Annotated in this window: 49 protein-coding genes; 17 read left to right on the top strand and 32 right to left on the bottom strand. The window is 33.7% G+C overall.

Features of this window, described 5'->3' with window-relative positions; genetic code table 11:
• Positions 1-63: 63 nt before the first annotated feature.
• From accD to tamL, 3 genes are all read right to left on the bottom strand, one after another.
• Entirely contained in the window at positions 64-921 is an 858-nt protein-coding gene (gene accD / locus AWE51_RS11285; RefSeq protein ID WP_066313618.1) for an acetyl-CoA carboxylase, carboxyltransferase subunit beta, read from the bottom strand.
• A gap of 62 nt (positions 922-983) precedes the next feature.
• A complete protein-coding gene (gene fbaA / locus AWE51_RS11280) occupies positions 984-2,051 on the bottom strand; it encodes a class II fructose-bisphosphate aldolase (RefSeq protein WP_066313616.1) in 1,068 nt (355 codons plus the stop codon).
• Positions 2,052-2,185: 134 nt separating this feature from the next.
• Positions 2,186-4,756: a translocation and assembly module lipoprotein TamL gene (gene tamL, locus AWE51_RS11275; RefSeq protein ID WP_066313615.1), complete on the bottom strand. Its 2,571-nt coding sequence runs from the start codon at positions 4,754-4,756 to the stop codon at positions 2,186-2,188.
• A 37-nt stretch (positions 4,757-4,793) separates the two neighbouring features.
• On the opposite strand from tamL, the gene AWE51_RS11270 reads away from it, so the two are divergent.
• Complete coding sequence (locus AWE51_RS11270) at positions 4,794-5,525, top strand: TrmH family RNA methyltransferase (protein WP_066313613.1); 732 nt, start codon at positions 4,794-4,796, stop codon at positions 5,523-5,525.
• 10 nt (positions 5,526-5,535) lie between these two features.
• On the opposite strand, the gene porT is transcribed toward AWE51_RS11270, so the two are convergent.
• Entirely contained in the window at positions 5,536-6,243 is a 708-nt protein-coding gene (porT, locus tag AWE51_RS11265; RefSeq protein ID WP_066313612.1) for a type IX secretion/gliding motility protein PorT/SprT, read from the bottom strand.
• A gap of 90 nt (positions 6,244-6,333) precedes the next feature.
• Positions 6,334-7,062 (bottom strand): bifunctional demethylmenaquinone methyltransferase/2-methoxy-6-polyprenyl-1,4-benzoquinol methylase UbiE, encoded by a 729-nt coding sequence (gene ubiE, locus AWE51_RS11260; RefSeq protein ID WP_066313611.1) that lies wholly within the window; start codon positions 7,060-7,062, stop codon positions 6,334-6,336.
• A gap of 209 nt (positions 7,063-7,271) precedes the next feature.
• Between ubiE and trkA the strand changes: the two genes are divergently transcribed.
• Together trkA and AWE51_RS11250 are read left to right on the top strand one after the other, a co-directional pair.
• The gene (trkA, locus tag AWE51_RS11255; protein ID WP_066313609.1) at positions 7,272-8,621 is read left to right on the top strand and encodes a Trk system potassium transporter TrkA; all 1,350 of its coding nucleotides are present in this window, start codon (positions 7,272-7,274) and stop codon (positions 8,619-8,621) included.
• Position 8,622: 1 nt separating this feature from the next.
• Entirely contained in the window at positions 8,623-10,119 is a 1,497-nt protein-coding gene (locus AWE51_RS11250; RefSeq protein ID WP_066313607.1) for a TrkH family potassium uptake protein, read from the top strand.
• 48 nt (positions 10,120-10,167) lie between these two features.
• Here the strand turns inward: AWE51_RS11250 and AWE51_RS11245 are convergent, their stop codons facing one another.
• The 3 genes from AWE51_RS11245 to AWE51_RS11235 form a co-directional block, all read right to left on the bottom strand.
• Positions 10,168-10,440, bottom strand: a complete 273-nt coding sequence (locus AWE51_RS11245) for a hypothetical protein (RefSeq protein WP_066313606.1) — start codon at positions 10,438-10,440, stop codon at positions 10,168-10,170.
• Positions 10,441-10,661: 221 nt separating this feature from the next.
• Positions 10,662-11,870: a pyridoxal phosphate-dependent aminotransferase gene (locus AWE51_RS11240; protein ID WP_066313604.1), complete on the bottom strand. Its 1,209-nt coding sequence runs from the start codon at positions 11,868-11,870 to the stop codon at positions 10,662-10,664.
• Positions 11,871-11,888: 18 nt separating this feature from the next.
• Complete coding sequence (locus AWE51_RS11235; RefSeq protein ID WP_066313603.1) at positions 11,889-12,992, bottom strand: fatty acid desaturase family protein; 1,104 nt, start codon at positions 12,990-12,992, stop codon at positions 11,889-11,891.
• Between the two features lie 136 nt (positions 12,993-13,128).
• Here AWE51_RS11235 and rsmG point away from each other — a divergent pair, with 136 nt between their 5' ends.
• Positions 13,129-13,758, top strand: coding sequence for a 16S rRNA (guanine(527)-N(7))-methyltransferase RsmG (rsmG, locus tag AWE51_RS11230; RefSeq protein ID WP_066313601.1), 630 nt, complete (start codon positions 13,129-13,131; stop codon positions 13,756-13,758).
• A 101-nt stretch (positions 13,759-13,859) separates the two neighbouring features.
• Here rsmG and AWE51_RS11225 read toward each other — a convergent pair whose 3' ends face one another.
• From AWE51_RS11225 to AWE51_RS26470, 4 genes are all read right to left on the bottom strand, one after another.
• Positions 13,860-14,942, bottom strand: coding sequence for a glycoside hydrolase family 5 protein (locus tag AWE51_RS11225; RefSeq protein WP_066313600.1), 1,083 nt, complete (start codon positions 14,940-14,942; stop codon positions 13,860-13,862).
• 238 nt (positions 14,943-15,180) lie between these two features.
• Positions 15,181-15,786, bottom strand: coding sequence for a hypothetical protein (locus tag AWE51_RS11220; RefSeq protein ID WP_066313599.1), 606 nt, complete (start codon positions 15,784-15,786; stop codon positions 15,181-15,183).
• Positions 15,787-15,826: 40 nt separating this feature from the next.
• Positions 15,827-17,074 (bottom strand): glycosyl hydrolase family 18 protein, encoded by a 1,248-nt coding sequence (locus AWE51_RS11215; protein ID WP_066313598.1) that lies wholly within the window; start codon positions 17,072-17,074, stop codon positions 15,827-15,829.
• 119 nt (positions 17,075-17,193) lie between these two features.
• On the bottom strand, positions 17,194-17,502 hold the full coding sequence (locus tag AWE51_RS26470; RefSeq protein WP_157766077.1) for a LytR/AlgR family response regulator transcription factor: 309 nt from the start codon (positions 17,500-17,502) through the stop codon (positions 17,194-17,196).
• A gap of 626 nt (positions 17,503-18,128) precedes the next feature.
• Between AWE51_RS26470 and AWE51_RS11205 the strand changes: the two genes are divergently transcribed.
• Positions 18,129-19,436: a serine aminopeptidase domain-containing protein gene (locus AWE51_RS11205; RefSeq protein WP_066313592.1), complete on the top strand. Its 1,308-nt coding sequence runs from the start codon at positions 18,129-18,131 to the stop codon at positions 19,434-19,436.
• Positions 19,437-19,484: 48 nt separating this feature from the next.
• Here the strand turns inward: AWE51_RS11205 and AWE51_RS11200 are convergent, their stop codons facing one another.
• The 3 genes from AWE51_RS11200 to pruA are packed head-to-tail and all read right to left on the bottom strand — an operon-like array spanning position 19,485 to position 22,031.
• Positions 19,485-19,943 (bottom strand): GNAT family N-acetyltransferase, encoded by a 459-nt coding sequence (locus AWE51_RS11200; protein ID WP_066313590.1) that lies wholly within the window; start codon positions 19,941-19,943, stop codon positions 19,485-19,487.
• 12 nt (positions 19,944-19,955) lie between these two features.
• Complete coding sequence (locus tag AWE51_RS11195) at positions 19,956-20,396, bottom strand: hypothetical protein (RefSeq protein WP_157766076.1); 441 nt, start codon at positions 20,394-20,396, stop codon at positions 19,956-19,958.
• 6 nt (positions 20,397-20,402) lie between these two features.
• Positions 20,403-22,031: an L-glutamate gamma-semialdehyde dehydrogenase gene (gene pruA, locus AWE51_RS11190; RefSeq protein ID WP_066313585.1), complete on the bottom strand. Its 1,629-nt coding sequence runs from the start codon at positions 22,029-22,031 to the stop codon at positions 20,403-20,405.
• A 173-nt stretch (positions 22,032-22,204) separates the two neighbouring features.
• On the opposite strand from pruA, the gene AWE51_RS11185 reads away from it, so the two are divergent.
• Positions 22,205-22,921, top strand: a complete 717-nt coding sequence (locus AWE51_RS11185) for an NRDE family protein (protein WP_066313582.1) — start codon at positions 22,205-22,207, stop codon at positions 22,919-22,921.
• A 51-nt stretch (positions 22,922-22,972) separates the two neighbouring features.
• Positions 22,973-23,962 carry a DUF6695 family protein gene (locus AWE51_RS11180; protein WP_066313579.1) on the top strand — a complete coding sequence of 330 codons (990 nt, stop codon included), beginning with the start codon at positions 22,973-22,975 and terminating at the stop codon, positions 23,960-23,962.
• On the opposite strand, the gene apaG is transcribed toward AWE51_RS11180, so the two are convergent.
• The 3 genes from apaG to AWE51_RS11165 form a co-directional block, all read right to left on the bottom strand.
• Positions 23,955-24,341, bottom strand: coding sequence for a Co2+/Mg2+ efflux protein ApaG (gene apaG, locus AWE51_RS11175; RefSeq protein ID WP_066313567.1), 387 nt, complete (start codon positions 24,339-24,341; stop codon positions 23,955-23,957). The two genes, AWE51_RS11180 and apaG, sit on opposite strands and share 8 nt — an antisense overlap.
• A 1-nt stretch (position 24,342) precedes the next feature.
• Complete coding sequence (locus AWE51_RS11170; protein ID WP_066313565.1) at positions 24,343-25,482, bottom strand: DUF3667 domain-containing protein; 1,140 nt, start codon at positions 25,480-25,482, stop codon at positions 24,343-24,345.
• Positions 25,483-25,559: 77 nt separating this feature from the next.
• Positions 25,560-26,822 (bottom strand): type IX secretion system plug protein, encoded by a 1,263-nt coding sequence (locus AWE51_RS11165; protein ID WP_118502814.1) that lies wholly within the window; start codon positions 26,820-26,822, stop codon positions 25,560-25,562.
• A gap of 404 nt (positions 26,823-27,226) precedes the next feature.
• Here AWE51_RS11165 and AWE51_RS11160 point away from each other — a divergent pair, with 404 nt between their 5' ends.
• The 6 genes from AWE51_RS11160 to nqrF are packed head-to-tail and all read left to right on the top strand — an operon-like array spanning position 27,227 to position 33,322.
• Positions 27,227-28,582 carry a Na(+)-translocating NADH-quinone reductase subunit A gene (locus AWE51_RS11160; RefSeq protein ID WP_066313554.1) on the top strand — a complete coding sequence of 452 codons (1,356 nt, stop codon included), beginning with the start codon at positions 27,227-27,229 and terminating at the stop codon, positions 28,580-28,582.
• Positions 28,583-28,586: 4 nt separating this feature from the next.
• Positions 28,587-29,831: an NADH:ubiquinone reductase (Na(+)-transporting) subunit B gene (locus AWE51_RS11155; protein WP_066313552.1), complete on the top strand. Its 1,245-nt coding sequence runs from the start codon at positions 28,587-28,589 to the stop codon at positions 29,829-29,831.
• 2 nt (positions 29,832-29,833) lie between these two features.
• Entirely contained in the window at positions 29,834-30,589 is a 756-nt protein-coding gene (locus AWE51_RS11150) for a Na(+)-translocating NADH-quinone reductase subunit C (RefSeq protein ID WP_066313549.1), read from the top strand.
• Positions 30,590-30,592: 3 nt separating this feature from the next.
• A complete protein-coding gene (locus AWE51_RS11145; RefSeq protein ID WP_066313546.1) occupies positions 30,593-31,285 on the top strand; it encodes an NADH:ubiquinone reductase (Na(+)-transporting) subunit D in 693 nt (230 codons plus the stop codon).
• An 11-nt stretch (positions 31,286-31,296) separates the two neighbouring features.
• Positions 31,297-32,013, top strand: a complete 717-nt coding sequence (nqrE, locus tag AWE51_RS11140) for an NADH:ubiquinone reductase (Na(+)-transporting) subunit E (protein WP_066313544.1) — start codon at positions 31,297-31,299, stop codon at positions 32,011-32,013.
• 1 nt (position 32,014) lies between these two features.
• Positions 32,015-33,322: an NADH:ubiquinone reductase (Na(+)-transporting) subunit F gene (nqrF, locus tag AWE51_RS11135; protein WP_066313542.1), complete on the top strand. Its 1,308-nt coding sequence runs from the start codon at positions 32,015-32,017 to the stop codon at positions 33,320-33,322.
• A 74-nt stretch (positions 33,323-33,396) separates the two neighbouring features.
• Here nqrF and AWE51_RS11130 read toward each other — a convergent pair whose 3' ends face one another.
• Complete coding sequence (locus AWE51_RS11130) at positions 33,397-34,086, bottom strand: outer membrane beta-barrel protein (protein ID WP_082832408.1); 690 nt, start codon at positions 34,084-34,086, stop codon at positions 33,397-33,399.
• A gap of 256 nt (positions 34,087-34,342) precedes the next feature.
• Here AWE51_RS11130 and AWE51_RS11125 point away from each other — a divergent pair, with 256 nt between their 5' ends.
• Genes AWE51_RS11125 through AWE51_RS11115 form a run of 3 tightly spaced genes read left to right on the top strand, consistent with a single transcriptional unit; the run spans position 34,343 to position 36,560 of the window.
• Positions 34,343-35,143: a DUF4846 domain-containing protein gene (locus AWE51_RS11125; protein WP_232517377.1), complete on the top strand. Its 801-nt coding sequence runs from the start codon at positions 34,343-34,345 to the stop codon at positions 35,141-35,143.
• A 38-nt stretch (positions 35,144-35,181) separates the two neighbouring features.
• Positions 35,182-35,559: a Na(+)-translocating NADH-quinone reductase subunit F gene (locus AWE51_RS11120; RefSeq protein ID WP_066313532.1), complete on the top strand. Its 378-nt coding sequence runs from the start codon at positions 35,182-35,184 to the stop codon at positions 35,557-35,559.
• A 5-nt stretch (positions 35,560-35,564) separates the two neighbouring features.
• A complete protein-coding gene (locus AWE51_RS11115; protein WP_066313530.1) occupies positions 35,565-36,560 on the top strand; it encodes an FAD:protein FMN transferase in 996 nt (331 codons plus the stop codon).
• Here AWE51_RS11115 and AWE51_RS11110 read toward each other — a convergent pair.
• The 5 genes from AWE51_RS11110 to gpmI all read right to left on the bottom strand — a co-directional run bounded on the left by AWE51_RS11110 (position 36,557) and on the right by gpmI (position 43,579).
• A complete protein-coding gene (locus tag AWE51_RS11110) occupies positions 36,557-38,272 on the bottom strand; it encodes a CHAT domain-containing protein (protein ID WP_066313527.1) in 1,716 nt (571 codons plus the stop codon). The two genes, AWE51_RS11115 and AWE51_RS11110, sit on opposite strands and share 4 nt — an antisense overlap.
• A 96-nt stretch (positions 38,273-38,368) precedes the next feature.
• Positions 38,369-40,033: a tetratricopeptide repeat protein gene (locus AWE51_RS11105; RefSeq protein ID WP_198403822.1), complete on the bottom strand. Its 1,665-nt coding sequence runs from the start codon at positions 40,031-40,033 to the stop codon at positions 38,369-38,371.
• 143 nt (positions 40,034-40,176) lie between these two features.
• Positions 40,177-40,944, bottom strand: coding sequence for a class I SAM-dependent methyltransferase (locus tag AWE51_RS11100; RefSeq protein ID WP_066313521.1), 768 nt, complete (start codon positions 40,942-40,944; stop codon positions 40,177-40,179).
• Between the two features lie 45 nt (positions 40,945-40,989).
• Positions 40,990-41,811: a type I methionyl aminopeptidase gene (gene map / locus AWE51_RS11095; protein ID WP_066313518.1), complete on the bottom strand. Its 822-nt coding sequence runs from the start codon at positions 41,809-41,811 to the stop codon at positions 40,990-40,992.
• Between the two features lie 250 nt (positions 41,812-42,061).
• The gene (gene gpmI / locus AWE51_RS11090; protein WP_066313516.1) at positions 42,062-43,579 is read right to left on the bottom strand and encodes a 2,3-bisphosphoglycerate-independent phosphoglycerate mutase; all 1,518 of its coding nucleotides are present in this window, start codon (positions 43,577-43,579) and stop codon (positions 42,062-42,064) included.
• A 448-nt stretch (positions 43,580-44,027) separates the two neighbouring features.
• On the opposite strand from gpmI, the gene AWE51_RS11085 reads away from it, so the two are divergent.
• On the top strand, positions 44,028-44,411 hold the full coding sequence (locus tag AWE51_RS11085; protein ID WP_066313513.1) for an ankyrin repeat domain-containing protein: 384 nt from the start codon (positions 44,028-44,030) through the stop codon (positions 44,409-44,411).
• 76 nt (positions 44,412-44,487) lie between these two features.
• Here AWE51_RS11085 and AWE51_RS11080 read toward each other — a convergent pair whose 3' ends face one another.
• The 8 genes from AWE51_RS11080 to AWE51_RS11045 form a co-directional block, all read right to left on the bottom strand.
• On the bottom strand, positions 44,488-45,255 hold the full coding sequence (locus tag AWE51_RS11080; RefSeq protein WP_066313510.1) for a M48 family metalloprotease: 768 nt from the start codon (positions 45,253-45,255) through the stop codon (positions 44,488-44,490).
• A gap of 290 nt (positions 45,256-45,545) precedes the next feature.
• Positions 45,546-46,019, bottom strand: a complete 474-nt coding sequence (locus AWE51_RS11075) for a CAP domain-containing protein (protein ID WP_066313508.1) — start codon at positions 46,017-46,019, stop codon at positions 45,546-45,548.
• 53 nt (positions 46,020-46,072) lie between these two features.
• Positions 46,073-46,798 (bottom strand): M15 family metallopeptidase, encoded by a 726-nt coding sequence (locus tag AWE51_RS11070; RefSeq protein ID WP_066313504.1) that lies wholly within the window; start codon positions 46,796-46,798, stop codon positions 46,073-46,075.
• Between the two features lie 45 nt (positions 46,799-46,843).
• Positions 46,844-47,392: a ClpP family protease gene (locus AWE51_RS11065; protein ID WP_066313502.1), complete on the bottom strand. Its 549-nt coding sequence runs from the start codon at positions 47,390-47,392 to the stop codon at positions 46,844-46,846.
• 452 nt (positions 47,393-47,844) lie between these two features.
• Positions 47,845-48,996: a gliding motility-associated C-terminal domain-containing protein gene (locus AWE51_RS11060; RefSeq protein ID WP_066313501.1), complete on the bottom strand. Its 1,152-nt coding sequence runs from the start codon at positions 48,994-48,996 to the stop codon at positions 47,845-47,847.
• A gap of 234 nt (positions 48,997-49,230) precedes the next feature.
• Positions 49,231-54,846 carry a beta strand repeat-containing protein gene (locus AWE51_RS11055; RefSeq protein ID WP_066313498.1) on the bottom strand — a complete coding sequence of 1,872 codons (5,616 nt, stop codon included), beginning with the start codon at positions 54,844-54,846 and terminating at the stop codon, positions 49,231-49,233.
• Positions 54,847-54,860: 14 nt separating this feature from the next.
• A complete protein-coding gene (locus tag AWE51_RS11050; RefSeq protein WP_066313495.1) occupies positions 54,861-55,577 on the bottom strand; it encodes a hypothetical protein in 717 nt (238 codons plus the stop codon).
• A 30-nt stretch (positions 55,578-55,607) separates the two neighbouring features.
• Positions 55,608-57,671, bottom strand: a 2,064-nt coding sequence (locus tag AWE51_RS11045) for a hypothetical protein (protein WP_198403821.1), incomplete at its 5' end; no start/stop codon positions are given.

The following is a 57,671-nucleotide window of genomic DNA, read 5'->3' as shown; positions in this document are numbered from 1 at the left end:
TAAACAACAAAAGACATGGTATAAGCCATGTCTTTTGTTGTTTTCATTTGTTAAAGGGACCTACTAATTTGGAAGAGGTCTATTTAAAATTAAATCTAAGTAAAGATTTACTTTTTGTTTTAAATGTTGTCTTGGAGTTATATAATCTAAAAACCCGTGCTCTAATAAAAATTCTGAAGTTTGAAAACCTTCTGGTAATTCTTTACCGGTAGTATCTCTTACTACTCTTGGTCCTGCAAAACCTATTAATGCTCCTGGTTCGGATATGTTGATGTCTCCAAGCATGGCAAAAGAAGCGGTTGTACCTCCTGTAGTTGGATCAGTACATAGAGAAATATAAGGAATTCCTGCATCGGCCAATTGTGCTAATTTCGCAGATGTTTTTGCTAATTGCATTAGTGATAAAGCAGCTTCCATCATACGTGCTCCTCCTGATTTTGAAATAATCATAAAAGGAATGTTGTTCTTTAAAGAATAGTCTGCAGCCCGAGCGATTTTTTCGCCTACTACACTACCCATAGAACCACCAATAAATGAGAAATCCATACAAGCAATAACTAAATCATTACCATTAGATTTACCTACGGCTGTTCGTACAGCATCCTTAAGATTTGTTTTTTCTTGCGCTTCTTTAAGACGATCTGTATATTTTTTCTTGTCTTCGAATTTAAGAGGGTCTTTTGAAGAAAGATTTTTATCTAATTCTTTGAATTTGTTATCATCGAATAAAATTTCAAAATATTCTTTACTACCAATTCTTACGTGATATCCATCTTCTGGACTTACATAAAAGTTTTTTTCCAGTTGTTCTGCATCTACAATTTTTCCAGTTGGAGATTTGTACCAAAGCCCTTTAGGGACATCTTTTTTGTCCTCTGTAGCTGTCTGTATACCTTTTTGTGTTCTCTTAAACCAAGCCATAAATTATTGTATTAAAAAAGCTGAAACTCCTAGTAAAGAGTTCCAGCTTGGTTTTTCAGTCATTATAATGTGTTCACATTATTTAGATCTTCGAATGCCTTTTTAAGACGGTTTTTAAAGGTGATTTCACCCTCTCTTAACCATTTTCTAGGATCATAATACTTCTTGTTAGGTTCCTCAGTTCCTTCAGGATTACCTATTTGTGTTTTTAGATATTCAATTTTAGAAGTCATATAGTCACGAATTCCTTCATTAAATGCAAATTGAAGATCTGTATCAATATTCATCTTAATTACTCCGTACCCAATAGCTTCTCTTATTTCTTCTAATGTAGAACCGCTACCTCCGTGAAATACAAAATCAATGTGGTTATGATCAACATTGTATTTTTCTGAGATAAATTCCTGAGAATTTTTAAGAATTTTTGGAGTTAGTTTTACATTACCCGGCTTATATACTCCGTGTACATTCCCGAAAGCTGCGGCTACAGTAAATTTATCACTAACTTTACTTAGTTCTTCATAAGCATAAGCAACTTCTTCGGGTTGTGTATATAGCTTAGAATCATCTACGTCACTATTATCTACACCGTCTTCTTCACCCCCTGTAATACCAAGTTCGATCTCTAAAGTCATTCCCATTTTACTCATACGAGCAAGGTATTCTTTACAGATTTCGATATTCTCTTCGATTGATTCTTCTGATAAATCAATCATATGAGAACTGTATAAAGGTTTTCCTGTTTGTTTAAAAAACTCTTCTCCCGCGTCTAATAGTCCGTCTATCCAGGGAAGTAATTTTTTAGCACAGTGGTCAGTGTGCAAAATTACAGGAACCCCATAGGCTTCGGCCATAAGATGCACATGTTTTGCTCCGGCAACAGCTCCAGCTATCGCAGCTTTTTGTCCTTCATTAGAAAGACCTTTCCCAGCATTAAATTGCGCTCCTCCATTTGAGAATTGAATAATTACAGGAGAATTTAATTCTGCAGCAGTTTCTAAAACGGCATTAATCGTATTAGAACCTATTACATTCACTGCAGGTAATGCAAAAGCTTTTTCTTTTGCAAATTTAAAGATTGCTTGGACTTCATCTCCTGTAGCAACTCCTGGTTTGATGTGATGACTCATAATTTAGTTTTGGTTTATAAGGGTACAAAAATAGTAAAATTAAACCGAAAGAATTTTATTAATTAAAACGAAAAAAACAGGCTTTTTGAAATCATTAAACATTAAGTAAAAATAATAGATCAAAATACTGTCAATTAAAAAGGATAGTTAATTCCTATATTATAAACAGCTTCAGAGAAGTTATAGCCTTTAAACCATCTTTGATCTACATCATTGGCAGGATTAAAAGTTTTAAAACCAATATCAAGGCGTATTACAAAAAAATCAAAATCATATCTAAATCCAAAACCACTACCAACGGCTATTTCTTGTATGTCATCTAATCTAGAAAAAGTAGCTTCTTCATCTTCTACATTGTCGAGAATATTCCAGATATTTCCTGCGTCTATAAATAAAGCACCATTTAGTCCCCCTAGAATATTATAACGGTATTCGGCATTTAATGCGATTTTTAAATTGGCTTCATTAAATTCGTTTCTTCCTCCCGTACTTCCTGGACCTAGATCGTAGGGCAACCAGCCTCTGTTGTCGTTTGTTCCTCCTCCAAAAAAACTACGAGCAAAAGGAATACTATTAGCGTTTCCGTAAGGAATAGCGATTCCTCCAAAAGATCTAAATGCTATTATATTTTTTCTGCCTAAATCCCAATGTTTGATATAATCTAATTCTGTTTTGACATATTGCGAAAATTCAACGCCGAATATATCAAACCGTTCGTTCGAATTTTCTTTTAACCCTGCGATTTCAGAAATAGCATTTAAAACGTTACCTGCGAGTTCTATTTTTGCTTTAAACCTTGAATAATTTTCATCATAAAGATTTTCTCGGTTGTTTTTTGTAAACGTATAACTGGATGCAAATATTAAGTTGTCCTCGGTTAACCTTACTTTACGTTCGTTGATATTTCTGATTTCCTGTTGTTGACTGTCGTTTAAGTCTTCATCAGGGTTTGCTCCAAGCGATTCAGATAAAAAGCCATCTGCTCCATCCGGAATTCGCAATTCAGCTTCACTGATATCACCACCAGGATTAGAAAACAAGGGAGAATCTGGATCTAGAACCTGCCTGGCAATACCATTTAGTTCACTAAAAGCATTTTTGTAAATATTAAAATAGTTGTTAATATTTAAATTTCTTACATATTGAGCATTAACAAGATCTATTTGATTGGTAAATATTTTGTTAGGTTTCCATATATAATTAAATATACCTGTGGCGTTTTGTTTGTCTAAACCTATATTTTGTTGCACATTAATTCCAAAAATAATATTTGTTGTGGGCGACATTCTTTTAGGGATAATACTGTTGGTTCTTACAGGAAAAAGTATTTGCGGAAAAGATAGTTTTACATCTGCACCGACTTCTGAGATATCAAAGAATTTTTGCCCACCATCTACAGCATCTGCCGAAGACCCAATACTACCTCTACCAGAGATTTCAAGAATTTCGGCTCCTCTAAAAACATTACGTATTAAAAGTGAGCCTCCAAAACCGATTCCGAAGGGTCTTATGGTTGATGTTGATACATCAAATTGGACATTGGTGCTATATTTCTTTTTGGGAGTTAGTAAGATGTTTGCAATCAAATTTTTTCCGGTAGGGTCATCTCTATCAACATCATATTGTATGTTAGGGTATTTAAATGATCTTAAATTGTTAATTTGATTGTATGTAATTGTACGGTCGCTATCTTTAAAAATTTCTCCTGGTGTGATCAAGATTGAATTTGTAATTGCTTTACGGGTAAACTTGATTTTGTCAAAACCATAAATATTATACCCTCTATATGATGTACTATCTTTAGGTACCTTATTTCTATTTTGATAAGAATAATCTGTAAAGATGTTGACTTTACTTATTTTATGAACTTTAAAAGGTATTCTTGCGGTTGAATCTCCAAAAGTTATTGGTCGGTTTTTGATTAATAGGTTAAGATTTACCTTATGATCCGTATTAATAGTGTCGGCATCAAATTTTATAAACTCTTTTTCAAAATGAAATAATCCAGAATTTCTATACAAGGTAGTAAGGCGTTCTCTTTCTGATTCAATATCAAGAGTTTTGTATTGTTTTCCAGAGGTTATTGTAGAGTTTTCAGTATTAATTTTATAAATAGAGTCAGCTACTCTAGAATCTATTCTGGTTTTTAATGAATCAATAAAATAGGGTTGATGTGGCTTTACATAATATTTTACTGTAGCTCTTTTGTCATCTCCTTTTTCAATTGTATAATCAGTTTCGACATTAAACCAACCATTATTCCAGAAGTATGATTGTAACCTTTTGGCAGAACGTCGGGTTTTTATTTCATCTACTATTGATGGAGGTTCTCCTGTTTCTTTTATCCAATTGTTGATTCCTGATAATGCTACACCTAGCCGATCTATTTGCTTTTTAGAAAAGAAATTTGTCATTCGCTTTTCGCGTTTGGGCTTTCTTTTTAACCAATCACGATATAGTGAATCCCTATTAACACTTGCTAAGTTGTAAATATGAAGTTGTACAGGAATTCCTGCTGGTCTTGAATTTGGTTGCTGAAGCAGTTGATTTGATAGTTTTATATCTTTTGATTCGATGCTATCAACAAAAATTAGGTTCTTTTCTAATAAGTGTTCACTTTCCTTAACTCTTTTTACCGCATTACACGAAATTAAAAAGATTGTAGTTAGGGTAATTAATAATATTTTTGTCAGAAAGTATTTCAATCCAGATTCATTATTGATTCAAAAATACACTATTTGTATGGTTAGCAAAAACCAAAAGAAACTAATAAAAAGTTTATATCAAAAAAAATACCGAAAACAACATGGTTTGTTTGTAGCTGAAGGTAAAAAAGTGATTAAAGAGTTGCTTGAAGCAAAATTAAACCTTCAGGTGTTGTATACCATAGACCTTAGTGTTTTTGATGTATCAAAAGATATAATGCAGGTTATATCAGAAGAAGAGTTAAAGCAGATAAGTTTTTTGACAACCCCTCAAACCGCACTGGCTATTTTTTCTATTCCAGAAAGTAGTAAACCAAATACAAAAGGTTTGGTTTTGGCATTAGATGATGTACGCGATCCTGGAAATCTAGGTACTATTATACGATTATGTGATTGGTTTGGTGTGCAGGAGTTGGTATGCTCTAAACAAACAGTAGATTGTTTTAACCCAAAAGTGGTACAGGCAACTATGGGATCTATAACACGTGTAAATATTAATTACTTGGATCTTGAAGAATTTCTTCGTTCAGAAAAATCTACTACAGAGATTTTTGGTACATTTATGAGTGGTGATAATATTTATGCACAAGATTTACCAGAAAACGGAATAATAGTAATGGGTAATGAAGCTAACGGGATTTCACATCGCATAGCGAATACAATTACTCAAAGAATCACAATTCCTCAATTTGGGATAGCCCAAAATACAGAAAGCCTTAATGTAGCTATGGCAACATCAATAATTCTCAGTGAGTTTCGAAGAAAGTAAATAATTAGATTTACTGAAATGTGAAATTTAGAAAAACACCTCTTGTAGACATTTTATCAATAGTACTTGTGTATGGACTATCAGGATCATTATCAGGAACCAATTCATCAGATAAAGCAAATACTCCTCGAATAGATGGTGTGAATTTGAAATAATACAGATAAAGATCGATCCCGAAACCAACTTCAAAATAATTCGTACTTGTTTTCATTCTAAATTCACCACTTGTATTGTCATCGGGATTATCTTGATTACTTGATAAATTGATCGAAGTAGATACACCCCCTACAATAAAAGGTTTGATGTTGTTGATTCTCTTGGTAGATATTTTTAATAATAAAGGAAGGTGAACATAGGTAGATTTCACCTCTCTAAGTCTTTGAAAATCATCTGTAAATAAAGGGTTGTTAAATGTAAGATTTCGAGTAGAAAATGTAACCATAGGCTCAAATCTAACATCTAAATAGTCATTAATTCTTACATTCCCCATTAATCCTACACTAAAACCTATGCTTTCATCCACGATAACGTCCTGATCTTCAAAATCGGCAGTGTAATCAAAATTGAAATCATAAAAATTAAATCCAAGTATATAACCCCAACTAAGTCTTGGTTTATCAAAGTTCTGTAAGTTTTGAACTTTTTCTTTCGAAAACAATTGTGCACTCATATGTTGAGAGAAAACTAGAACAACGAATAGGATAAAAAGTCTTTTCATTTATTTAAAAATTTACTAATTAAAAATTTGAAATCGTGTTTTAATTAGTATTTATCATTTCTTGATGCTCATTACGAGCTTTCATATTATTTATTTTGTAGCGGTGTATATTGTAGCGACACCAAAAGTCTGAGGCTTATCTTCAACATCTATAAACCCAATTTTTCTCAAAATATTGTTGAAACTTTCACCATATGGAAAAGCTGCTGCACTTTCACTTAGATATGAATACGCAGATCTGTCTTTAGAAAATAGTTTTCCGATTAAAGGTAAAATTTTTGTTGAATAAAATTTATACCCCTGTTTATATGGTGTTTTAGTAGGAATAGAGGTTTCTAGAATAACAAATATCCCACCAGGTTTAAGAACTCTTAAGATTTCAGAAAGTCCTTTTTCTAAATTTTCAAAATTTCGAACACCAAAAGCAACTGTAATCGCATCAAAATAATTATCAGTATATGGAAGATTCTCGCTATCTGCTTGAACCATACTAATGATGTTGTCTAAATCTTTGGCTTTGATTTTATCCTTACCTACATTTAACATTCCGGCAGAAATATCAAGACCGATAATTTCTAAAGCCCCTGTTTTGCATAAGTTAATGGCAAGATCACCTGTTCCAGTAGCAACATCAAGAATCTTTTCAGGATTTGTTTTATGTACTAGTTTGACAACCTTTTTACGCCATTTAATATCGATACCAAAAGAAATGACGCGATTAAGACCGTCATAATTACCTGAGATCGTATCAAACATCTCGGCGACCTGATCTTTTTTAGATCTATTTTTGTCGTTGTATGGTGTTATCTTTTCTGACATTCAAAAAAATTTAGGCAAATATACATTTTTGATATTGATAGTTAGACTAGATTTATATTAAGTTGATGAAGATCAAATTTTATCGGTAACTCAATTTGCATTATCTTTGTACGCTTTTTAAATACTAAGACATAAATTTATTGTTTTAAAATACAACAATTTATATCTTCGTTCGACATTTTTTAGATGAAAAATATTATACACAACCAATGAAAATCATAATTGCCGGAGCTGGTGAAGTCGGATTTCATTTGGCAAAATTACTCTCGTTTGAGTCTCAGGATATTACTCTTATTGATACCGATAAAGAATGCCTTAACTATGCGGATACGCATTTAGATATACGAGTTATTAAAGGAGATGCCACTTCTATTAGTATTTTAAAAGAGGCTAGGGTAGAGAATGTAGATATGGTAATAGGTGTTACCTCGAGTGAGACAACCAATATTACAGTATGTGTATTAGCCAAACAATTAGGTGCAAAACGAACTATAGCTAGAATATCTAATACAGAATTTCTTGAAAATAAAGAAGAAGTAGGCTTTGCTAAATTTGGAATAGATGAGTTAATATCCCCAGAAGCTTTAGCAGCAGGTGAAATAGAACTATTGCTTAATCAATCTGCCTTTCATGATAGTTATGAATTTGAAGATGGAGCTTTAACTATGGTGGGTACTACATTATCTAATGAAGCACTTTTTGTAGGTAAAAATGTTAGAGAAGCTGCAGAGATATTTCCAGAATTACACTTTATGCCTATTGCTATTCAACGAGCAGGAACACAATATACTGTTATCCCACGAGGAGATACAAAATTCAAAGAGGGAGATCAGGTATATTTTGTGACTTCGAAAGGAGGAGTTGAAGAGTTATATAAACTTACCGGTAAGATAAAAGAAGAGATAAAAAGTGTAATGATTCTTGGGGGTAGTAAAATAGGATACAAGACCTCATGTGACCTTTGTGATCATAAATTTAGAGTTAAACTTATAGAAAAAGATAAAGAGAAATCTTTTGACTTAGCGGATATATTACCGAATGCTCTTATTATTAACGGAGATGGACGAAATGTAGAACTTTTACAGGAAGAAGGGATCGATGGGATGGATGCTTTTATTGCTGTAACTGGTAATTCTGAAACCAATATAATGTCTTGTTTAGTTGCAAAATCTAAAGGGGTTAGAAAGACCATCGCTTTGGTAGAAAACATGGACTATTTTCAGTTATCCCACTCTATAGGTATTGATACATTAATCAATAAAAAATTATTGGCTGCAAATAACATCTTTAGATTTATTAGAAAAGGAGAAGTTGTTGCGATGACTAAACTTAATAATATGAATGCAGAATTATTAGAGTTTATTGTAAAGCCAACTTCAGAAGTGAGTGATAACTTAATAAAAGACCTTGATTTTCCGCGTTCTGCGATTATTGCAGGTGTGATTAGAGATGGCGAAGGTATGATAGCACTGGGCGATTTTTATATCCAAGCAGGAGATCGAGTAGTTGTATGTTGTTTACCTAAGTCTATTAAGAAAATAGAAAAGCTCTTTCTTTAAAATGTATAAATTAAACTATAAGATCATTACGCATATTATGGGGTTACTGTTACTTTGTAATGGTGGTTTTATGTTGATTGCGACTATAATAAGTTTTATTTACAAAGATGGAGTTACTTTAGAAATCATGATGGCTGCCTTGGCTACAATGTTTTTAGGTATTGCTATGATGTTTTTAACGCGAGAGCATCAAAAAGAAATTAATAAACGAGAAGGATATATTGTAGTAACATTTGGATGGATATTTATGTCTCTTAGTGGTACTTTGCCATATCTTTTTTCTGGAGCAATTCCATCATTTACAAATGCTTTTTTTGAAACCATGTCAGGTTATACCACCACTGGTTCTTCAATACTTAATGAAATAGAAATTATACCGAAAGGAGTTTTGTTTTGGCGTAGTTTAACACATTGGATTGGTGGGATGGGGATTATCGTTTTAGCAATTGCAATTTTACCATTGTTAGGTATCGGAGGGATGCAACTTTTTGCTGCAGAAGCTCCTGGTCCAAGTGCTGATAAATTGCACCCAAGAATTACAGATACGGCCAAGAGATTATGGCTAATCTATTTTGGATATACTTTTGCGCAGACCATCTTTTTGAAATTGGCAGGAATGAATTTCTTTGATGCCATAAATCATGCGTTAAGTACATTGTCAACAGGAGGTTTTTCTACTAAAAATGCTAGTGTTGCTTATTGGAATGATCAACCTATCATACAATATATTATCATACTGTTTATGTTTTTAGCAGGTATGAATTTTGTACTTAGTTATTTTGCTTTTAAAGGAAAGGTGCAAAAAATTATTAAGGATGAAGAGTTTAAGCTCTATGGCTTGTTTACCATAATATTTACGGTAATTGCCACTTTAATTATTTATTATGAAGCAGATGTCTCAATTTCTTCAATAGATCATCCTATGGTCTGGGGAGAGGCAGAAAGTGCTTTTCGTCATGCATTGTTTCAAGTGCTAGCGGTTGTTACAACTACAGGTTTTGTAAGTGCAGATTTTACAATGTGGACACCTTTTTTAACAGTCTTCTTCTTTGGGCTTATGTTTCTAGGTGGCTCTGCAGGTTCTACATCAGGTGGTATGAAGGTCGTAAGACACTTAATTACTATTCGTAATGGGATTTTAGAATTTAAACGAACATTACACCCAAGAGCAGTATTGCCAGTACGATATAATACAAGAGCTGTGTCAAAAGAAATTGTATTCAATATACTGGCATTTTTTATATTGTATATGCTTGCCTTTATTATAGGATCTGTCGTGTTGGGGGCATTAGGATTAGATTTTGAAACTGCAATAGGAGGTGCCGCTTCTTCTTTAGGAAATGTTGGACCTGCATTTGGTAAATTAAGTCCAGTTAATAATTTTGATATGCTTCCGGCATTTGGGAAATGGTGGTGTTGTTTCTTAATGCTGATAGGAAGGTTAGAGCTCTTTACAGTGTTAATTCTGCTTACGCCTTTTTTCTGGAGAAATAGATAATAAAAAAATCCCGAAAAATAAATATCTTCCGGGATTGTTAATGTCTTTTTATGGTAATGAATATTGCATTGTTATTGTCCATAACTCTGCAACTTTTTTAATAGTGTCTTTTACTTTTCCTGTAATATATTCTTTATGCATATCTTCTATTAAAAAGATATCTAATATAGACTCATAATAGTAGCCAGTAGAATTTAACTCGAATTCGTTTTCGGGTTTTATATCTAGAATTTCTTCTTCTGTTTTAGTAACTCCGAAGTTTTCTTTAAAAATTTGAAGGACATTTTTTTGAACAATACGTTCTTTTTCTAGAGTGTTCATGACAATTTATTTAAGTTGGTTTTAAATAAAAGCTTTACGTTAAAGCTGTTTTGTGTAAAATTGAATATATCTAACTCTGTTTTTGAATCTTTATTGTTGGAGATTGGTTTTGATAACAATAAATTAAAGTTAAAATTTGTTAATGGCATGTATTCAATTAAAAACCAATTACCTAACGTTAGTTTGTGATTGGTTTTTAATTGAACTCTACAGTAGTTCTTTTAGCTAAGAACTTCTTTAATTCTTCGTATAGCTTCAATAATTTGTTTTGTACTTGCTGCATATGATATGCGAATACAGTTCCCGTTACCAAAGGCAATACCGGTTACAGTAGCTACATTTGCTTTTTCTAATAAAAACATAGAAAAATCTGTAGCATCTTCTATAGTTTGACCTTGTAGTGTTTTTCCAAAATAGTGAGAAATATCTGGAAAAACATAAAAAGCTCCTTCAGGTTCATTGCATTCAAAACCGGGTATTTCGGATAATAATTTTAATATTAGTGATCTACGCTCCTTAAATTCATCAACCATGTATTGGATCTTACTTACGGGGGCTTCTAAAGCTGTTATCACAGCGCGTTGCGCAATACAATTAGCTCCACTGGTAACTTGACCTTGTATTTTATTACAGGCTCTTGCAATAGCTTTAGGAGCACCAATATATCCAATTCTCCATCCTGTCATGGCAAATGCTTTTGCTACACCGTTAACAGTGACCGTTCTATTGTACATGTCCTCAAATTGTGCCATAGAGGCATGTCCACCAACATAATTTATGTGTTCATAAATTTCATCACTAACAACGATAACGTCAGGATATTTTTGTAATACATCGGCAAGCGCTCTAAGCTCTTCTTTGCTATAAATAGATCCACTTGGATTGCAAGGAGAGCTATACCATAACATTTTAGTTTTTGGTGTGATTGCGTTCTCTAATTGCTCGGCAGTGATTTTAAAGTCAGTATTGATACTTGTTTTAACTTCGACAGGAACTCCTCCCGATAATTTAACAATATCACTATAACTCACCCAGTATGGGCACGGTAAAAGAACTTCATCTCCTGGATTAAGATATACTTGAGCTATATTGTAAAGTGCCTGTTTGGCTCCTGTTGAAACTACAATTTGAGAACGATCATAAGTAAGGTCATTATCTCTCTTAAATTTCGTAATAATTGCATCTTTTAATTCAACATATCCATCTACAGGAGTGTAAGAATTATAATTGTCATTTACAGCTTGTATTGCCGCGTCCTTAATAAAATCAGGAGTGTTAAAATCTGGTTCTCCCAGACTTAGTCCGATAATATCTTTGCCTTCGGCTCTTAATTCGCGGGCTTTAGCCGCCATTGCTAATGTAGCAGATGCTTCGAGTGCATTAATTCTGTCTGATAATCCTGCGCTCGTTTCCGATACTTGTGTGCTCATTGTTTTGGTAAATAAAAGTTATGATGATTGTAACGCTGGCTTCATTCCCATTTCTTTAAGATGTTTAAAGTGAGAGATTATAGCTTTGCGCGTAGTTTTGTATTCATTATATGGTAAGTTAAACTCTATGGCCGTTTGTTTAACGATCTTAGAAATTTTAGTATAATGAATGTGGCTTATGTGAGGGAAAATGTGGTGTTCAACCTGATGGTTTAATCCTCCCGTAAACCAATTGACTAATCTGTTTTTTGTTGAAAAATTAACAGTTGTAAATAGTTGATGAATTGCCCAAGTGTTTTTAATGTTTCCAGTTTTGTCTGGCATCGGCATTTCCGCTCCTTCTACCATGTGAGCTAATTGAAATACAACACTAAGAATAAGTCCAGCAACATAATGCATTACAAAGAATCCTAAAAGGATTTTCCACCATGCTATGGACATAAAAATCATAGGAATTACAATCCATATCAGAATGTATATAACTTTAGTAATCACTATGGTGCTCCATTGTTTAATTGGGCTAGGTAATTTTCCATAAGATAATTTACGAGCTAAATAATCTTTAGTTTGTTTAAAATCGGTAGTTAAGGCCCAGTTAAATGTTAGTAAACCATATAAAAATATAGAGTAATAATGCTGAAACTTATGAAAACGTCGCCATTCTGCATGTTTAGTAAATCGTATTATTCTTCCGGCATCCATATCTTCATCGTGACCATGAATATTTGTATATGTGTGATGTAAAACATTATGTTGTACCTGCCAATTATATACGTTACCTGCAAGTATGTAAATAGTGTTCCCCATGATTTTATTAATCCATTTTTTGGAAGAATAAGAGCCATGGTTACCATCATGCATTACATTCATTCCAACTCCAGCCATACCTACACCCATTACTATAGTAAGAAGTAGTAACCACCATTGCGAAATGTCTAAGGTTAGAATTAAGAAATAAGGAGTTAAAAACAAAGAAAACATGATGATGGTTTTTAGATGTAACTTCCAATTACCAGTTCTCTTAATATTATTTTCTTTAAAATATTGATTTACACGCTTGTTTAGTGTTCTGAAAAATTTTGCAGAATCAGAAGTGCTAAATCTTACCTGGGGTGTCGTCATAATGTTGTCTGTCAAAGTAGGATAACTCCTAAATTTATATTGATGGGTAAAGTTAGGTATTTATATTTTTTTAAGTTCTTAAAAAACTTAAAATATATAAACTTAACGTGTATTTTTGCGCTTTAATTGTTTCTAAATGAATATTCTGTTAAAATATTTTCCAAATCTTACCGAAGAGCAACAACTTCAATTTTCTAAATTAAAAGATTTATATACCGAGTGGAATGCCAAAATCAATGTTATCTCTAGAAAAGATATTGATTTACTTTATGAAAGACATGTGCTTCATTCTTTAGGAGTAGCAAAAGTTCTTGAATTTAAATCAGGTGCTCATGTTTTGGATGTTGGTACAGGAGGTGGATTTCCTGGGATACCTTTAGCGATATTATTTCCTGAAACACAATTTTATTTGGTGGATGTTATCGCAAAAAAGATAAGGGTTGTTAACGAAGTAGTTCATGCATTGGGGTTACAAAATGTAAAAGCAGAACAACGCAAAGCTGGTACATTTGATGAGCGTTTTGATTTTATTGTGAGCAGGGCAGTAACCAATATGCCTGATTTTGTAAAGTGGATCAGAAAAAACATAGCCAAAAAGTCTATACATGAGCTACAAAACGGAATTTTATATTTAAAAGGTGGTGACTTAACCGAGGAATTAGCATTGTTCCCAAAAGCTACTCAGTATAATCTTTCTGAATATTTCGAAGGAGACTTTTTTGAAACTAAAAAAGTTGTGTATTTACCTCTAAAATATAAATTGTAAGTAAAGTAGATGTCTAAAAGATAGGGGTATGCTCTTGGCTAGGATTATATTACATATTTTAAGCGAATGTTTTTTACTCGGCTATTAGAAGATATTTTACATTATTCTTTTGCAGAAATAATTTGAATCAATTGTTCGTTTTTTGAGTTGCCGTCAATCAATCCATATTCATCACTGTTGTAATTCCAATTTGCATATCCAATACCGCTTTTTTCAAAAAGAGCAATCATATCTTTGTACCAGTTAAGACTATCTTCTTCTGGAGCAGCAGAGATGATTCCAAATTCACCACAATAAAGAGGTAATCCTAGTTCTTTAGCCTTTGCTATAGGTTTTTCCCACATTTTATATAGTAGTTCTTTTGTAAATTCTTTATTTACCCATTTTTTTGCAACTTCTTTAACTTCTTCTGGTAGGGCGTCAAACTCTTTTTGAGATAAAATCACTCCCGGATAATGTACCGGGCCTTGATATTCTTTTAACTCAGTCCAAGGCGTATGGTAGTGTGAAAGTAGAAAAGGTTCGTAAAAATGAAAACTTAATAAGATATTTGGATCATTAGCAGGTACTTTTAATTCATCAAAAGTATTAACGGATTGCCAACGATTAGAACCAACAACAATAGTTCGTTTAGGTTCTAGTTTTCTAATAGCAATAAATGCTTTGTTTAAAAGTTTATTCCATGTTTCATTATCATCAGCCACTGCTTCATTCATTAGCTCATATGCTAATAGAGAATTAGGGAATTTTTTTAAACTCTTGGATAAGTCTCTCCATAAATCAAAGAACTTTTCTTGTTCAGCGGGATCTGTCCACAAAGGTTTTTCTTTTGCATTAAAATGATGAGATCGCAAAATGTGTAAATCTACAATCACTCGTAATTTATGTTTAGAGCTCCAATTAATACAATTTTCCATCAATTGAAAAGCATCTTCATGTGGTTTACCATTTTCATCCCACATTTGTTCTTCATCAATAGGTAGACGAATATGGTCAAATCCCATCTTTGCTATTGCCTCAACATCAGTCTCGGTAAAGAATTTTTCGCGATCAGTCGATCTTCGTTCACTTTGGGATAGCCAATGCGCAATGTTGGTTCCTTTTTTGACTTCGAATTTTTCAGAAGAATTTTGTCCGTAAGAAATTGAAATAATCGCAAAAACGAGTAAGAGGGAGTTTTTCATTTTATTAAGTGGTTTAATCTTGTAGTGCCCTTTTTAGATTTTAATGTTCTGTTTTTAAATATACGTATAATGTGATATCTGAGAAACTGATTAACAGATTTAACATGTGGTTTTTACATAAATTGGGTTAAAATTAGAATTGTTTGAAATTTTAATAATTTTTGAAGATTAAAATCGAGATTTATAAGTGTTTAATCTTGTTCTTGATGTTATGTTTTATTCTGCTCTTTTGTGATTTTTAAAGGCAGTCAATAGTAAGTCTTGTTGTCATAAGTTCTTCCCAAATATGATGGGTGTCTGCTTGAGGAGATAAATAAAACCATAGCAAATGCTTTTTCTTAGTAGGGCAATATTCACTTTTGATTTTTGCATTTAACAAGATCATTTCTTGAGCAAAAAATTCGTCGTAAAGATGTATAGATCCTTCAAAGATATTAGGACTAATTTGCTTTATCGAAGATGTAGTTTTAGGAATATCCTTAAAGAAATTAAATTTTGTGATCGCCCCTGTGTTCATTAACCCATCGAAGTAGGTGTTTATAATATTTTCCAATACTGAAGAATTCAAACTAGGTTCTTCTTCAATAATCCACAGAAAAACATATGAAAAATAATCGTCCCGGTCAGTTTCTCCCCAACCAGGTGCAAATCGAATATGTTCTTCACCGGTATATTCTAAATCTCCGGCAAATAGTAACGGAAATTCAAGTACTTCACTTCTCCAGCCATTTTTTGCTTCGAGAACATTTTCTATTGTGTTGTGTAATCTAAAGAAAATGTATCCTGCAAAAATCCCTATAACAAGTATAAGAAAGAGCACTATTTTTACTATTTTTTTGAGCATAAGTATAAGTTTTGTTATGTACGTCTAAAAGTGGTATGATTTACTGATGTTGTGTAGAGTTCTTGTTATGTTCTTCAGAGAATTTTTCATAAAGTAAATCCCATAATTCGGGATAGCCATTATCGTATCCTAGGCACCAAAACCCCACACCGCTAATCTTGGTGTTTTTTATCCAATCATATTTAATAGATAACGATTTTACATCTTCAAAATAAAGCTGTCTAAAAGTGCTGTCATTATCTTTTATTACTATATAGCTTGAGGCGCTAGTAGGGTCAAATTGTAATGGGATTTTTAATGAATCAATGTAAGCTTTTCTTATTGATTTGTAAGACGGGTGTGATTTGAATTCGACAACATTTGCTCCTGTTTCAGGACTATTCGTATACCATTCGGCACCATAATAGGGAAGTCCCACAATTAATTTTTTAAAATTAACACCTTTGTTACTGTAATTTTGAACGGATGCTTGAAGTCCTTTTCCAAATTTATTACTTGTTATAAATGGTGTTACAGGACCAGTGGTTTTACTAAAACTTCCATAATAATCATACCCCATTAATGTATAAAAATCAATATATGGATCGATATGATGTATGTCAAAAATATCATTCCAATCCATAGCATACAGTGATAATGATATCATGTATTCGGGATTGATTGCCTTCAATTTGTTTGAAATTAAAACAATAAATTTTGTGAATTTATCTTTGGTGTTTTTAGGAATTCCTTCAAAATCAATAGTAATGCCGTTAGCGTTTCTGTGTGCTAATAAATTGGATATACTATCGATAAGTGTGTTTTGAGCTTTAGGATTATTCAAAAAAATGGTATTATTTTTCTTTCCAAAATTAGAAACAGTAAGAAATACTTTGGAATTATGTGCTTTAGCACTATCGATTAACGCTGTGGTTTTCCATTGATGTATGTTTTTATACCGACCAGTTTGTGGATGAACGGAGTAGGAAAAATAGGAAATGCCCCAAAGCATTGAGAAGTTATATGTCTTGTATGAAGAGCCGTTAAAATAGGGATGCCATCCAAATGTTCGGTAATTGGTATCGACTTTTCCTTTTTTATGAAGTACTTTTTTGTGCGAAATCTTATGTAAATTGTCCCATTCTTGTTCGGTTTTGTAACCTAAGCGCGCTAAAGTTATTTCCTGTAAATGCCGTTTACTTATAAAATTATTTTCTGGTGATGGTTGTAAAGTTTTTTTTTCTTTAATGTCATTGGTACAACCAAAAATTAGAATTAATGGGATTATAGTAATTAATACTATTTTCATTAAAGTAGTCTTTAGGAATTTTAAGTATAATTAAGTTATTAATTTACTAAATAATGGTCAACTATAAAAGAACTGACTATGCATTTTGATTAACAAAAAAACATCAACAGAGTTGTGATTCAGATATGATGTATAGATAATTCTTTAATATTAAATTTTGCTCCTATTGGTAATGATATTCCATTGTTCATTTCTACGGTATCATTATCGTACGATCTTAAATAATTAATATTAATAATGAATGACTTTTGTATTCTTGTAAAGTTTTCATCTTCCAGCTGCAGAAGACACTGTTTTAAGCTTTGATACACTGTAATTTTTGAGGCGTCGCTAAGATGATAGTTTACATAATTTCCAAGGCCTTCAATATAGATAATACTATTAGTTGAGATGATATGAGTGCGCCTATTTGATTTTAATTCTATCATTTTAGAATTTGCTTGTTCATTTTTATTTTTTTCTCTGAAATAAAGAAGTAATATGTATATCGAGGATACAAAAATAACAGTCGTATTAATTAATATTAAAGACCTTAACATGGCCGAAATATTAAAAATCTCTGTAAAAACAAACTTGTTAAAATCTTCAAAGAAAAAATACATAAAAAGGCGCTGTGCTATACTAGCAAGAATTAACATACCGATATAATACAAGATAAATTCTTTTAGCCTTTTGTGTATTAGATATTTTGGTATCAGAAAAAGAACACAAAAATAAACAGTGAGGATGCGTATGGGTAGTAAAACGAATTCTAAGAAAAATGATGCTTTATAGTTGCCATCTTTTACCCATATGAAACTAAAAGTGATATAATAGACTATCCAGAACAATGTCTGGATAATTACTTTATTCTTTTTTGTTAGCTCTATTCCCATAACAATCATACCGATCGAAAAATGCTATTTGATATAAAAATATGGATACTTCATATAAATTAACACACCTGACCTTAGGATCTCTTTAATATTGTTTCATCATAAGGATGAAATTTAATTTCCACATTTTAGAAGACACAATTTCTTTAACCGTGGCTCACAAAGATAAAAACTAAGAAATGAAAAAAACACTTATCACATTATTGATTTTTTGTGGAGTTATACCGCAATGTTTGTCTCAAGCACTAAAAAGAAGAGCTTCGTTTGAAGCTAAAATCTTATGGCCAGATAATAAAACTCCTGGAGCAAAGATTGACGAGATTGATGAAAAATCTCCACTATTTGAAGCTGGTTTTAAACAAGGAGATATCATTGTAAGTGTAAACGATAGATCTATAGTAAGCGGAGAAGATTGGAGTGCTGCTACTTACAGAATTAGGGCTTATGAAGAAACGACTATAGTTGTAAAAAGAAGAACCAATAAGATAAGCAAAACACTGGTGTTAAATCCTTTGCCTAAAGAACAGAATAGTAATGTTGATACTTTTTATGAAAGCGTTACGAATGATTATGGTATAACGCAACGAGTTATTATTACAAGACCTAAAGGGAACGGACCTTTTCCTGCAATTTTTTTAATTCAGGGGCTAAGTTGTTCGACTATCGAAAAATATTCAGGAAGGAGTAATAATTGGGTTCGATTAATTAAAGATATAGCCGAGAAATCTAATATGGTTTTGGTAAGAGTTGATAAACCTGGGGTTGGTGATAGTGAAGGAGATTGTGGGAAAACTGATTTTAAAACTGAAATTAATGGTTATGAAGCTGCAATGCGTTTGCTGAAGTCAAAATCGTATATAAACACAAATAAAATAATTGTTTATGGGAATAGTATGGGGAGTGCTTTGGCTCCATATTTTGCTAATAAATTTAATGCAGCAGGAATAATTTCTGATGGTACATTCTTTAAATCATGGTATGAGCACATGCTTGAGATAGAACGTAGAATATTAGAAATTGAAGGGAAATCCCAAACAGAAATATACCATTTAATGAATACGGTGTATATTCCGATATATTATGAGATGCTGATTAAGAAAAAAAGTTATGCCCATATAATCAAAGAAAATCCTTTGTTTCAAAAATATCATAGACATCAACCATATCACATGTACGGGAGATCGGTAGAGTATTATCATCAGGTTCAGGACTTTAATTTTGCGGCCGAATGGGAAAGGGTAAAAGTGCCAGTTAGGATACGATGGGGAACCAATGATTGGATTATGACCGAAAATGACAACGATATGATCATACATCTATTAGAAAAATCAAATCATACAGATTATCAACTATATAAATACCCAAAGTTGGATCATTGGTCAACAATTCATCCTGATTATAGTTCCAGTTTTAATTTTAAACCTGGTCAATGGGAAGACAAAATAAGTCAGCAAATTATAGATTGGGCATGGGAAATCGTTAGATGACCAAATTATTACTAGAATTATAAAGGGATAGATATTGATAAATACTATCTATTCCTTTAAGTTTATACGCATTTCTATGAGATGTTTTTCAAATCCTACTTTTTCATAGGCTTTAATTGCTCTTGGATTTTTTTCATATACTGTAAGCCTCACTTCGTCAAGATTTTTAGTTTTGAACCAGTCATACAGATATTGAATAACTTTTTGACTAACACCTTTACCACGGTGTTCTTCCTTTACATATATAAAACCAATATAACCTATTTGTTTTTGTTTAAAAAAATCTTGTCGGTTTCTTATTTGTCCATAACCACTGCCTACAATTGTATTATCAATCTCTGCTACAACAACTTCCGTGTTTTCTGTATCAATATATGCCCCTATATCATAGTAGCTAATCTTTTCTGTTTTTAAGGTGACATCCATAGGTCGTTCAGCTTCTATTAGCTTTTGTTCAAAATCCAATAATATAGGAAGGTCTTCTTTTTTTGCTGGTCGTATAGTCATTTTAAATTGTATTTAGCCTTGCTTTCTAAATATACCGATTCCCATATTAACAAAAAACAAAAATTGAGCTAGTAGCATTATCAGGACAATTATAAGTTGAGAGAAAAATACGAAAGCCTCATAGTTGTTTTCTTTTTGAAAATTGGCAGATTCTTGATTAAATAGAGGAGAGAGAATTGTAAGTATAATTAATCCGATGATCGTACTAAAAAGGTGTATAGAAGTAAGGGAGTTGATCATCTTTCGATTAAAATTAATAAATATCCAATATAGGATACCATAAATAGCAAAGAGATGAGCTATTCCATACCAAATTTGAACTTTAGAAATAACATAATAAGTGTCATGTATATTAAGATCTAAAGTAGTATCTCCTAAAGAAAAACCGTATATCAACATTATGGGGATTAAAGCCCATAAAATGATATACGGTTTATGTAGTATTAACTTCATACTTGATTATTCTCCTAAGAAAGGATATCTATAATCTGTAGGAGTTACAAAAGTTTCTTTAATTGTTCTTGGAGATACCCAACGTAATAGATTAAGGTATGATCCTGCTTTATCATTGGTACCTGATGCTCTAGCACCTCCAAATGGTTGTTGTCCTACAACAGCACCTGTTGGTTTGTCATTGATATAGAAATTACCTGCACTATTTTGCAAGGCTTTAGTAGCTTCTTCTGCGGCATAGCGATCAGTAGAGAATATAGCGCCTGTTAGTGCATATTCGCTAGTTTCATCAACTAATTTAAGCGTTTCTTGCCATTGATTGTCATCATAAACATAAATTGTGATAACAGGTCCGAATAGCTCTGTACACATTGTGGTGTATTTTGGATCTTTGGTTACAATAACTGTAGGTTCTACAAAATAACCTTTAGATTTATCGTAGTTACCTCCAGCTATTATTTCGGCATTGGTATCACTTTTAGCCTGATCAATAAATTTAGCAAGTTTATCAAATGATCCTTCATGAATAACAGCAGTAATAAAGTTACTCATATCTTCGGGAGAACCCATTTTAAATGATTTGATGTCTTCTTTTACAAACTTTTCAACATCTGCCCATAAACTTTTAGGTATATATGCTCTAGATGCGGCACTACATTTTTGTCCTTGAAACTCAAATGCGCCTCGAGAAATACCGGTTGCAACTTGTTTTGCATTGGCGCTAGGGTGTGCTACAATGAAATCTTTTCCACCAGTCTCACCTACGATTCTAGGGTATGTTTTATAGTTGTGGATATTTGTTCCAATTTTGGCCCAAATGTCTTTAAATACATGTGTGCTTCCTGTAAAATGAACTCCCGCAAAATCAGGACTTGCCAATACTGTATCAGTAATCATAACAGGATCACCATAAACCACATTAATTACCCCATCAGGCACTCCTGCTTCTTTAAAAATGTCAACAATTACTTTAGCAGAATAGATTTGGCTATCACTTGGTTTCCATACAACAGTGTTTCCCATTAAAGCGGCGCTTGCAGGAAGATTTCCTGAAATTGCAGTAAAATTAAAAGGGGTGATGGCATATACGAAACCTTCTAAAGGGCGATACTCTAATCTGTTCCATGCATCAGAAGTAGAGTAAGGCTGATCTTCATAAATTTGTGTCATAAATTCTACGTTGAAACGTAAAAAATCTATAAACTCACATGCTGCATCAATTTCTGCCTGGAAAATATTCTTTGATTGGGCAAGCATAGTGGCTGCATTAATCTTTGCGCGATATGGTCCAGCTATTAATTCTGCAGCTTTTAAGAATACAGCTGCTCTTTGTTCCCAAGCCAAGTCTGCCCATTGTTTGCGTGCTTCAATAGCAGTATCAATGGCTTTTTGAATATGTTGTTTTTCAGCTTTGTGATAGATACCTAAACTATGTTGGTGATCATGAGGAGGTGACATGGTAGCCGTATCTCCTGTTCTTATTTCTTCACCATTAATATATAAAGGTACGTCTACAGTAGAATTATACATTGTTGCATATGTTGCAAGAACCTCTTCTCTTTCGGGTGTTCCTGGTGCATAAGACTTTATCGGCTCATTAACCGCCGTAGGAACTTGAAAAAAACCTTTTCCCATGATATAATGTGTTATTTTAAAATTAGTAAGATGTGTTTATCCAATGAGTTAGTCATTAAGGAAGGCAAAGATAGAAAATTCTAAAGGCTAATATGTATTTTAACCTTTTATAAACATTGTGGAGTGTGTAATTTTTTTTGTAAGTTGTGAGATATTTAGGCGACCCAAAATTTATGTGTACAGTAACGTTAATTCCAACTCAAGAAAATAATTTTATTCTTACCTCTAATCGTGATGAGGCTATCAATCGAAAAACATTACCGCCAGAGTTCTATCAGGTAAACAAAACTAGGATGTTGTTTCCTATGGATGCTGTTGCCGGAGGTACTTGGATAGGAATGAGTGATAAGAATACTATGATTTGCTTGCTTAATGGAGGGTTTGAGATTCATAAAAGAAGACCACCTTATAAAAAAAGTAGAGGAGTAGTGGTAAAAGATTTGTTAGAAGCGGATAACTTAGAAAAAGCTATTTCCTCATATAATTGCAAAGGAATAGAACCTTTTACAATAGTTGCAGCCAATTGGCAGTCGGATTTAGTTCTTTTTGAATTTGTATGGGATGGAAATACTAAACATTTTCGCTCTTTAGAAAAACAGACTTACATTTGGTCTTCTTCAACATTATATACCAAAGAAATGAAAGAGATGCGTAAAGGTTGGTTTACCGATTATGAAAATGAAAATGTGCTTACATCTGATGCGCTTTTAGATTTTCATAAAAATGCGGGTATAGGAGATAAAAATGTAGACTTACAAATAGATAGAGACACATTAAAAACAAGAAGTATTACCCAGATTGTTAAAAGTGAAGAAGAGTTATCTATGCGATACGAAGATCTTTTACATCAGGAAGTAAATACTGTAATCTTTGATGAAGTAACTGTTTAATACACAATAGTATATTTTAGTGTTGAATAATTTAAAAACATTAATCGTGTGATGAATTACACGGGTAAAATAATTTCACTTGCCTTTCCTGATACTTTTGTAAAACATTCTGATGAATCTTCAACAAAGGTCTTGCTAGCCCTAGGAATGGGGAAACATAATTATATTAAGGCAGGACATGCGGCTTTAGTACTTATTGAAAATAAGACTGGTCTTGCAGAGTACTACGATTTTGGAAGATATATCACTCCGCCCGGATTTGGTAGGGTGAGAAGCGCTGTGACTGATGTGGAATTAGAAATACCATTTAAGGCTATTATTGATTCAGAAGGTAGCTTAAGTAATATAGAAGATTTTTTAATTTGGTTAGAAAGACATCCTGAAAAAACTCATGGAAGTGGTCGTATGATCGCATCAGTTTGTGATTATGTTGATTATACAGGAGCAAAAGAATTTGTTATAGGCATGCACGCAAAAGGCAGCATTCCTTATAAAGCTTTTGGAAAGGATGGTAGTAATTGTTCTAGAATTGTTACAGATACTATTTTAGCGGGTACAGATAACATAAAAATAAAAAAACCATTGTTGCGCAATAAAAAGTTTACGCCAAGCCCATTAGGAAACGTAGAAAAGGCGGCGGCTAACAATCCGATTTATCAGGTTATTAATGGTGAAATAAAGATGTATGTAGGTTCTGTTTTGAAGGAGAATCTAACAAATTATTTCGATAAAAACATTCCAAAACCTTCAGAAGAGAACTTAAAAGATTTACCTGAGTTTTTAAAAGACGCTCATTTTTTATCGGGAACTGGTAGTTGTGCTTATTTTAATATTGAAGCGACAGAGCAAGAGATGGTTTTTGAAATTAAACGATATACTCAAGATGGATTAGAGGATTTTAGGGGGCTTTTTAAGACTCAAGAAATGTTTGATATAAGGCAGGAGCACAAATTTGTGTATGATTCTAATTGCTTATACTGTCATATTCAGCAGCAGGGTAGAAAAATAAGATTTGATTTGATCAAACGAATTATTAATTGAGTGCAAATGGAGTACTTAATTTAAATCCAGGAATCATTACCTTAAACTTTCTTGTAGAAGTGAAATTTACCATATTGTAATGCCCTTTCATTGAGCCAAAGGGAGAGCTGAGTAGGCATCCACTATTATAAGTATGAGATTCTCCTGGTTTTAAAACGGGTTTTTTCCCTATTACGCCTTCACCTTCAACTACTTCGGTGTTGTTTAAAGCATCTTTAATTTCCCAGAAACGTGATGTGAGTTGTACAGAATCTTTACTTTGGTTCTCTATAGTAATGCGATAACCATAGGCAAAATGAATCTTATAGTTCTTATAGAACGTACCTTCAAAGGTGGTGTCCACCGAAATTTTAATGCCTCTGGTAATTTGTTGTACCATTTTAAAATATAAAAATTGAGCCTACAATCGTAAGCACAGAACCTAGAGTGGCTAAGATAAAAAATAAAACATTCACTAATAGAAATTTAACAATAGTTTTGGCTCTTCCTTGATTATAAAATTTACGCATAGCCTTGTACAAATAAAATAAAAAGGCTAACATGGCAACGCCAAAGAACGCATTTAGATTCGCTATTTTTGAGATTAAAATCGAAAAACCTATAATAATAAAGAACATTGTTTGAGTGTGAAATGTAAATATGAGGTGTTCCATATAATTGAACGACCTCCTGATGTATAATAACCAAATACTTAAAGCAAAGAAAGGAAGAAAGAAGAAGATGATAAAGGGGAGTTTGTTGAAAATGAATTCAAAAAATTCCTGACCGTAGTTTTCTTCAATTTCATTGGTTTTTAAAACTCTATGGTAGATATATCTATTTAAGCGAGATTTTTCATGTTTTAAATCCGCCAGAGCACGATGAGCAGATTTTTCTCCTGTCCTGTCGTGATAATCTTCGTACATAGGAAATAACTTATATCCTTTCTCAAAGATATTCATATTGTTGATTTCTTCTTGTGAGTAATAAGTAGCTTTTTTGGATTCAGTTTTTTTAGCACTCAGGCTGGATAGCCCTTCAATGTCTAATAGTTTCTTGTTGATTAACGCCAGATCTTCTTCAGATAGGTCTTCTGTCTTACGGATTTCTTGTCTTATAGAATCGATCGGGACCGCTTCCTTTATTTCCTCAAATGTTTTCTTTCCTTCAGTAACTTGATCTTCTATTTCGGTTCTAAAACCATCAAAATCAATAAATAACCCATTAATGATAAAAAAGATAATGGATACACTAAGATAAAAACGAAATGGATTTGCGTATTTAACTCTTTTACCTTCAATGTATTCTTTAGAAATTTTTCCCGGTTTAAATAGAAGTGCCAAGATCGTATGACGTAGACGAGAATCATAAGAAAAAATACTTGCAAAAAACTCGTTAAAAAAATCTTTGAGCGATAATCTTTTGTTAGTGTTAATTTGCCCGCAATGATTACAATATCTATCAACAATATCTAACGGAACACCGCAGTTTAGACATTCGTTTCCCCTGTATTTTTTTAGAAATCTCCCCTTTTCTTTCATTATACTTATTGAGTTATCATAGTAACTTCGCTAAAATATAAGGAGTTTATTACAAACCAAAACGAAATAGGAGTTTTCTAATTGGTAATATTTTGAGAATTTCCAATTCCTTTGCCAATTGCTCGATCATATCTTGCTCCAGGTGCTCTATAATAAGGGATTACGATATATTCATTTTCAGTTTCGTCAAAACTTCCACTAATAAAACCGGGATCAATGGTGCCATCGGGTTTTACTAATACATACTTATAATTATAAAAACCTTGTTTAAGGAGTTGTTTTGTAGTATAGATTGCGGTTTCTTGATCAAAATCAAGTTTGGTTGATTCGTCTATAGTATAATTATTGAAGTTTCCATATAGGTGTAATTCTCCATCATTTAATGGTTCATAACATTCTAAGGAGAAGTGAATCATGGCATAATCGGCTTCGGTGTTACTATCCTCGGCATCTAGATTACGGATAACAAAATTTCCATTAATATCGGGATTGTAGGTATATCTTCTGTTGGCTCGCACCAAATCGGTGAATAGGTAATTGTGATAAACATCTTGTTGTTCGGTAGTTCTAATTCCTGCGTTTGCGGCTCTTATGTCTTTATTGTCAAAAAAAAGAAATTCATTACCACCCCAAAAACTAGACTCTTGATCGTATTTGTATACAAGTTTATTAGCGATTGTGAATTGTGGAATAAGATTGGTAATGGTTTGTTTGATATTATTGTTTTGCATTACCAAAGTTTTTACAGTTTGTTTTGGGTTTCTTAGTATTTGATTTGGAGAGTCTATTTCAAATTGTACAGATTGTTTAGCGTTTATATATTTAAAGTCTCTTGATCGTTTCGTATATACTTTAACTGTAGAGCGGTTTTCATAAACAATAAATCTTCTAATAAAAACGACTTCATCATCATCATTATAGATTTCAATACTATAGTTGCCGCTTACCTTAAGACCTCTAGTGTCTTCATTAGGAATTTGTAAGGTATAATGGCTAAAGAGCTGTAAAGTGTTAAATGAGTTTTCATAATTAACAATTCGAATTTCATCAAAACCGTCTAGGTATTCATTTTTGTATAAAGCTGAGGTTGTCCAATCAAAATTGTAGTGTTTGATTCGGTAATAGTAATCTGCCTCATCACCATTAATGTCATCAAAAGTAATTTTGAAAGGTTCATTGAGCTTGAGTATGGGGATGCCAGTAAATTCGGTACCTCCATAAATCTGAATTGTTTTAATATGGTCTGCAGTTTTTAGCTCTTCAAAGGTTTGTCCAACTAATTGGGTTGTAAGGCTCCAATAAATTAATACTATTGCGATTGATTTAATTTGTGTAGACATTTTCATGAGTGGTTTCAGGTGTAAATATAGTCAAAATCAGTACATTCTAAATTATAGTAATATGTTTTGAAAACAACATAGACTAAAATTGTAAATCTATAGATTGTCTATAGATTCTGGGTGTAATTTTATTTGCGTTTGTTGTAGATAATAATAATGTTTATGATTAACTTGTTGTTAATCTGTTTAGCAGGAATAGTGCCAAAATAGTATAAGCTGCTAAAATATTTATGAAGGATCATAAAAATATAAGTGTCTAATTTACAAGTCTTATTTTTTTTAATCACAAGATACTTATTTAGAAAGATTATAAATAAAATCTTATAAGTGTGGCAGCTTTTACTTACGTGTTTTAATTATTAAATTTGCACGATTTTTTTAGTTAATTAACTTAGACTACAAATATGTCAAAAGACATTCGTATCAGAAAGGGCTTAGACATTAAGCTTGTTGGCGAAGCAGAAAAAGTAACTGCAGAAGCTACCAAAAGTAATGTTTACGCAATTAAGCCTGACGATTTTCACGGTATAGTCCCTAAGGTTGTTGCAAAGCAAGGGACAGAAGTTAAAGCCGGCGAACCACTTTTTCACTCCAAATCAAATGAAAAAATGCTTTTCCCTTCTCCCGTAAGTGGAGAAATAGTGGAAATAGTGCGTGGTGCCAAGAGAAAGATTTTAACGTTCAAGATTCTTGCGGATAAGGAACAGCAATATGCAGATTTTGGTTCGAAAGATGTAAATGCCATGAATGGCAAAGACATCAAAGACCATTTGTTAGCATCGGGATGCTGGCCTTTTATAAAGCAACGTCCTTATGATGTTATTGCTAATCCAGATGTAGCTCCAAAAGCTATTTTTATATCGGGTTATGCAACGGCACCTCTGGCAGCAGATATTGATTATGTGCTAGCTGGTAAAGAGAATGAGTTGCAAGCTGCTATTACAGCACTAAGCAAGTTGACCGAAGGACAAGTGCATGTTTCCGTTGCTAAAAATGGAAATTCTCCTTTGAACGGACTTAATCATGTTACTCTTCATAATGTTTCTGGGCCTCACCCGGCAGGAAATCCAAGCGTACAAATAGCCAAAATAGATCCAATAAATAAAGGAGAAGTAGTGTGGGTGGTAAATCCACAAGATTTAATCATAATTGGTGAATTATTGCTTACAGGTAAGTTTAATGCTGAGCGTACAATTGCCTTAGCTGGTTCTTGTGTTAAGACTCCGAAATACTATAAAACTAAGATTGGTGCAGCAGTTTCATCTGTGGTATATACTGCTGGTGTTATCAACGAAGCCGATATAAGAGTTATTAGTGGCGACGTGCTTACGGGTAATAATGTTAAACCCGATGGTAATTTAGGATATTATCATACTATGATTTCTGTCATTCCTGAAGGAGATGATTATGAATTTTTTGGATGGAATAAACCTATCTTCAATAAAATTTCTCCGTCAAGAGCACTTACATTTTCCTGGTTATTTCCAAATAAAAAATATGACCTTAACACAAATACAAATGGTGAACATAGAGCATTTGTAGTTACAGGAAATTATGAAAGTGTTTTTCCTTTTGATATCTACCCATTGCAGTTGCTAAAAGCTTGTGCTGTTAATGATTTAGATGCTATGGAACAATTAGGAATGTATGAAATAGCTCCAGAAGATTTTGCTCTTACTGAGTTTATTTGTGTTTCTAAACAACCACATCAACAGATAATCAGAGAAGGGTTGGACTTAATGTTAAAAGAAATAGGATAGTGCTATGGGATTAAAAGATAAATTACATAAACTAAAACTTAAATATCAAGGTAAAAAAATGGCACCTGCATTTAATGCAATCCATACATTTTTATATTTACCTAATGAAACAACACATTCTGGATCTCATGTTAGAGGAGCCGATGATTTAAAACGTACAATGAATACGGTGATCATGGCTTTATTACCATGTTTGATATTTGGAATGTTTAATGCAGGTTATCAACACCATTTAGCTCTGGGAGAAATTGAAGCAGTTTCAAATGGATTCTTTAGTTTAGAATTTTGGTCATGGGATAACCTTGTTATCGGGCTGTGGAAAGTATTACCGTTAGTAGTCATTTCGTATGGAGTGGGACTTGGAGTAGAATTTTTATTTGCAGTAATTAAAGGTCACGAAGTAGAAGAAGGGTATTTAGTTACCGGAATGTTAGTCCCTTTAATAGTACCAATCGATACTCCTCTTTGGATGCTTGCAGTAGCAGTTATTTTTGGAGTAGTAATAGGTAAGGAAGTTTTTGGAGGAACAGGAATGAATATCTTGAACCCTGCGCTTACTATTAGAGCTTTCTTGTTCTTTGCATATCCAACATGGATGTCTGGTGACAAAGTATGGGTTCACGGAGCTGTAGAAAGAGCAAATGAAATTGCAAATGGTGCGCAGTTAGATGCTATTTCTGGAGAAACTATTCTAGGTGGATTAGCGCAAGGAAAAAATATTTTAGGAAGTGCAGATGCTTCATATTCTATATCAGATGCGTTTTTAGGATTTGTACCTGGATCTGTTGGAGAAACTTCAGCATTACTAATCTTATTAGGTGCTCTATTCTTAATCTTTACTAAAATCGGAAGTTGGAGAATTATGCTTAGTGCTGTTCTTGGTGCATTAGTAATGGGATTAATATTTAATGGAGTTACTAGTTCAGGATGGATTGCAGAGTCAAGTAAATTTTATGCTTTGATGAATTTAGAATTTTGGCAACATTTAATTGTTGGTGGAATAGCCTTTGGAATCGTATATATGGCAACAGATCCTGTAACTGCTTCTCAAACAAATAAAGGAAAGTGGATATATGGTTTTTTAATAGGATTTATCTCTATTTTAATTAGAGTATTTAATCCTGCGTATCCCGAAGGAGTATTCTTAGCAATATTACTAATGAATGTATTTGCTCCAACAATTGATCACTATGTTGTTCAAGGAAATATTAAGAAAAGAATGAAACGTTTAAAACTTAAAACGGCGTAATCATGGCAATGAATACAGATAAAAATTCATATACAATCATATTTGCCATAGCTATGGTAGTTGTGGTTGGTTCTTTACTTGCTTTTACCGCTTCCTCATTAAAGGATAGGATAGACGCAAATAAACGTACAGAAAAGCAACAGAACATATTATTTGCTATGGGAATAGCAGATACAGAAGATCCTAATGAGTTTGTTCCTGCAGAAAAGGCTCAGGAATTATTTGATCAGTATGTAGGAGAAGAACAATATATAGTAGTAGGTGATAAAGCACAAAAATCTAAAGACGCCTTTAGTATCGAAGTTAAAAAAGAGAATGATAAGGTAAAACAAGATGCCAATTATCAACGAAAAATGCCTTTGTTTATAGGTAAAAAAGATGGTCAAGAGTATTATGTTGTGCCAATGAGAGGTAATGGTCTTTGGGATGCAATCTGGGGATATGTTTCTTTAGATAAAGAATTCAAAACCGTAAAAGGCGCATTTTTTGACCATAAAGGAGAAACTCCTGGTCTTGGTGCTAATATCAAAGAAGCATATTTTAGAGATGATTTTATAGGAGAAAGTATACTGGATGCATCAGGAAACTATAAAGGAATTACTGTAAAGAAAGGTAACGCAGATCCTAAAAACGTAGACAAAGGTGATAATGAAGTAGACGCTATGGCTGGAGCAACAATAACAGGTGACGGTGTTACAGCAATGGTGAAGAAAGGAATAAAAATGTATCAACCTTATTTCGAAACTTTAAAAAAATAACAAATGGCTGAAGTAACAGAAGAAAAAGTTAAAGCAAAAGAGCCTAAAGAGCCTTTGTTTTCTAAGAAGAACAAGAAATTGTTAACAGATCCTCTTGCTGATAATAATCCAATTACTATTCAGGTATTAGGAATATGTTCTGCGCTTGCAATTACAGCTCAATTGAAACCTTCAATTGTAATGGCAATTTCAGTAATATTTGTATTAGGAATAGGAAACGTAGTTATTTCTTTAATGAGAAATATAATTCCTTCAAAAATTAGAATTATAGTACAACTGGTAGTTGTTGCTGCATTAGTAATTGTTGTAGATCAGGTCTTAAAAGCATTTGCATATACTTTAAGTAAAGAACTATCTGTATTTATTGGTTTAATAATTACAAACTGTATTATTATGGGGCGTTTTGAAGCTTTTGCCTTAGGTAACGGCCCTTGGAAATCTTTTCTTGATGGAATAGGTAATGCAGCGGGATATGGTGTTTTACTTGTGATTGTAGCGTTTTTTAGAGAGCTATTAGGATCAGGAACTTTGTTTGGAGCTAAAGTATTAGGAGATCCAATTGAAAAGACTGGCTTGTATGCTTTAGGGTATGAAAATAATGGTTTTATGGTATTGGCGCCAATGGCATTAATTACTGTAGGAATTATCATTTGGATACAAAGAAGCAGAAATAAAGAATTAATCGAAGATCATTAAAATAAGAAGACATGGAATATTTAGAGTTATTTTTAAAATCGATCTTTATAGATAATATGGTATTTGCATTCTTTTTAGGAATGTGTTCTTATCTAGCTGTATCTAAAAAGGTTTCTACCGCAGTAGGTCTTGGAGCAGCAGTTATATTCGTATTAGCTATCACAGTACCATTAAATTTCTTATTAGATAAATATATTCTTAGAGAAGGAGCATTAGTATGGTTAGGTCCAGAATATGCAGATTATGATTTAAGTTTCTTGACCTTTATTTTATTTATTGCAACTATTGCCACAATGGTACAATTAGTAGAGATTGTTGTAGAAAAATTTTCACCTTCTTTATATAATTCACTTGGTATCTTTTTACCATTAATCGCAGTAAACTGTGCGATTTTAGGTGGATCATTGTTTATGCAACAAAAAGAATTTGCAACAATATCTCATGCTGCAGTGTATGGTATAGGATCTGGGATTGGATGGTTTTTAGCTATTTTGGCTATTGCAGCTATCCGAGAAAAGATCAGATACTCAAACGTACCCGCACCATTAAGAGGTCTAGGGATTACTTTTATCCTAACTGGACTTATGGCAATTGGTTTTATGAGTTTTGGAGGAATGTTAACAGGAGGTGATGAAGAAGAGTCAAAAGAGACAAAGACTGTTAAAGTTGAAGAAAAAGAGACTACAAAAGAAGTAGCCGAAAATACTAACGTTACAATACTTAAATAATATGATATTTTTAGCATCTACCGGTGGAACAATAGCAATTACGATTATTTCGTTTTTGGTGCTGATTCTTGTTTTAGTAGGAATCTTATTATTTGCCAAAGATAAGTTACTACCATCAGGTCCCGTTAAGATTACTATTAACGGTGAAAAAGAAATTGAAGTTGCTTCAGGAGGTACATTATTATCTACTTTAGGAGCACAGAAAATATTTTTACCGTCTGCATGTGGTGGTGGTGGAACCTGTATTCAATGTGAATGTCACGTATTAGAAGGTGGAGGAGAAGCTTTACCAACAGAGACACCTCATTTTTCTCGTAAAGAACTACAACATGGAGCACGTTTAGCTTGCCAGGTTAAGGTAAAGCAAAATATGAATATCGAAGTTCCGGAAGAGGTATTTGGAATTAAAAAATGGGAAGCAGAAGTTGTTCGTAATTATAATGTAGCTTCTTTTATTAAAGAATTCGTAGTGCGTATTCCTGAAGATATGGGATATAAAGCAGGGGGATATATTCAGATTGAAATCCCTCAGTGTGAAATAAAATATTCTGATATTGATATTACAGCACATCCAGAAGAACATGAAACTCCTGATAAATTTCAGGCAGAGTGGGATAAGTTTGGTTTATGGCCATTGGTTATGAAAAATGACGAAACTGTTGAGCGTGCATATTCTATGGCGTCTTACCCTGCAGAAGGAAGAGAGATTATGCTTAATGTACGTATTGCAACTCCACCATGGGATAGAGCCAAGAATGGTTGGATGGATGTTAACCCTGGTGTAGCGTCATCTTATATTTTTGCTCAAAAACCAGGAGATAAAGTTGTAATCTCTGGTCCTTACGGTGAGTTTTTTATAAATGAATCTGAATCAGAAATGCTTTATGTAGGTGGAGGAGCTGGTATGGCACCAATGCGTTCTCACTTGTATCATTTATTCAAAACTCTACAAACAGGAAGAAAAGTGACTTACTGGTATGGTGGTCGTTCTAAGCGTGAATTGTTTTATTTGGAGCATTTCTATGATTTAGAAAAGAACTTCCCGAACTTTAAGTTTTACTTAGCATTATCAGAACCGCTAGAAGAAGATAACTGGAAAGTAAAAAGTGATATTAATGCAGAAGGAGATGGATTTGTTGGATTCATTCATAACTGTGTGATCGATAATTACCTTAATCATCATGAATCTCCAGAAGATATAGAATTATATTTCTGTGGTCCACCATTAATGAACAAAGCAGTTCAAAAAATGGGAGAAGATTTCGGAATTCCTGATGAACATATCAGATTTGATGATTTTGGAGGATAGAAATTAAATATTCTTTCAATAGATATAAAATAAGAACCGATACATTTCTGTATCGGTTTTTTGTTTTAAAATAATTAGATAGTATATAGAAATCCAAAAAAGAAATTGTCTAAATTAACTGAAGCAGAGAATCCACTATTTTTATTGTTAGACGTGTCATTATTTTCAAGATCAATAAAAGAACTTTTTGATCTGGTATATCCAATGTTACCAATTTTAGATGTCAATGCTAAATTTTGATTTATAAAAATATTGACCCCTGGAGCAAAAGATATTGAATAACTCTCCTGTTCATTTTCACTAAAAGATGGTAGGTTTAAAAATTCGTTTCTGCTATTTTTAGAATCTATCTTAGAGTAGGACCCTTCTAATTCAGTGAAAAGTGATATTCTTTTCTTTGGGATCACATAATATCTTCCGAATAAACTAGCCGTATACCCTGAGCTTTTATTTTCGAAAAGGATATTGCCGTTGTAATTTTTAGATTTGCCTGTTATGTAACCAATTTTGGTACCTATCATAAAATAATCTGATAAAAAATATCCCACTTCGGGAATCAAGAAAAAATTTTTATTTTCAGAGCTAGATGTAAATGTTTGACGATCATTACTCATAAATTTGGAATTTGAATCTCCTTTTGAGTAGCTAATTGAACCTGCCACAATAAAATCTGATTTATTAAACCCGTACTTGGTTTCTTCTTGTGTATAGGATGTTGAATACATTAAGAACAAGGTGAGAATTGAAATAATAGTTGTTTTCATGCTGACTGTTTTTAATTAATAATTTATTTGTTTAGTAAAGAATTACCATAAAGACCAAGCGAAAAAATCAGTTGTTTACTAATGTTTTGTTAAATGCAATTTTTGAATTATTTTACAGTCTTTAAGACAACTGTATGTAATTTTAAGTAGTTTTTAATTATAAAATCACGTTTGTATTTTGAAAAAGTTTCTTTTAGTTTTAGTTGGTGTAATAATAGTTTTTGTAGTGTTTAAAAGCACTTCAAAAACAGATAAAGTGACCCATCACATAAAGGGTGTAATTGCTAATATCACAAGAACTTCAGGTCTTATAAATAAAAATGGTGATTCTGTTTCTACTAGAGTGCTTTTGCCAGATGGATACAAGAGAGTACCGTATGAAAAAGGGTCTTTTCAGGAATATTTAAGGCATTATCAGCTAAAAGCATACGGAAGTAAAATTATTAATTATGATGATACCGAGTACTTTGCTCAGGATTGGCACGAGGCAATTCTTGAAGTGCCGGTCCCTTCAAATGGTTTGCAGCAATGTGCCGATGCTTTGATGAGAATTAGATCTGAGTACCTGTGGGAACAAAATAAAAAAGAAGATATAGGATTTAATTTTACATCAGGTCATTATTGTTCATGGAGTAAATATGCAGAAGGATATCGACCAAAAATAAAGGGAAACAAAGTGTCATTTCATAAAACAGCTCAGGCTAATACTTCAAAAACTAATTTTTACAAATATCTGAATCTGATCTATACCTATGCCGGAACCTTATCTATGTATCATGAATTACAAAAGATAACAGTCGATGATATTAGAATTGGCGATATGTTAGTTAAACCAGGCTCTCCAGGGCATATAGAAATCGTAGTAGATGAAATTGTAAACGAAAAAGGTGAAAAAATGTATCTTTTGGCACAAGGAAATACTCCTGCACAAAGTGTTTGTTTACTTAAAAACTATGGCAATGCAAGTAGTGCTCCTTGGTATAAGTTTACAAAAAATGACCCTGTAGATACACCAAGTTATTACTTTGATAAAGCTAGTTTTATTAGGTTTAAATAATTCGAGATTATGAATTATGATAGTATATTTGTAGTATTATGACTAGGATACTTACCAAACAAGAACTTCATAATCTGGCAATGAATATTGTCGGTAAAGAACTCGAAAAAAAAGGCTACGAATTCATAGCTGTAAATAGTAAATTAGGAAAACACCCTCAGTTTGTATGTGTTGATAAGAGTAATCAAAGATACTTTGTAATAGTAAAAGCGGTTTTATATCCAGATAATCCACATAATTACGATATGATTTGGATGGAATCCTTTAAAAAACATGCTAGAGAACAGGAAGCAAAGGTATTTTACGCAGGCGTAGGGTTACAAAATTCTGAAGATCCTAAAAAGCCTGTTTTCTTAAATGAAGATTATATTCTGGAATATGCAGGGATTCAAGCTATAGAAACACATTTAAATTAAGAATTATGATTAAGAAAATATGTGTTTTTGCTCTTTTTGGGGCGTTAATTTCATGTAACCAAGGCACTAAATTAGCCCTTAATTATACAAAAGGAGAAGCCTTTGGAACGACTTTTTCAATTCAAATTATTGCTACAAAAGAGATAGATTTGTCAAAGGGATATGATAGTATTATAACAGTAATAAATCATTCAATGTCTACTTACATTAATGATTCTGATATATCTCGAATTAATAAAGGAGATAGTAATGTAATTGTTGATGAGCATTTTAAAAAAGTTTTTACTGCTTCAGAAGAGATATTTAGAGCGACTAGTGGGGCTTTTGATCCAACTATAGGCGTATTAGTTAATGCGTGGGATTTTGGACCGAAGGGTAAAATAATTGCATTAGACAGCCTAAAAATTGATAGTTTGCTGTTAACAGTTGGACTAGATAAAGTTACCTTAAAAGAGAATACTATTATAAAAAATAACCCGAATACATTTATAGATTTTAATTCATTAGCTAAAGGATATGCAGTAGATGTATTTGCAGAATTTTTAGAAGAAAAGAATATTGAAAATTATTTGGTAGAAATAGGGGGAGAAATTAGAGGTAAAGGAAGTAATTTAGTAAAGAAAAAACCATGGCGGATAGGAGTAGAGGATCCTAATTTTGATGGAGATCAATCCTATAGCAAAGTTATCGAATTACAAGATCAGGCCATGGCTACTTCTGGGAGTTATAGAAAATTTAAATTAGATCAAGAAGGAAATAGATATGCGCATATTATTAATACCAAAACAGGTTATCCGCATAAGTCAAACTTGTTAAGTGTATCTATACTTGCCGAAACCTGCATGATAGCAGATGCGTATGCAACGGCATTAATGTCAATGGGTTTAGAAAAGTCAAAAGCTTTTTTGAAAAATCATCCAGAACTTCAGGTTTATTTTATCTATGAAGACCACAATAAAGAGCTGAAGACATTAGCAATTAATCGTTTTCCAGAGAATTAGTGTTGTTTTTTAAAAGATCGACGTACTCGGATACCTATGAGTATTAGAATACCAATAACTACGAATCCAATCATCCAAAACTTAAAATAATCATCCTTAAATTGGATGGGGTCTATATCTCCGACTAAATAAAAAGCACCCCAATAAAAAGGATCAACTCTGTTTATATTGGCAGTGTTTAAGTACTGTAATTTAGCTTGTTGTAAAGCTTTAGGTTTATTCATGCCTTTTTTAAGATTTGAATAGAAAAATCTCATTAACTCTGGAGTGGTCTGATCAGATATTTCCCAACTACTTAAAAGCAAACTCTTCGAACCAGCATATTGAAATGCATTACCTAAACTCATAATGCCTTCGCCTTTTGCGATTTTTCCGGTTCCCGTATTACATGCACTAAGAACAGTTAAATCGGCAGGAATGTTTAGAGCAAACAATTCATGACTATACAGTAAATTATCCTCAAGAGAATCTTTAGTTTTAGTGAAGTATAGTTTTGAATTCTCTGGATTGTCATTATCTACATCTCCGTGCAATGCCAAATGAAGGATATTGTATTGATTAGCATTTTTTTTGAAATTACGTTCTACTGCTTGAGAACCAAAATAATATTGCCCGTCGATAATATCAGAAATAGCCTTAATCTCTTCACGAGTTCCAGGCAAATCATAACTAATACTTCGCAGTCTGGTCATGCTTATTTTTTCTGTAGTTTTGAGACTAGTGGTATCTGAAAACGAAAAAGCAAGGCATTCTTGTCTTTTATTGGTTTTTTTAGAACTATGTTGTGCGTTTAATAATAAGTTAGCAGAGTTAGCATAAGAAACGACATAGTCTTTCAGTAAATATGGTAGATTTTTAGGGTTGTTTGTAACGCTAGTATGAGTAAGTAATAATTCAAAATTAAGATGCCATAGTGGACCATCTGGTATAATAATAAATTGTTCTCCTTTAATTTTATCTTTTATGGGTTCTATTAAAGAATTATATAATGAAACAGCATTCTTTTTAAACAAGCTAGTGTTTTTGCTGATGATAGCGTTTCTCAATTCTTTAATTTGCTTTTCAAGTTTTTGTACAGGTAATTCTTCTACACTCAAGTCATTTTTCGAAATGAGAAAAGCATAACATGTTGTATCTGTTAGAAAAAACTCTAAAATAGTAGTGTTGTTATCTAATTTCTTTTGGATATCTATAACAGTTATAGGTTGTGTTTGATGTTTTAATTGATGATATTTTGGATAGTCTTTTTCAATTAATTGGGTTAAAGAATCTTGTTTTCGTGTAATCTCGAATAGTTTATTATCGTAAATACTGATTTTTGTTGAATCAATTTTTAGATTAGATTTTTCATTTATAAGTTCGGAAATATATAATGCGTATTCTGCTTTTAAATGTTGTTCTAAATTTAAAATTGCAGGAGGTAGACCAGCAAAACTTTTAGCATTAGACTCTAATAATAGGCTTTTTAAAGTATTGCTTTTGCTTTTTTCGGCGTAATAAAAAGCGAGATCCAAAGATTGTTGCTGTTTCGTAATTTTGAAAAGCAATACTTGTGTATCTATAGCGCTGCCATAAGTATCTTGAATTTGTTCTGTAAAAGTTATTTTGTCTTTATAATAATGTAATGTTTGCCTAATGTGATCTATTAAATAATCTATTTTTTGATAGATTTTGGCACTCTTTTCTAAGGTGGGAATATCACCATCTACCAAGTATTTATGATGTAATATTTTGGCTTTACCATGTAAAGTTTTTAAAAGGGCAATTAGATCTAAATAATGATGAGATTCGAATTTTGTGCTTTTAGATTAACTGGGATTTTTATTAGCAGTAATTGCATGGTTATAGTGCGCTATTGCTTTTTTATGTTCATTAAGTTTGGCATATACTTTTGCTAGCTGATTATAGGACTTTGCGGTTCTGGGGTGGTGTTCGCCATCTGTTACTAAGCGAATTTTGATGCTTTTTTTTAAGAGTTCAAGAGCTTTGTGATACTCTTTTTTTTCAAAAAATAAACTTGCAAGAGCGTTATAAGTATCACAAATATAATAGCTGTCCTCCCCTGATACACGTTTGTGAATTTTTAATGCTTTTTGATAATACGCTAAGGCAATGTTGTACTCTTTATTTATTTTATGAATGTTTCCAATTTCTAGATAAGTATAGGAAATTTCAGAATGATATTTTCCAATTGTATTGATTCTTATTTTTAGAGCTTTTTGGTAATATTTTAATGCTATACTATATTTTTTTTTGGCCTGATATGTATTTGCTATATTGTTATATATTCTGGCTACAGCGTTATGATTTTCTCCTAATGTATAAATGAAGTTTACTAATGTTTTTTTGTAGAAAGTAATAGCTCTATCATATTCTCCTCTTTTTTGATGCATTAGACCTATATTGTTATAATTACTTCCTATATAAGAGTGTTTTTCAGGGTATATCTTTAATTTGATTTTTAAACTTTTTTGAAAATATTCTAAAGATCTATTGTAAAGCCCTTTTTTATTATAAATGATTCCTATTTCATTATAAAGACTTGAGGTTCTTGTGTGTCGTGGTCCTAATTTTTTTTCTAAAATAGTCAAGGCTTTATTGTTAAATAATAAGGCTTGATTGTTAAAACCTTTATAGCGATTAGTAACAGCTATACTAGAATAAAAAAAAGCACTATTTGGATGATTTTTTCCAAAAATAGAAATCATTATATCTAATCCCTTTTTTTGATATTCTAAAGCCTTACCATAATAATCTATACGAGTATAAATATCACCAATATGATTATAACAAAAAGCTACTTCAGGACTATGTTTACCAAATATTGGTTCTCGTATTTTTAGGGCCTTATTGTAATATGCTAAAGCTTGTCTGTCTTTCCCAAGGTGGTAATGTGTAATGCCTATATCGATATAACTTTCAGCTATCTTTTCATGCCGTTTTCCAAAGTGTTTTGTTCGTATTTCTAGACTTTTTTGGTAATATATCAAAGCTCTGTCATATTGAGCCAACACATGATGAATTGTTCCGATATGATGATAAGAGTCTGCAGTGCGATGGTCTTTGTTCCCAAAAGCTTTGGTTTGAATTTTCAGAGCTTTTTGATAAAAACTTATTGCCTTTTGATATTGATCTTTGTCTTTATGAATATGACCAATTTGAGTATAGGATAAGGCTATTTGAGGGTGTTCTTTTTCGAATAGCTCTTGACGAAGCACCAGTCCTTTTTTTGCAGTCACTAAAGCACTATCATAATCAAAGTTGTTTTGTTGATTTTGCGAAATTTTATCATAACAATCAATGATTTTTTTCTGGTCACCAATAGTTTCATAAATTAATAATGCCTTTTCAAAATACGTTAAAGAACTATCCGTTTTTCTTTTATTAAGAAGTTCTTTTCCTTTGGTGAAATATTGAGACGCAGTGCTAGTGTCAATTTTGGTTTGAGAATAAGTGATGTTTGAATAACTCAAACAGAAAAATATAAGTAGGATTCTTCTAGATACAATAAAACTGATGGTTGTAGTAAGATTGTTCATATCACTATTAATCGTAAAAAAGATGTAATTGTTACGTTGAGTTGTATTTTTTTCTTTCTAAAATGTACTTTTTAGCTTTAAGGTTTGTAACAAACCGGTAAAATTTCCCCTTGTGCAAGACAATATTTGGTAACTTCTTCCTGTGATAATTTTTGTGTATAATCGATCTCTTCTACTTTAAAGCCAATAGATCTTAGTTTTTCAAAGTAATCTAGACCATATACTCTAACGTGATCATACTGTCCAAAAATACGGGCACGTTCTTTAGTGTCGGTAATGGTGTCATCTTCAAAGGTAATTTCACGAGTTAGATCTTGTGGGATTTGTAAAATTGCCATACCTCCCGGTTTTAAAACACGATATAATTCTTGCATCGCCTTTGTATCATCTGGAATATGTTCTAAAACGTGATTGCAAAAAATAATATCATACTCATTATCTTTAAACGGAAGGTTGCAGATATCTGCTTTTACATCTGCAAGAGGCGAGTTAAGATCTGTAGTTGTATAGTTAAGATGTTTTAATTTTTGAAACCTTTTATAGAAGGCTTGCTCTGGTGCAAAATGTAACATTTTGGATGGGGTAGTAAAAAAGCTAGTCTCATTTTGTAGGTAGAGCCATAGTAATCTATGTCGTTCTAAGGATAATGTAGAAGGCGATAATACATTATCTCTTTGATCACCGTATCCATATGGTAAGAAACGTGAAAAGCTTCTATTATCGATAGGATCGGTATACGTGTTCCCTTGTAAAAAAAAAGCAATAATTGGTCTGACAATATAACTTAAGCGAATAAGTAATGGTCTTGGTATCGTATTGAGTATTAGTTTAAAAAGTTTTTTCATAATTGATTATACAGAAGTACTGTATAATTTTTGAAATAAAATACACTATACAGTTAATAATTCTTGTCTAAAAGCATCTTCTTCGTCAGATTCTATACCTAGTGCTTGATAAATATATTTAAACGTAGAAAGAATTTCAGGTTTCCCATCTAGAATAGCAACATCGTGTTCAAAATGTGCACTAGGCTTACCGTCGTTGGTTAATATTGTCCAACCATCCTGAAGCTGTTTAATGCGATGTGTACCCATATTTGTCATCGGTTCAATAGCCACAACCATACCTTCAATAAACTTTTTTCCTTTTCCACGACGTCCATAATTTGGCATTTCGGGATCCTCATGCATTTTGCGACCTAATCCATGACCAACAAGCTCCCTTACTACACCGTATCCTGCATCTTCAGTGAACTTTTGTATGGCATAACCTACATCACCTACACGATTTCCAACTTTAAGTTGAGCAATACCTACGTATAAAGACTCTTTAGTTATCTTAAGTAAACGAGCCGTCTCTTCTGGTATTTCTCCTACAGGGAATGTATATGCATGGTCTCCGTAAAATTCATTCTTAATAGCGCCACAATCGATAGAGATAATATCCCCTTCTTGTAAAGGCGTATTATTAGGAATTCCATGTACGACTTGAGCATTTGGACTCATGCATAATGTATTTGGAAAATCATATAATCCTAAGAATCCAGGAATAGCATCATGATCACGTATAAATTCTTCTGCTAACTTATCTAATTGTAGCGTTGTTACTCCTGGTTTAACCTCAGAGGCTAACATACCTAATGTTTTAGAAACTACTAATGCACTTTCTCGCATTAACTCTATTTCTTCACGTGTTTTTACAATTATGCCCATATATCTATAATAGATTTCCGAATTAAAGGAAGGGCAAATTTACAAAGAATAATGATATAGAAGATTTTAAATACGAATTAGTATGAATAGATTTAATCACTCATAAAAGCTTTGATGTAGAAGTGTATTTTATGCGTAGTATTCTTCTATTCTGATTGGCTAGTAACCTATTTTTACTATGGGTTTTAAAATAGATACCTCCTAAAAATTTTTAAGAGGTATCATTGATTTCTAAAGAGTAGTCTTTATATTATTTTAGTAAGGAATTTTGCGTCATTGCCTTTGGTTGTTCTACCCCAATAAGGTCAAGAATAGTAGGCGCGATATCTCCTAAAACCCCATCTTTAACCTGGATGTTTTCTTTGTCGATTAAAATAAAAGGTACAGGGTTTGTGGTGTGCGCCGTATGTGGACTGCCATCGGGGTTAATCATGGTTTCGCAGTTTCCATGATCTGCAATTAATAATGTTGCATATCCATTTTCTAATCCCGTCGTAACGACATCTTTAACACATTTGTCTACAACTTCACAGGCTTGAATAGCCGCTTCCATTACTCCGGTATGTCCAACCATATCGCCATTAGCAAAGTTAAGACAAACAAAATCTACATCTCCTTTTTGTAATTCAGGTATCAAAGCATCCCGTAATTCATAGGCGCTCATTTCTGGTTTTAGATCATAAGTAGCAACTTTGGGAGAATTTCTTAAAATCCGTGACTCTCCGTTAAAAGGTTCTTCTTGACCTCCAGAAAAGAAGAAAGTTACGTGAGGATATTTTTCGGTTTCAGCAATCCTTATTTGTGTTTTTCCCGCTTTAGAAAGTACTTCGCCTAATGTTTCAGTAATATTTTCTTTATCATATACTACCTTAATTCCACTAAAAGTGTCATCATAATTTGTCATGGTAACATAATACAAAGGAAGTTTTTGCGTAGTATACTCAGGCATATCCTTTTGCGATAACATCTCTGTTAACTCCCTGCCTCGATCTGTTCTAAAATTAAAAAATAGAACAACGTCGTCTTTTGCTATAGTGGCTACAGGCTTATCATTTTTTAGAATTGAAATTGGTTTGATAAATTCATCAGTAATGTCATTTTCGTAGCTGGCTTCAATACTTTTAACAGCGTCATTACTTGACTCTCCGATACCATTTACAATAAGATCATAGGCTAGTTTTACCCTTTCCCATCTTTTGTCGCGATCCATAGCATAGTATCTTCCAACGACCGATGCGATTTCACCAGTTGTCTTTGACATGTGCTCTTGAATAGCTTTAATATGATGTTTACCAGATTTAGGATCAACATCACGACCATCTGTAAACGCATGTAAAAAGACGTTGGTTAAGTCATGAGCATGTGCAGCATCTAATATTCCTTTAATATGGTTTATATGAGAGTGAACACCACCATCACTTACTAAACCCAGAAGGTGAATGTTTTTATTATTTTCTTTGGCATATCGAAAAGCGTCTACTAATGCAGACTCATCTTTTAAAGTATCTTTTTCTATGGCCATATTTATTTTGGCCAAATCTTGGTAGACAATTCTACCAGCGCCCAGATTCATGTGTCCTACTTCGCTATTTCCCATTTGACCATCTGGTAATCCTACATGAAGACCATCTGTGCGCAGAGCAGCGTTAGGGTATTTCTTATACAGATTATCTATAAAAGGAGTTTGAGCATTGTCGATAGCAGAGACTTTAGGATCGGGAGAAGTTCCCCATCCATCTAGAATCATAAGGATCACTTTCTTATTCATAATGTTTTCCAAGTTAAGGGTTGTATTGGTTTTTAGTAAAACCTAAAAAAATATACAAGACGCAAATTTACAATATCATACACAAGCAGACAAAAAGCATCGGTTATTGAAAAGTTATTTAAACCTTTTTTGAATGCAATTATTATCGTGTTTTTTATGAAACTATTAAGGAATATGTTCACAGAAGGTTAAAAGTAGGTTATTCTTAAAATAGAACTAGTTTTTATACAGATAATACAATTCATTTGCTGGACAATATTTTTTAAAAATTTATATCAGTTGGATGCTAAATAGTGTACAATTACCTGAAATTTATTTAATATAATTTTTTGTTTATGAAAGGTTAAAGTTGTGTTATTTCATGATTTGGCTGTAACAAAAATGGAACAATCGAAGTCTTACTGGTATAGTATCAAGTCAATCAAATTAACGTAAAATCAAATTTATTATGAGAAAAACAATGTTAGCAACTCTTGTAGTTGCATGTCTCGCCACAGTTAGTAGTTTCGCTTCTGAAACTAGAATGATCACAAATAGTCATGATTCTGAATTTACAACTTTTAAAACAAACCCCTTTTGTATGGCTATTGTAAAAGGTGATTTAGATGCAGTAAAGAAAATGATTGAATTCGGAAGTGATGTTAATGAAAAATGGGATGGAATGACCCCTTTAATGTATGCTGCTCGTTATAATCGTGTGGATATTATTAAAGTTCTAGTTAAGCAAGGAGCCAAAGTAAAAGCTAAAGATAGTAAAGGTAACAATGCATTGAAATTTGCTAAACTTTCAAATGCAAAAGAAGCAATGGCTCTTTTAGAGGAACTATCTTAAAAATTGTGTGTTAATGAATCTAATAAACCCTGTTAAACATTTTTAACAGGGTTTGTTTATTTGTAATCAAAAGTGACTATTGACCGCTATACTCTGCAATAGCCTCTCTTATTTTTTCTATACGATTGTCAGGATCAGGATGTGTGCTTTGAAATTCGGGAGTACGATTTGGACCTGCTGCATTTTTCAATACCTTCATAACTCCAATCATTTCTTCAGGGTTGTATCCTGCATTAATCATGAATAAAACACCAAGTTTATCACTTTCTAATTCATCTCCTCTTCCGTTACCAAGCAATATATTTTTGCCTATACTATTTACAATTCCTCCTGCATCGGCTCCAACAGATGCGCCAGTAGATATTGTTTTCCAAAAATCGTGTTCAGCTATTCTTTCTGCAGAATGCCTTCCTAAAACATGACCTATTTCGTGCCCAAGAACTCCAGCAACTTGATCCTCGTTTTCTAATTTGGAAAGTAGGGCATATGTAATAAAAATTTGACCACCAGGTAGGGCAAAGGCATTAATAGTATTTGGATCGGCTAAAAGATGAAATTCATATTGATAAGGTGTTTGCTTAGCCATGCTAGCCTTTACTAATTTATCGCCAATCATATCGATATAACTTTGTAATTTCTGATCCTGATATAATCCTCCATGTTGCTGAGCCATTTCTGGAGCACTTTGTAATCCTATAGCAATTTCCTGATCGCTTGTCATATTAATATTTTGTACTCTATCAGTATAGGGATTCATCGTTTTATTATTGCATTTCTTAATAAATGCAAAGGCAACAATAGCTAAACCAATAAGTATTCGGATTTTTAAGCCACCTCGTCTCATTATAATTATATTTTATTTCTTAAAGTTAATAAATAATAAATTATTGTTCCTTGTGACTAGAATGACATTTCAAAAAATAGAATAAAAAAAAGTACCAAGATGTGAAGGAAGAGTGACTTTATAGTTTTGAATAATTACTACAGTAGTAATTAAAAAAAGAGTTGATATAAAAAATTGCTTACCAAAATATAGTCGTGATGACATTTTTTAGTAAGCAATTTACTAGAGGTAACACTCCTGTTAAGAGCGTGTTTAGTGCAAACTAGCGTGTTGAGTTTGCATAGTTAACTTTATCTATAAAAAATTTGAGTATAGTAATATCTTCCTTGACTATCTTTAATTGCACCAATGCCTATGTGCGTATAATTTCCTTCTATGTTTTGACGGTGTCCTGTACTGTTAAGCCACCCTGTCATAACACTCTGTGCAGAATCTTGACCAGAAGCAACATTTTCTCCAAACCCTTGAGCGTTTTCTTCTTCTTTTAGCTTTTGAAATTTAGCATCTCCACCATCATGGCTAATACGACCTTGATCGATCATGTAGTTAGTATGGTCTATTGCTAATTGCTGTGCAGTTGTGTTTTTTTCTAAACTAGCAAGACCTTGATTTTGTCTATGTTCATTTACTAATCTTAGAATTTCATCTGCTACAGATGTTTCATTTGGAGCGCCCATATCTGCGGGACTTTCATCTTCAGAACAAGAAAATACGGTAAGTAGTACTATAAAAGCACAAAAATAAGCAGTTAAATTAGTTTTCATTATTTGGGGTATTTATTATGAATAACTAAAATAGTATATTTTTAGTATATCTATTATAATAATTTTGGATTAATATCATAAATATTCTCACTAATATACTGATTTATAAAGGTTTTGCTGAAGTGTTCACTACCTAATAATTTTGCTTTTTTTAATTCTGTAGCTATATCTAATTTTCGATATTGCTTTAATAAAGGAATAGAAAGAGGGGCATAAGAATAGTGCCAGGGTTCATATTTAAATCCTTTTCTATCTTGCTTGTCTGTATAGACTAAATAAAAACCAAAAGTATGTGCATGCTTATCCATCCACTCTTTAAACTTGCAAAACGGTCCATCACTTTGAAAATTCTTTTCTAACAATAAACTTTTAGGTTGGGGAGCATTGCCATCAACAATATCTAGATCTGTACCCCAGTGATGTCTTGAAGTACCTGGAATTGTTGAATATTCTACAATTTTTTGTATGGCATTTAAAGGAGAAAGTCCGTCTGAGGTGAACTTTTTGTATTTACGTTCCCAAATTCTATTTTGGTGAGCATAATTTCTATAACTAGAAACTACTTTAATATCAAAACCACTTTTTAAGGCTGCGGCTTTCATTTTTATAAAAGCATGATATGCTTCTTTTCTTATTTTATAATCATCACCTAAAAGGACGGGGTCACTTTTACCCATAAGATCATCCTTTGAAAATAATTCTTGAAATTTAGAAAATGACAATAATGAAAGCCCCAGACTTCCTAAAATACTCATTCCAATAAAGTTTCGTCTTATCATAATATTAGGATTAAAACATATTTTTTGGAATGAAGTATTACAATGTTATTCTAAAATACCGTCTACAATACCATAAGCAAGAGATTCTTCTGCATCCATCCAGTAGTCTCGGTTAAAATCTTTTAGTACTTTTTCAACATCCTGACCGCAGTTGTCTGCTAAAATTTGTGCACTTAGTTCTTTTGTTTTAAGTATTTCAGCTGCTTGGATTTCGATATTCGAGGCTTGACCTCTTGCACCACCACTTGGCTGGTGAATCATAACTTTAGCATTAGGTTGTATAAAACGACTTCCTTTTTTACCAACACTTAATAAAATTGATCCCATAGAAGCTGCTAATCCAGTACATATTGTAGAAACCGGACTTTTAAGACTTTTTATAGTGTCATACATGGCAAAGCCCGAAGTTACATAACCACCAGGACTATTAATGTATAATTTAATTTCATCATCACTTATCATATCAAGATACATAAGTCTGTCGATAACATGTTTAGCAGATTTATCATCTACTTGACCCCATAAAAAAACACTGCGTTCTTCTAAGAATTTTTTATCTATAAGATCCTGGATTTTTCCTGATTTATCTTTCATTAGTATGGTTTTAATTTTTTAATAAGTCTAAAAATAGACATGCAAGTTCTAATATCCTTATTTTTTATTATTTAAAAAATAGTAAGGTTAAAAGTATAATTATTTTTGAAATGTATGGGTAAGTAAACTGAAGAATATTTATATAATTTTCGTGTTTTTTATAATAGAAACTAACATTCTAAATAAAAACACAAAATCAAGATGATAATTTAAATAAAAGAATGCAGGAGAACGGTCAGTATATTATTATAATTAGGAAAAACCAGAAACTAATTTATTTTCTATGATAAGAACATCTGAAATATGAACAATATCTGTACTTAAAATACTATTTGGATTTGGATAATTCTCGCAATAAGTTTTTAACTTGACTTTTAATCGAATAGTTTTATGTCTAAATATAGAGTTTTAGACTAATTATCATTCAAGTAACACTAAAACCAAGTTAGTATTTATCTGTTAATATATAAATATCCTGCTCGATCTTTTAATCCTTCTATTTTTAATACATAGTAATAAGTACCTACAGGCAATTCTTCTCCTTTAGCTATAGTAGCTCTTCCTTCAGAAATTCCGGCCCAAGAGTTGTCATATCCTTTTTTATTGTAAACTTCTACTCCCCATCTATTAAAAATAGAAAGTTCGTTATTTGGAAGCTCGGATATACCTTGTATAATAAAAGTATCATTAAAACCATCTCCATTTGGTGATACAGCAGTAAATATTTCAAGATCACCATCTAAGATAATATCAGACGTGCCGAATGTTATTATAGTATAGTTATCAGGAATGATTACATCTGAGGTAATTTGTCCGTTGTCTAAGTTTCCTGTTGCTCCGGTATTTCCTAGATTTACCCATTGCCCTAAGTTGCTATCCCAACCCACAACTCTTAGGTCTTCTAAGTTATCTGTTAAGGTAGGAATGTTACTATTATCATCCCAAGTAAGTGTAACTCTTGTTTCAATATCACCATCTAAGTCCCAAAACTCAAAAGTGCTTACACCAAATAGTGAACTACTAAAGTTGTTTGTGTCATAATTCGATGGAAAAAAGTTAGGGTTATTAGGGTTTTCAAAGAAATAAGCACTCCTTGCTGTATTAGTAGCAGCTTCATTTTCAATACTTATAGGGCGAAGTCTAAAATCGTCTCCAACTGGAAAAGTAAAATTTAAATCACCATTTATCGATGCATATCCATCTACATATCGTTCATCATTTTCTCCTAAGTATGGGGCATCATTAGTGTAATCTAAAGAAACGTTTCGTCTATCTCTCGGAGTTTGTACTCTTCCGTTTACAAATTCCTGAAAGTTAGTCACCTCTACTGCAACATCTAAGAATAGGTCTCCTGCTACATCAACAATCATGTCATGAAAAGTAGGACGATTATCTCCAGAAATATTTAGACTTCCTGTCTGATTGTAAAAACCTACGGTTCCGCCATTGTTTTCATCAAATGTACCATTGTTAACTACATCAAGATGAAATCCAATTTGTGCTTGATCGTGCGTTTGGATATTACCAAAGTTACAAAATAAGGTTTGCTGTGCTATGGATGTTAAGGTCCAAAGGAATGCGATTATGTATGTTATCTTTTTCAAAGTATATAGGGGTATTTTATATAATTACTGTTAAACCGTAATTAATATGTGGTAAATATACTTAAAAAAACAATACAAAGTGTGTTTTTCCTACGATAAAAAGCGTTAAAGTGTCGATAAAATTCATTTTCTGTCGACGAAATGCTTTTTTTTAACATAAAATGACTTTTGTGTGATAAGGAATGAGAGATCATTTTGACGATTTTGAGTTGTTTTATTTATATTAAAAATGAGTTACAATTTATAAAAACTTACGCAACCACAAGCTGGTCCAGTTCCTGGTGGACTAGGGGCTCCTCCAGAACCAGATATTATAGTTGTTTGAAATGCACCTAAAGCTGTAGTACTTGTAAATAAGAAATTAAAAGTTCCATCTCCATTACTCGAGGTCTGCAGGGTATGATTTCCTAAATTTAGACCAGGAATAGTTGAGTACGGGACATTTTCAATCCATATTTCATAATTAAATGGTGTAGCCGTAGTGTTTTGAACTTGCAATTGATATGGATTGCCCGCTCCAAATTGCCCGTCGGCAAAAGTATTAATAGATAGATCACTGGTTAATGTTCCTGTTGGGGCAATAGGAGTTCTAGCAGTTACTCTATATGTAATTCTTCTATTGGTAATAACAGTAGCTGCTGTAACCATAAATCCGTTTCCAAATTCTGATGTTGAGTTTGCTACTGTAGCTGTAGCGGTTAGCATACTGCCTCTAGGAATTGTAGTTCCTAAAGTAATTCTAAAATCAAATCTATTGGTAGTATCTGTATTGCCGTCTACATCGGTAGGGTAGTTTGACACTGTACTATCAGTATCATCGATACTTCCTTCTACTGCAGAAATAATAAACTCTTGTCCTTCTCCATAATCACGAGAAACAGCTCCAGAAGGTCCTGCAATCTGATTATCACCGGCAGCAGCGGTACCCTGATTAATATCGGTTAAAAAGAATTCAACTGTAGCTCCAGCACCAGCCCAACCCGTAATTCTCAATGTTGTTCCTCTAATCGTTGCAGATTCAATTATCGGAAAGTTTAGCGTTGTATTGGGGCCATTATCACTATCGTTGTTATCGTTTATAGTCACCCCATCATTATTAATATCTATTCCTAATGAAGGTGTTGTTGTACCATTAGCAAAGATAGAATTCTGAGAAATACGATTTCCAGAAGTATTTCCTCCGGTTACTATTATACCTGCACCTGCATTATTATTGATAACGTTACTTGTTACGGTAGAATTATTTTGAGTTAATTCAATACCACTAATTTCTGTACAACTGCCTCCTGTATTGGCTCCTGATCCAGTAATTGTGTTTTCGGTTATTATAACGCTTCCGGCATCGTCATTGATTCCGGTAGCTTCTGAGTTTTCAATAAGGTTTGTACTAATAACAACACCGCTGCCTCCTTGAATATTAATATTATAATCGCAAGACCTGTAGCCGTTACCTGTAAAATGGTTGTTTCTAATTATAGTAGAAGTTCCTCCGGTTATTACCACACCAAAATCAGTATTTGAAGCAATGTAATTACTGTCAATTATAGATGTACCTCCTCTAACTTCAACACCATCATCTACATATGACCCAACACCCACAGTGCCTAAAACACCAAGTGCGTTTACGCCTAGTAAATTTGATGATATGAGATTATCAGAACCCGAAATTTGAACTATTGCTCTTCGATTCCCACCATATACTGCTAAGTTTCGTATCGTATTATTTGATCCTTGAAGTTGTAACACATCTCCAAAATCACTTCTAACTTGTATTTCAGGTAGATTGTAATCAGGTAATGTTGTTGCAGATACACCGACTAATGCACCTCCTGATCCTACAACTCCTGTATTTGTATCTCCCGAATATGCAGTTTGCGTTCTGGCATCTATTTTAGTATTGTCACTTGTTAGTATTGTAAGTGGGCTTCCATCACTTATAATAATATCAAAATATCCATCTGCGACTATATAATTTGGATCTATGGTTCTACCAAGTGGATCGCTATTGGTAGGAATCATAAATATTGAAGTATCTTCTCCCGCAGCTGGATTTAAAGCTGCATCATTAGGATGCGCTTGGATGTCTAGTCCGGTTTCATCAAGCGTATTAGCGTTTATGATAAATTGATTTAAAGATCCTTGGCCATCTTCATTGGTATTTACAATCGTATTAAAATTGAAACCAAAATCAAGACCAACAACACCTTCACCATTTATGGTTACACTAGATACTGTTTGGGCTCCGCTTAGTGTTCCTGTTCCAACATCTGTGGCTGTGGGATCCGCACCTCCAACTTCATCAAGCTGATTTGTAAATGTACCGCCGGATGCATAATCAACTCTGAAAGTCTGAATGGGTAGACAAGAAGTACATGCTGTACCTCCTCCTCTTGTAGATCTTACTGTATTATTTACAACACGAACTCTATAGGTTCCATCTGCCATCCCTCCAAAAGTATATTCTCCCGTACTATCAGTCGTAGTTGTTTCTTCTAGAGCAAACACTCCTGGACTTGTTTCTATATATAATTCTACAGTTGCCGCATTAATTCCTGATCCAGAGGCAGTGGCTAAAGTCCTTCCTGGACCACCGGGATAATTTATATCTTCAAAAACATTACCAGTAATCAAATTACTAGGTACTTTTAATAATACTGTGTTTAGGATAACAACATCTCCTCCTGTTGTAACTTCGGTAGTAGCAGAAGTTTCTCCAGGTCCAATTAAAGCTGATACATCATAGGTGTCTAAATCCAAACCAAATACAGATGTATCATTTATTACTGGTAAAACTGTATTGTCATAAATTGTAGAATTAAATACGTTTTGAGTACCTCCTGTATTATCTCCATCTCCGTTAAGTGTTGTATTGTTGGCACCAACAGTTAGTGATATTTCTTCTGTGCCAGCAATTCCTTGATCACCTTCCCAAGACAAAACCGAGGTTTTGGAGCCTGTCGCACCAATAGCATAAAAACCACCTAGAGTATAAGTGGTAGTACTACCTGCTCCTCCTCCTTCAACATCAAAACCGTTATACATATTAATTCCTACGGCAGGAAAAGCAGGATTTGTATAAAATATCATTAGTGACCACCCTCCAATAATAACCGTTCCACCACAAAGTGTGCGATTATCAACGGTTAGGCCGGTAAAATCATAAGTATTTGCTGAAGGATCTGTAATTCCGTTTATAATCGACGTTACATCTCCAACCATACCATAAAATGTTCCTCCATTCGCAGAATTAATAACTTCGGCAGTTACATTTTGCCCCTCAAAAACAACTACATCATCTGCACTGGGACCAGCATGTGCCCATAAAAGGTAGGCTTTATCTATTGTAGATCCTGCCGGTATAGTTGTTGTTAAAGTATTTGATGACGAATCGGCAATATCACAAGGGTCAACAGTATCAGAAGCAGTCCTCAAAGATCCTCCAGTTAATGCATAGTCATAATATCCATTAAATTCATCAAAAAGAGTTAAAGGTACATCATCATTAACTATTGTATCTCCAACATCATCAGTAATCGTCCCAATACCTTCGATTAATCCAACACTCGAGTTACTTACATTGTTAAGTGTGAGATAAAAAATCTCATCATTCTCTGCAAATGTATTGTTGATAATGGGTACAGTCACATTAAATGATTCAGTATCATTTCCTAAAAAGTTTAATGTACCCGTTGTAGTGGTGTAATCCGAATCAGCAAGAGCAGTACCGTCATCAGTTACGTAGTCTACTGTGAAACCACCCGGGACATTACCATTTAAAGTCACCGCAAAAGTGGCAGTGCCCGCTGCTTCGTTTACAGTAACGTTACTTACATTTAAGAAAACTGAAGCACACGATATATTTGCTTCCCAGCCATCATCGTTTACTATATTATCAGATGTAAAAACAAAGGTTAAACAACCTGAAGCATCTGTTGAAATTATTTGTCTGGGAACATTATCATTATCAAAAGTTCCTATTAAAGTAGTTGTGGTAGTGCCTTGGTAGATTGATAAACCATCCCAAAAATCTTCAACATTAAAAGCAGTAAAATCTAAAACAATTACACTACCAGGGGTATCTGGACATAATGTATAAGTTATTCCTTCATTATCACTATAATTTCCGTTTAAACCACCCGTATCGGTAAAAACACCACTACAAGTATTATCTGTAACGCCATCAGTAATGATAAAAGGAATTTCATCATCAATAATTATTCCTTCTGCTTGATTATCAGTAATAGATACTAATGGATTACTTACCGAAGTTAAGTTTATAAAAAAGCTTTCGTTACCTTCAGTATCTAGATCATCGATTATAGTAACAGGAATATTTTGTGTCTCACCGCTTGTTCCAGAAAAAGAAATGACAGGAGGGGAGCTTGTGGCGGTATAATCTCCAGGTGCGGTTGCGGTATTATTAGCAGAGCTGAAATTAACTGTAAAACCACCTGGGACATCTGCCCCAATATGGGTGACAACAAATGTAGCTGTGCCGGATGCTTCTCCTATTGTAGTTAAATCTGCAATGCTAATACCAGCATCATTATCCTCAATAGTAGCTTCTCCGGTTCCATCACTTATTGTAATTAAACCATTACTTACTGTACCAAGATTAACAAAGAAATTATGATCCGCTTCAACATCAGAATCATCAATAATTGGTATAGTTATTTGTTGTGTTTCATTAAGCGAATTACCTGTAAAACTAATAGTAGGAGTAGGGGCACCAGTACCAGTATAATCCGAACCTGCTAGTGCAGACCCATTAGTTGTTGAATATTCAACGGTAAAGCCACTGTCTGTATTCCCTGATAAGGAAACAGTAAATGTAGCAGTGCCATCACCTTCATTAACAGTAACATCATCTATAGATAAGGAGGCTGGATCATTAGCGTTAATAGTACCTCGACCTTGTGAATCTGCAAAAGTGACTGAACTATCACTTGGATTACTTAGATTTACAAAAAAAGTTTCTGCACCTTCTACAAAATTATCATCAGTTATTGGTATTGATATTGTTTCTGTCGGGTTTGAAGCTGTCAATCCAGTAAATGAGATAGTAGGGTTGGGAGCACCAGTAGCTGTGTAATCTTGACTTGATAGTGCAGTATTATTTGCAGTACTATATTCTATAGTAAATCCGCCAGAAAGATCGCCTCCAGAATGAGTAACTGTAAAATCTAGAGTACCTGCGTTTTCGTTTACAGATACATCATTTATAGAAATCACAGGAACATTTGGTGTAATTGTAATATCATCAATTCCGGCTTCAATTAAATCTCCAGGTCCATTACCATCCGCAGCAGAAACTCGAATTCTTACATTTGAACCAGCAGGAATAGTGATAGTTGCTTCTGTCCATACTGCATTTATGCGTATATCTCCAATAGATACTAAGTCAGTATAGCTAGCTCCATTATTAATTGAATATTCTAAGAGAAAAAAGTCATCTCCTGGGTCATCATTAAAATCTCTTTGACCGAAAAAATACCAAATAGAAAGTGTTGACTCGGTTGTAACAACATATGCAGGTGATGTACTTGTAACAGTTCCTCTATCTACATCGACGTTTCCATCACTGGAATTTGGAGCAGTAAACAAAGCATTAACTCCAGGAGCAGGTGTATGATCCCCATTGGGCTGCGTTGTAACACCGTCATTAACAACTAAATTTGGAGCTCCGATAACAAAAGCTCCGGTAGTGGCACCTCCAGAATTTGTCCATCCTGCTGGTAATGTACCTGCAGCATAGGACTCAAAGTCTTCATTTGTTTGTGCAAAAATGTCTGCTTTTACAAAAAGTAAAAGCAGTATTAAAATTAATTTAATGTAATTAAAAATTTGCATGTACAATATTTTTATTACCTAACCACGAAAACTACATTGATTAATGTATTATCACTTGTAGGAGTGCCGACAATTCGATAAGTTAATATACCAGTATCTGAAAGACTTATAATGTTAAATACACTCGAATCAGCAAAGGTTACATAATAGTCAAGTTCTGCAGCAGTATAAATAGGAATATTATTTGGAGCACTAGTGCTTTTTGCTGTTTGATAATTTACAGTTACACCATTAATAACTGTTGAATTTTGAGTTAAATCATATTGGTTGGCATACTGTTGATACAGATTAATAGTTTCATTAGTAGTCGATATTGTTGAAGCATCAATTTCAATAGAAGGAGGGTAGAAGACACGTCCAGCTTTGGAAGTTATGGGAGTTATTGCCTCGACCACATCTTGTAAGGTTGTATCAACAGTTGCATCTCCATCTACATCTATAATATCGGCTGCATTTACAGCGCCGTCACCATTTAAATCTATCGACGAAGCAATTGTATTAACTTCAGCAGCGGTTTGGTCATCTGTAAAAGGTATCCATGCTGTTCCATCATAATAGTAAATGATACGCTCATCTGTACTGTATGCCATGAAACCCTGTAAAGCTGTGGTAACGGCAGTGATTTGAGCAGTAGTTCCTTGTGGAAGTCCCGATACAGGGGTAGCTCCAGCAGGAAGCACTTGTGCTGCTACGATATATGGAAAGAGAAAAGATAAAATTAATAACCTCATTATTGTTTATTTAAATTTTATTAGTCGAGTTTAAAAATCCTCAACGGTAAAGTACCAATCTCTATCGATTGTATATAAGAATACATTACTTGCATACAACTGAATTGTAAAGCTACTAGTAGTTTGATTAGTAACCTGAGCAGTTGTTTGAAGAATTGTAGAATTAAATACGGTTACATGAACTGTATAGTCCGCTGTTGTTCTAGGTGTTGATAATGTAACAGTATAGTTACCTGTACCAGCATTTTTCACAACAGTGGCTCCTTGAATTCTAATAGCATTACCATTTGCTGCAACTTTACCAAATGCTCTAATAAATGCATCTCCAGTAGCTCCAGTAGCACCTGTTTGACCTGTTGCTCCGGTAGCTCCTGTTTGTCCAGTGGCTCCTGTTTGCCCAGTGGCTCCTGTTTGTCCTGTTGCACCAGTAGCACCTGTTTGTCCAGTGGCTCCAGTTTGACCTGTTGCTCCGGTAGCTCCAGTTTGTCCTGTTGCTCCAGTAGCTCCTGTTTGACCTGTTGCTCCGGTTTGTCCTGTTGCACCAGTAGCACCTGTTTGTCCAGTGGCTCCAGTTTGTCCAGTGGCTCCGGTTTGACCTGTTGCTCCGGTTTGTCCAGTGGCTCCGGTTTGTCCTGTTGCACCAGTAGCACCTGTTTGTCCAGTGGCACCTGTTTGTCCTGTTGCTCCGGTAGCTCCTGTTGCACCAGTAGCACCTGTTTGTCCAGTGGCTCCTGTTTGTCCTGTTGCACCAGTAGCTCCTGTTTGCCCAGTGGCTCCTGTTTGTCCAGTGGCTCCAGTTTGACCTGTTGCTCCGGTAGCTCCAGTTTGTCCTGTTGCTCCAGTAGCTCCAGTTTGTCCTGTTGCTCCTGTTTGTCCTGTTGCTCCTGTTGCACCAGTAGCACCTGTTTGCCCAGTGGCTCCAGTTTGTCCTGTTGCTCCGGTAGCTCCTGTTTGCCCTGTTGCTCCGGTTTGTCCAGTGGCTCCGGTTTGTCCTGTTGCTCCGGTAGCTCCTGTTTGCCCTGTTGCTCCGGTTTGTCCAGTGGCTCCGGTTTGTCCTGTTGCTCCGGTAGCTCCTGTTTGACCTGTTGCTCCAGTTTGTCCTGTTGCACCAGTAGCACCTGTTTGCCCAGTGGCTCCAGTTTGTCCTGTTGCTCCGGTAGCTCCTGTTTGCCCAGTGGCTCCTGTTTGTCCTGTTGCACCAGTAGCTCCGGTTTGTCCTGTTGCACCAGTAGCTCCTGTTTGACCTGTTGCTCCGGTTTGTCCTGTTGCACCAGTAGCTCCTGTTTGACCTGTTGCTCCGGTTTGTCCTGTTGCACCAGTGGTTCCAGTTTGTCCTGTTGCTCCAGTTTGTCCTGTTGCTCCGGTAGCTCCAGTTTGTCCTGTTGCACCAGTGGCTCCAGTTTGTCCTGTTGCTCCTGTTTGTCCAGTAGCACCTGTTTGCCCTGTTGCTCCGGTTTGCCCAGTGGCTCCTGTTTGTCCTGTTGCTCCAGTTTGCCCTGTTGCTCCGGTTTGTCCTGTTGCACCAGTGGCTCCAGTTTGTCCAGTAGCTCCTGTTTGTCCTGTTGCTCCGGTTTGTCCTGTTGCTCCGGTTTGTCCTGTTGCACCAGTAGCTCCTGTTTGACCTGTTGCTCCTGTTTGACCTGTTGCTCCAGTTTGTCCTGTTGCTCCAGTTTGTCCTGTTGCACCAGTAGCTCCAGTTTGTCCAGTGGCTCCGGTTTGTCCTGTTGCTCCGGTTGCTCCGGTTTGTCCAGTGGCTCCAGTTTGTCCTGTTGCTCCTGTTTGTCCTGTTGCTCCTGTTGCACCAGTAGCACCTGTTTGTCCAGTGGCACCTGTTTGTCCTGTTGCTCCTGTAGCTCCAGTTTGCCCAGTGGCTCCAGTTTGACCTGTTGCTCCGGTTTGTCCTGTTGCTCCAGTAGCTCCAGTAGCTCCAGTAGCTCCTGTTTGCCCAGTGGCTCCAGTTTGTCCTGTTGCTCCTGTTTGTCCTGTTGCTCCTGTTTGTCCTGTTGCACCAGTAGCACCTGTTTGCCCAGTGGCTCCAGTTTGTCCTGTTGCACCAGTAGCTCCTGTTTGCCCAGTGGCTCCAGTTTGTCCTGT

The organism is Aquimarina aggregata (assembly GCF_001632745.1).
GTDB classification, from domain to species: Bacteria; Bacteroidota; Bacteroidia; order Flavobacteriales; family Flavobacteriaceae; genus Aquimarina; species Aquimarina aggregata.
Note: the sequence above shows the minus strand (reverse complement) of the source record. Positions and strands in the feature narration are given on the sequence as shown.

Excerpts from the sequence above, each read along its gene's own strand:
- accD (WP_066313618.1), bottom strand. The coding sequence starts at position 921 with ATGGCTTGGTTTAAGAGAACACAAAAAGGTATACAGACAGCTACAGAG.
- fbaA (WP_066313616.1), bottom strand. The coding sequence starts at position 2,051 with ATGAGTCATCACATCAAACCAGGAGTTGCTACAGGAGATGAAGTCCAA.
- AWE51_RS11270 (WP_066313613.1), top strand. The coding sequence starts at position 4,794 with ATGGTTAGCAAAAACCAAAAGAAACTAATAAAAAGTTTATATCAAAAA.
- porT (WP_066313612.1), bottom strand. The coding sequence starts at position 6,243 with ATGAAAAGACTTTTTATCCTATTCGTTGTTCTAGTTTTCTCTCAACAT.
- ubiE (WP_066313611.1), bottom strand. The coding sequence starts at position 7,062 with ATGTCAGAAAAGATAACACCATACAACGACAAAAATAGATCTAAAAAA.
- trkA (WP_066313609.1), top strand. The coding sequence starts at position 7,272 with ATGAAAATCATAATTGCCGGAGCTGGTGAAGTCGGATTTCATTTGGCA.
- AWE51_RS11250 (WP_066313607.1), top strand. The coding sequence starts at position 8,623 with ATGTATAAATTAAACTATAAGATCATTACGCATATTATGGGGTTACTG.
- AWE51_RS11245 (WP_066313606.1), bottom strand. The coding sequence starts at position 10,440 with ATGAACACTCTAGAAAAAGAACGTATTGTTCAAAAAAATGTCCTTCAA.
- AWE51_RS11240 (WP_066313604.1), bottom strand. The coding sequence starts at position 11,870 with ATGAGCACACAAGTATCGGAAACGAGCGCAGGATTATCAGACAGAATT.
- AWE51_RS11235 (WP_066313603.1), bottom strand. The coding sequence starts at position 12,992 with ATGACGACACCCCAGGTAAGATTTAGCACTTCTGATTCTGCAAAATTT.
- rsmG (WP_066313601.1), top strand. The coding sequence starts at position 13,129 with ATGAATATTCTGTTAAAATATTTTCCAAATCTTACCGAAGAGCAACAA.
- AWE51_RS11225 (WP_066313600.1), bottom strand. The coding sequence starts at position 14,942 with ATGAAAAACTCCCTCTTACTCGTTTTTGCGATTATTTCAATTTCTTAC.
- AWE51_RS11220 (WP_066313599.1), bottom strand. The coding sequence starts at position 15,786 with ATGCTCAAAAAAATAGTAAAAATAGTGCTCTTTCTTATACTTGTTATA.
- AWE51_RS11215 (WP_066313598.1), bottom strand. The coding sequence starts at position 17,074 with ATGAAAATAGTATTAATTACTATAATCCCATTAATTCTAATTTTTGGT.
- AWE51_RS26470 (WP_157766077.1), bottom strand. The coding sequence starts at position 17,502 with ATGATAGAATTAAAATCAAATAGGCGCACTCATATCATCTCAACTAAT.
- AWE51_RS11205 (WP_066313592.1), top strand. The coding sequence starts at position 18,129 with ATGAAAAAAACACTTATCACATTATTGATTTTTTGTGGAGTTATACCG.
- AWE51_RS11200 (WP_066313590.1), bottom strand. The coding sequence starts at position 19,943 with ATGACTATACGACCAGCAAAAAAAGAAGACCTTCCTATATTATTGGAT.
- AWE51_RS11195 (WP_157766076.1), bottom strand. The coding sequence starts at position 20,396 with ATGAAGTTAATACTACATAAACCGTATATCATTTTATGGGCTTTAATC.
- pruA (WP_066313585.1), bottom strand. The coding sequence starts at position 22,031 with ATGGGAAAAGGTTTTTTTCAAGTTCCTACGGCGGTTAATGAGCCGATA.
- AWE51_RS11185 (WP_066313582.1), top strand. The coding sequence starts at position 22,205 with ATGTGTACAGTAACGTTAATTCCAACTCAAGAAAATAATTTTATTCTT.
- AWE51_RS11180 (WP_066313579.1), top strand. The coding sequence starts at position 22,973 with ATGAATTACACGGGTAAAATAATTTCACTTGCCTTTCCTGATACTTTT.
- apaG (WP_066313567.1), bottom strand. The coding sequence starts at position 24,341 with ATGGTACAACAAATTACCAGAGGCATTAAAATTTCGGTGGACACCACC.
- AWE51_RS11170 (WP_066313565.1), bottom strand. The coding sequence starts at position 25,482 with ATGAAAGAAAAGGGGAGATTTCTAAAAAAATACAGGGGAAACGAATGT.
- AWE51_RS11165 (WP_118502814.1), bottom strand. The coding sequence starts at position 26,822 with ATGTCTACACAAATTAAATCAATCGCAATAGTATTAATTTATTGGAGC.
- AWE51_RS11160 (WP_066313554.1), top strand. The coding sequence starts at position 27,227 with ATGTCAAAAGACATTCGTATCAGAAAGGGCTTAGACATTAAGCTTGTT.
- AWE51_RS11155 (WP_066313552.1), top strand. The coding sequence starts at position 28,587 with ATGGGATTAAAAGATAAATTACATAAACTAAAACTTAAATATCAAGGT.
- AWE51_RS11150 (WP_066313549.1), top strand. The coding sequence starts at position 29,834 with ATGGCAATGAATACAGATAAAAATTCATATACAATCATATTTGCCATA.
- AWE51_RS11145 (WP_066313546.1), top strand. The coding sequence starts at position 30,593 with ATGGCTGAAGTAACAGAAGAAAAAGTTAAAGCAAAAGAGCCTAAAGAG.
- nqrE (WP_066313544.1), top strand. The coding sequence starts at position 31,297 with ATGGAATATTTAGAGTTATTTTTAAAATCGATCTTTATAGATAATATG.
- nqrF (WP_066313542.1), top strand. The coding sequence starts at position 32,015 with ATGATATTTTTAGCATCTACCGGTGGAACAATAGCAATTACGATTATT.
- AWE51_RS11130 (WP_082832408.1), bottom strand. The coding sequence starts at position 34,086 with ATGAAAACAACTATTATTTCAATTCTCACCTTGTTCTTAATGTATTCA.
- AWE51_RS11120 (WP_066313532.1), top strand. The coding sequence starts at position 35,182 with ATGACTAGGATACTTACCAAACAAGAACTTCATAATCTGGCAATGAAT.
- AWE51_RS11115 (WP_066313530.1), top strand. The coding sequence starts at position 35,565 with ATGATTAAGAAAATATGTGTTTTTGCTCTTTTTGGGGCGTTAATTTCA.
- AWE51_RS11100 (WP_066313521.1), bottom strand. The coding sequence starts at position 40,944 with ATGAAAAAACTTTTTAAACTAATACTCAATACGATACCAAGACCATTA.
- map (WP_066313518.1), bottom strand. The coding sequence starts at position 41,811 with ATGGGCATAATTGTAAAAACACGTGAAGAAATAGAGTTAATGCGAGAA.
- gpmI (WP_066313516.1), bottom strand. The coding sequence starts at position 43,579 with ATGAATAAGAAAGTGATCCTTATGATTCTAGATGGATGGGGAACTTCT.
- AWE51_RS11085 (WP_066313513.1), top strand. The coding sequence starts at position 44,028 with ATGAGAAAAACAATGTTAGCAACTCTTGTAGTTGCATGTCTCGCCACA.
- AWE51_RS11080 (WP_066313510.1), bottom strand. The coding sequence starts at position 45,255 with ATGAGACGAGGTGGCTTAAAAATCCGAATACTTATTGGTTTAGCTATT.
- AWE51_RS11075 (WP_066313508.1), bottom strand. The coding sequence starts at position 46,019 with ATGAAAACTAATTTAACTGCTTATTTTTGTGCTTTTATAGTACTACTT.
- AWE51_RS11070 (WP_066313504.1), bottom strand. The coding sequence starts at position 46,798 with ATGATAAGACGAAACTTTATTGGAATGAGTATTTTAGGAAGTCTGGGG.
- AWE51_RS11065 (WP_066313502.1), bottom strand. The coding sequence starts at position 47,392 with ATGAAAGATAAATCAGGAAAAATCCAGGATCTTATAGATAAAAAATTC.
- AWE51_RS11055 (WP_066313498.1), bottom strand. The coding sequence starts at position 54,846 with ATGCAAATTTTTAATTACATTAAATTAATTTTAATACTGCTTTTACTT.
- AWE51_RS11050 (WP_066313495.1), bottom strand. The coding sequence starts at position 55,577 with ATGAGGTTATTAATTTTATCTTTTCTCTTTCCATATATCGTAGCAGCA.